We start from the raw sequence: 57,671 nt of genomic DNA on the forward strand, positions 1-57,671 counted from the left end.
TTCCTGAAAAACAGATTCAATGCTGCTGATGCGCCGAAACTCGTCGGGACGGGATTTCATTATGGTGCGAATCCATTCCGTGTCGGCAATCACTACCGCTGAACTAAGCCCCAGCCTTAATCGGAAAAAACAGCCATATTGCGCTTTCCACCGCAGCATCTGTAAGTGGATGTCACTTCGTTTTAAGTAATCAACATGCCCGAGAACACCTCGGGTTGGGGGCATTGGCAGGCGTTTGATAGATCTCATATTCGCATCCTTCTTTATGTATGTTCAAAAGCAGATGAATACATCACCTGTGAAAACAACAATCGAGATAGCGAAGAGGTATAGAAATGCAGACAACAAGCAAAACAGAGAATTTGGATGAACGTCGGAGCCTATTTTTTCGTCAAATCCTACAGAGAGGTGTTTAAAAAACAAACATGTTGATTTGGTTTTTTTGTTAATAAGTAAGACTACGGACAGCGGTCTTTTCTTCTACGGAAGGATGCGGCAAATAAACCGAAGCACGGCCAAACGAGGAAAGGCAAGGTTACCGCGACACGCACGATAACCTTCCTAAGTCATTAGCCCGGAATCAACAGGCATGAACCCTGCGTACCGCGACTTTCCAGCGCCCGGTGGGCAGCTTGTGCATCTGCCAGTGCGAATGTCTGATTCTGCGGCACGTCTACAGTAATCGCCCCGCTGGCAATTAATGAGAACAGTTCGTTGCTGGCCTGCTCCAGTTCAGCGCGGTTTGTCACATAACCAAACAGTGAAGGACGGGTCACGTACAGCGACCCTTTCTGGTTCAAAATGCCCAGATTGATACCGGTCACCGGCCCAGATGCATTACCGAAACTGACCATCAATCCGCGACGGCGCAGGCTGTCGAGAGAGGCTTCCCAGGTATCTTTCCCGACCGAGTCATACACGACCGCCACCTTCTGGCCATCGGTCAGTTCTGCGACGCGTTGCGCGATATTCTCGGTACGATAATTAATGGTTGCCCAAGCGCCCGCCTGTTTTGCACGCTCCGCTTTCTCATCGGAACCTACCGTCCCGATCAGCTTCGCCCCCAGCGCCTTCGCCCACTGGCAGGCAATCAACCCAACGCCGCCCGCAGCAGCATGGAACAAGAAGACTTCATTTGGTTTTATCTCATACGTCTGGCGCAGCAGATAGTAAACCGTCAGCCCTTTCAGGAAAGAGGCCGCTGCCTGCTCAAAGCTGATAGCGTCCGGCAGCAACGCAACCTTCTCCGCCACCACGTTGTGCACCTCGCTATACGCCCCTAGCCCAGACTGCGCATACACGACGCGATCGCCGACTTTCAGCACGCTAACACCCGCGCCGACTTTCGTTACGACGCCTGCCGCCTCAGTTCCCAATCCGGAAGGCAAATCGGGTACGGGATACAAGCCGCTGCGAATATAGGTATCGATAAAATTAATGCCGATGGCGTGATTCTCCACCTGAACCTCTCCCGCTGCGGGTTCGGCAGGCGTGAAATCCCCATATTGCAGAACCTCTGGGCCACCATAAGCTCGGAACTGAATGCGTTTTGCCATGTTATCTCCTTAATCGTGACAGGTTCATCGTCTCTCTATAACACATATACCCTAGGCGACTAAACGTAGCCAACGCACATGCAACTTGAAGTATGACGGGTATATTGTGTTATTTCGGACGTGCGGCATATACAATGCCCCCTTATCCAATGGCAAATCAACCGGTAAAGAATCCGTTTCATGGCAGAGAAAAGACCCACCAATAAATCGAATGAGCCTCGTGACCGCCAGATGGAAGGTCTGAAACTTCCGCCACATTCGCTGGAAGCGGAGCAATCGGTATTGGGTGGCCTGATGCTCGACAATGAACGTTGGGATAATGTCGCTGAGCGTGTTGTCGCTAACGACTTCTATAACCGCGCCCACCGCCTGATCTTCACCGAAATGCATCGTTTGCTGGAAATGAGCAAACCGATCGACCTGATTACGTTATCCGAATCACTCGAACTGCAAGGCTCATTGGAATCTGCCGGTGGCTTCGCTTATCTGGCTGAACTGGCAAAAAACACGCCGAGCGCCGCCAACATTGGTGCCTACGCTGACATCGTGCGTGAGCGCGCCGTAGTGCGTGAAATGATCTCCGTCGCCAATGAGATCGCCGATGCGGGCTACGATCCGCAAGGTCGCAGCAGCGAGGATCTACTCGATCTGGCGGAATCCCGCGTATTCCAGATCGCCGAAAACCGCGCTAGCAAAGATCAAGGCCCAAAAAGCATCGACCGTATTCTGGAAGATACCGTTTCCCGTATCGAGCAGCTTTACCAGAAGCCACACGATGGTGTTACAGGTGTGGATACGGGCTATCAGGATCTCAACAAAAAAACCGCCGGTTTGCAGAAATCTGACTTAATCATCGTGGCAGCGCGTCCATCAATGGGGAAAACCACCTTTGCGATGAACCTGTGTGAACATGCTGCCATGACCCAAGAAAAGCCTGTGTTGATATTTAGTCTGGAAATGCCCGGCGAACAGATCATGATGCGTATGCTCGCGTCTCTGTCTCGCGTGGATCAGACCCGCATCCGTACGGGTCAGTTGGACGATGAAGACTGGGCGCGTATTTCCAGTACCATGGGGATCCTGCTGGAAAAGCGCAACATGTACATTGATGACTCCTCCGGCCTGACGCCAACCGACGTTCGTTCCCGCGCCCGCCGCGTGTTCCGTGAACATGATGGCCTGAGCATGATCATGATCGACTACCTGCAATTGATGCGTGTGCCGTCACTGTCGGATAACCGTACGCTGGAAATCGCAGAAATATCTCGCTCGCTCAAAGCGCTGGCAAAAGAATTGCAGGTTCCTGTCGTCGCCTTGTCGCAGCTTAACCGTAGTCTGGAACAGCGCGCCGATAAGCGTCCGGTCAACTCGGATCTGCGTGAATCCGGCTCCATCGAGCAGGACGCCGACCTGATTATGTTTATCTACCGTGATGAGGTTTATCACGAGAACAGCGACCTGAAAGGCATCGCTGAAATCATTCTGGGGAAACAGCGTAACGGCCCGATTGGTTCCGTTCGTTTAACCTTTAACGGGCAGTGGTCGCGCTTTGATAACTATGCCGGCCCACAATATGACGATGAATAACGCAGCGCTCAGCAATGACAACACTGCACTAAGGAACAAGAATGAAAACGGCAACTGCCGTCATTAGCCGGCGTGCGTTACGCCACAACCTGCAACGAATCCGCCAGTTAGCGCCTGGCAGCCAGATCGTTGCCGTCGTGAAAGCCAACGCCTACGGCCACGGCATGATCGAATCCGCTCATACCTTCTGCGACGCTGACTGTTACGGCGTTGCGCGACTCTCCGAAGCGCTGGCGCTGCGTGCTGCAGGCATCACCAAGCCTATCGTCCTGCTGGAAGGCTTTTTCTCCGCCGACGATCTTCCGCTTCTGGTAGAACATCAGCTAGAAACCGCCGTTCACAGCCCCGAGCAGCTTGCCGCGCTGGAGCAGTCCACACTGCCGCAGCCGATACGCGTGTGGATGAAGCTCGATACTGGCATGCACCGTCTTGGTGTTCTGCCAGAACATGCAGACGCGTTTTGGCAGCGCCTGACCGAATGTCGCAATGTGGTGCAGCCCGTCAATATCATGAGCCACTTTTGCCGGGCTGATGAACCTGAGGCCGGAACCACCGAACGTCAACTGGCCTGCTTCGATGCCTTTACACAAGGTAAACCCGGCGCACAGTCCATCGCGGCTTCCGGTGGAATTCTACTGTGGCCGCAAGCGCACCGCGATCGCGTCCGTCCCGGCATTATCCTCTATGGCGTGTCGCCGCTGGATAACGAAGACGCCGCGCATTTCGGCTTCCAACCTGCCATGACCTTTACGTCTCACCTGATTGCGGTTCGTGAACACAAAGCGGGTGAAGCTGTCGGCTACGGCGGCACCTGGACCAGCCCGCGCGATACGCGTCTGGGCGTCGTGGCCGTAGGTTACGGCGATGGCTATCCGCGTTGTGCGCCTGCGGGTACGCCCGTGCTCATCAACGGTCGCGAAGTACCGCTTTCCGGCCGCGTATCGATGGATATGATTACCGTTGATTTAGGGCCTGATGCGCAGGATAAGGTCGGCGATGAAGTCATCCTTTGGGGGCCAACGCTATCGGTTGAACGTATTGCTGCACACACGGGTGCCAGCGCCTACGAGCTGATCACCCGCTTAACACAGCGCACGGCGTTGGAATACGTCGACGGTGAGTAAAAACGGACTGATGGGGTTTTCTCGGCAAGCCAGTGGCTTGCCAACTTTCAGGCTGGTTGTCTACTATGCGGCAAGCTGGCTTGCCGTATCCGCTATCCTGACGCTGTTTGCCCTCATTAACTTCTATACCCTGAAACCTACGGATGTCGGCGGCACGCTGTTTGGCGGTATGTTCGGTGCGATATTCGATCTGATCTACTGGTCTTGTGCTGCATCAGGATTCTGCTTTCTGGCGCTCTTTCAGCTCTCGGGATGGCGCATTGCCTGGATACTCGCCGGGCTAGTGCAAATCGGTATCAGCGTCCTGTGGCGCATTCAATACTGGCAGGCCTATGAAAATGAGGAGCTGATACTTTCTCCGACGACTGGCGAACTGTATGTTTCCATGCTGGTAGGCGTAGCGATGACCACTATCGGCGTCGTGAAGTACCGGCACGCTCAGCACGACCCGATAGATCCTCGCTCAACGCAGACCAAAACAGTTGCCACAAAAACGATCTCCACAAAAACAATCACCGCATTCGTGCTGATCGCGCTTTACCTGGCACTTCCGCTGTACCTCTATCTGCGTGAACCTCTACCCTACTGCGCCTTTAGCCCCAGCGGACAGCTGTTAACGGTATGTTTGGGAGAGAGTGACGAGCGGATCATTGTGGAGTGATGGTATAAAATATCCCCAAACATTAGTCCACTACCTAGGTAAAGCGTCTCTTATTTTTACTCTTCAGATTACTCTAAGCTAAGCATTTTTGGCTCTTAAATGACTATGATTCAGCTCCAAGATACTTCCCATTTTAATGACAGAAAATAAGTAGGAATAAATAATGAAAAAGATGATCGTGCTGACATTTGGAATAATAGCTCTGGCTGGTTGTGCGACAAAACAATATCCCCAAGCAGCAACCGTAACAGGAGAAGAATCAGGGATTTTTGATTGCAAGGCTATAAAACAAGAAATCGCTAAAACCCGCAGCATCCAAAACGAGATCGAATCCACAGGAGAGTTTGATGGTAGAACAGTGCTTGGCGTTCTTGGTGATTTCGGAATAGGTAACGGTATGGCTAAAGGAGAAGCTCGTAAAAAAGCGCAGGCAAGGCTAACTCAGCTTCAAGCATTAGAAACGGTAAAATGCTCGATAAACTCCAATTCCTGACAGATACAAACTAATTTGAATATAGCTGTTTGTAACATATAGCAGCGATAAAAAACTCATAGGCAACGCGGCTTAAAAAGCTGGTAGTCTGTTTGACTGACTACTGACATGGTTTAAGGAACGCGATGTACAACATTGATGATTTCGATCTGAAAATCCTGACGCTGCTACAGACCAACGGTCGCCTGACTAATCAGGAATTGAGCGAACTGGTCGGTCTTTCCGCCTCGCAATGCTCACGCCGCCGCATCGCGCTGGAACAGGCACAGCTCATTCTTGGCTACCATGCTCGCCTGTCACCGAATGCCGTTGGATTGGAATGTCTGGGGTTAATTGAAGTCCGGTTGATCAACCACACCAGCGAATACGTTGAACGCTTTCACCAAATGCTGGGGGAAGTGGATGCGATTATTGACGCCTATAAAACCACGGGCGATGCCGATTATCTGTTAAAAGTCGCCGTCGCGGATCTGCCCGGACTCAGCACGCTGATTAGTCAGATTCTGTCGCAGAACAAGAGCGTCGCACATCTGAAAACCTCAGTGGTATTGAACCGCCTTAAAGAGAACGGTTTGATCACGCCAGAACCGCCTGCGTTGCCCTGAATTGGGGCAATCGCGTCTATTTGGTGCAGAAAAACGAGCAACTCACGCAAAAAATCATAACTTACCGCACGACTCAGCCATTTTTTTATTAAAATCGCACGAATCATGCGTTACTTTCATCGATATAATTCAATACGTTGCTCTTATTACCGTAGGTCTTTCGCGCAAACCAGCCGCTAAGCGGTATCATCTGGTGTGATTCTTGCTTGGGTAAGCACATGTTTTTACGACAGTCAGTCTATCGAGTGCTCACCATGGATAACGTTATTCCCACACAAAAAATATCACATACGTTGCTGGAAGATGTTCTGGCAATACTGATCGGCACGCTGATGGTGTCATTTGGCATCATCCTGCTGCGTCAGGCTGGCACGCTCACCGGTGGCACCGCAGGCATCGCTTTTCTTGTCCATTATCTGACAAACGTTTCATTTGGCGTCGCGTTTTTCCTGCTGAATCTGCCCTTCTATTATTTGGCCGTACGACGTATGGGGTGGAAATTCACGGTGAAAACGTTCAGCGCTGTCGGGCTGGTTTCTCTGTTTTCCGATCTGCATCCGCTGTTCATTCATTTCGATCAGCTCAACCCGTTCTACGCCACGCTGTTCGGTAATATCATCACCGGAATAGGCTTCGTTGTGCTGTTCCGCCATAAAGCCAGCCTCGGCGGCGTTAACATTCTGGCGCTTTACCTTCAGGACAAATATGGCCTGCGGGCGGGGAAACTCCAGATGGGCGTTGACGTTGTGATTGTGCTGACTTCCCTGTTCGTGGTAAGCATACCGATGTTGATTGCTTCGATTCTGGGGGCAACCATTCTGAACCTGATTATCGCGATGAATCATCGCCCTGGCCGTTACGCGGCCTGATTGTCCCCCATCATCGTCGGGGTGCGGTACCCATAAAAATGACACACTCAGGAGAGCTACACTGTGTTTCAAAACGTTGATACCTATGCCGGAGATCCTATCCTGTCTCTGATGGAAAAATTCAAACAGGATCCAAGAGCAGATAAGATCAATTTGAGTATCGGGCTGTACTACAACGAGCAGAATATTATCCCTCAGTTGCGATCCGTCAGCGCAGCGGAAAGCAGCCTGCGGCAGCCTGCTCAGAGCGCGAATTCCTATCTGCCGATGGAAGGGTTACAGCCTTACCGCACGGCTATCCAGCATTTGTTGTTCGGTGAAAGCCACGCGGCGCTGGAAGCAGGTCGCATCGCGACCATCCAGACGTTGGGCGGTTCCGGTGCGCTGAAAGTCGGTGCAGATTTCCTGAAACGCTACTTCCCAGCGTCAGAAGTGTGGGTCAGCGATCCAACATGGGAAAACCATATTGCGATCTTCGAGGGCGCGGGCTTTAAGGTTCACACCTACCCGTATTTCGATGGCGAAAGCCTGGGCGTGAAATTTGATGCCATGCTCGCCACCCTGCAAACGCTGCCAGCACGCAGCATTGTGCTGCTGCATCCGTGCTGCCATAACCCGACTGGTTCCGATCTCACCACCGAACAGTGGGATCGCGTCATTGAGGTTATCATCCAGCGTGAGCTGATTCCGTTTATGGACATCGCTTATCAGGGCTTTGGCCTCGGCATCGAGCAGGATGCGTATGCAATTCGCGCCGTTGCCAGCGCAGGCGTTCCGGCACTGATCGCCAACTCGTTCTCCAAGATTTTCTCACTGTATAGCGAGCGCGTCGGTGGCCTTTCCGTGGTGTGTGACGATGCCGACAGCGCGCAGCGCGTATTGGGTCAGTTAAAAGCGACCGTACGCCGCAACTACTCTTCCCCACCAAATTTCGGCGCTCAGGTGGTTTCTAAAGTCCTGAACGACGTGCAGTTGAACGCCGACTGGAAAGCGGAAGTCGAAGAGATGCGCACGCGTATTCTAAGCATGCGTCAGGAGTTGGTTTCCGCATTGAAAAACGCACTGCCGAACCGCAACGTCGACTACCTGCTCACCCAGCGCGGTATGTTCAGTTACACGGGTTTCAGCCCGGAACAAGTTGACCGCCTGCGTGAAGAATTTGGCGTGTACCTGATCGCCAGCGGCCGTATGTGTATGGCGGGACTCAACCACAGCAACGTCCAACGCGTCGCTGCCGCTTTCGCCGCCATTCAGTAAACCGTAAAATGACAAAGCCACTGATTTAATCGACGTGATAGTGTATAAACTCCGTTAAATCGGTGGCTTATGTTTCCAGCTAACCATCAAAGCAGTACGGTCGGTTCTCCAAATTCGAACTAGCGAGAAAGTACCAATCAATCACCCGTGCTTAACCTGAATTATTCCAACGAATAAAAACACCATGACCCAATTACGCTACCTGAACGGCTACCCCCCAACGATTGTTGCACAAGCGCAGACGCTCGTTGATCAAGGTAAACTCGGCCTCTGGCTGGAAAAAAGATACCCTGACCGCCATCAGATTCAGAGTGATAAGTCGCTCTATCAATTTGTCGCTGAACTCAAGCAGCGATATCTGAAGAATGCACCAGCAATATCAAAGGTGCTTTACGACAATAAACAGAACCCGATAAAAGGGACGCTGGGAACCAATACATTTGTAGCACGCGTACAGGGCGGAAAATTAAAGTCCAACAACGAAATCAGAATAGCGACGTTATTTCGTGACGGGCCAGAAGATTTCCTGCGTATGATCGTGGTACACGAACTCGCCCACCTCAAAGAAAAAGACCACAACAAAGCCTTCTATCAACTCTGCTGCCATATGGATCCTGATTATCACCAGTTAGAATTTGATATGCGAATCTGGCTAAACTGGCGAGAAATAAATGCAGGTTAGATTTCACACCCGCCTTTTATGAGGGTTTGCTTTGACGTTGCGTTAGCCGTATTATTTCTGCGCTGATAATCGATATATTATCATTCAGTCTATTAATAAATTTTCTCATAAGGATTTGATATGGCTAATTTGATTTACGCCAGCATTAATGGTCAGAAACAGGGTTTAATCTCATCCGGTTGCTCAACGCTCGACTCAATTGGCAATCGTTATCAAGCCGGTCATGAAGACCAAATACAAGTATTAGGCTTAAACCACAGCATTAGTCGCGATCAAAATGTTTCTCATCACCCCATTAATTTTATTAAGCCAATCGATAAATCATCCCCGTTATTAGGAATGGCGATCTCTTATAATGAAAAGGTAGATGTGACATTCTATTTTTATCGCGTAAATTCCGCTGGGCAGTTAGAGCTTTATTATGAAGTTGCCTTAACGGATGCGAGCATTGTAGATGTCACCTGTGTCTACCCACACGTCATCGATAACAACGACATCATGCCGTATGAAAAAGTCCAGCTGAAATATAAAACCATAGCATGGAACCATAAGATCGCAGGAACGTCGGGTTACAGCATTTGGGAGGAAATGAGTCTCTAATATTTATGACCGCTGATAACAAGCGCATCTTATCAGTTGTGCTTGTTATTACCATTCATCACAAAAAGCAATATCTTTCACATACTTATTGGGACCCATCCAGGATATTTTTTGACATACTAAATAACCTCTATCATCCAGACTATACGATATATACATTGATAAAAAAAAACTAACCACTGCGCCAAATATAGCTATAACAGCCAATACATTAGCTAGTTTATTATTCATCCTCGCTATTTCATTTTTCATTGCGGAATGAAATGCCAAGTATGAAAAATAGAACAATAGTGGCACTGCAAATACTAAAACACCAACTTTCCAAGAAAAAATGATTACATTACTTAATTTAACGAAAGCTAAATACCACTTAAAGAAAACCAGCACCCCCAGCAGGACATGAGGAAAACCAACGTCGCAAATGCACCAACTAATGGCCTATTTATCTTAACCACGATTGATTCTTCCTTGGTAGGAAAATAAAAACCACTAGATATTCTTGTTATTTACCATTCATCACAGAGAGCAATGTTTTTCACATACTTATTGGGATCCATCCAAGATACTTTAGGACATAACTCATAACCATAAGCTCTAAAATTATAAGATATGTAGAAAGATGAGAACAAACTAATTATAGTACCAGCTATCATTACTATAAATAGCCCCCCTCCAAATTTATTATTTATTTTCGCCACTTCATTATTTATTGCAGAATAAAAAAACAAATATGAAAAATAGAATAGCAAAGGAGAACCAAATACCATTAACCCGACTCTCCATGAAAAAACTATCGTATCATTTAACTGTAAAATATCCAAATATGAATTAAAAGAAAACCAACCAGTAAAGCATGTCAATAGAAAAATAAAAACTGCAAATGCACCAGTTAATGGTCTATTTACCTTAACCACGGCTGTACCTCCCCCAGGCATGAAAGAATTGATCGGGATGGTATGGTGTATATTGTTTTTTATGTGATTTTAAATTTTTTATTATCGTCTCACTTATTTTATATTTATTATCTAGCCAGAGTAATGAAAAACTGACAGCAACCCCAAGTAAAAATATACCACCAGCAATAATAATCACACTGCCTCCTGTGGCTACCATTACCGAGGTAGCTGCCGCTTTCGCACCCCAGGCAACTCCAATAGATATCGCTAATTTTGCAGCATCCATCGTTAAATTAACAAAAAAATCGGTTAGTGCGTATTCATCTTTCAACATCAACTCAATGGCTCGATAAGCACCTGAAAACAAAATACAGAATCTTGCCCCTGCCGCAATACCACTTTCAATTCCTTTTGTACCTATCCCTATATCTAGTATTTTTTGGTTACTAACTAAATATCTGGTGGCATCTAAATACTTTCTTACCCCCGGATATCCAGATAATTTTATGTATTTACTGCCATTTTTCCCGACATATTCCGTTGCCGTTACCCCAAACCCTTTAATTTCCATCACGATTCTGCTAACAGACACCGCTTCTGCAATATTCCCAGCAAACGATGAGACAGGATCGGTACAGCCAAACATGGCTGTTTTCCACGATTGATTAGGATTAGGTGTGCATAACGTTTGTAAGAAATACGTCGCTTCCTGCGCAGTCAATATGGCATGAATGTTATCGTTATTTATTTCATTGAGTTGAGCATGTAATTTCTGATAGTTAATATCTGCATGCTGTTTTTTAAAATCAAGATGATCTTCTAACCGATAGTCATCATCAACAAGCGTTTTTAAAACCGGATCGTATTTCACAAGTGCCTCATTCCCTCGAATTTTACTTAAGTCAACAAACTATTTCCCTGTAAGTGCACTTTAACGGAAAAATGATGGTTTTTAAATGTTAATAACATTCAATCTGCAATTTTCCATTCCCACCCAAAGATACCCGTTACTTGAAAATATTACGAAAATAAGCCATCAACAATACGTTATTTAAGAGCTACAGCGCATTGAGCGCTGGCGCAGTGCTACCTCGATAATAACCAGACAGCAGTGCCTGAGTGCTGTGAATAGGCTGCCTGTACGGCAGTGAACGGGTTGCCTCGGCCTGAACAGCGATCTCGCGTGTTTCTAAGCTACCTGTACGGCAGTGAACTTGAAATTAGTGACGTGAGCAGAATCGTAAACTTTCTAAGCTGCCTGTACGGCAGTGAACCGATACTCGGATACGCTCCCAGACCTTATCGATTTCTAAGCTGCCTGTGCGGCAGTGAACAACACGCCGCGCGATTTTGTCCACAATGCGCATTTCTAAGCTGCCTGTGCGGCAGTGAACTGTCGAGCGCTGATTCGTCGGTCACTGGATACTTTCTAAGCTGCCTGTGCGGCAGTGAACTCCATAGTCCTCGGAAGGGACGACGATGTGACTTTCTAAGCTGCCTGTACGGCAGTGAACCATTAATTGACGTCTCTCTATCAATTATCTGTTTTCTAAGCTGCCTGTACGGCAGTGAACCCGAGCCTGTATTACAGGTGGTTATGGCGACATTTCTAAGCTGCCTGTACGGCAGTGAACACGCTTGATATTGCTTATGGCGTGTTAGTTCATTTCTAAGCTGCCTGTACGGCAGTGAACGATCGGCAAAGATAATCAGGCACTCATCACCGTTTCTAAGCTGCCTGTACGGCAGTGAACTGAATGAGCCGGCCAATCTATATCACTACACTTTTCTAAGCTGCCTGTACTGCAGTGAACGGCGCGTCAGTGAAGTGGATGTATCCGTGCCATTTCTAAGCTGCCTGTGTGGCAGTGAACGCGGGGGCTAATGTGTCTGAGGCTGGTAGATCTTTCTAAGCTGCCTGTGCGGCAGTGAACCCAGACCGCAGCAACTACCAGTTAGCTCAACATTTCTAAGCTGCCTGTACGGCAGTGAACGAGCAATTCGCGCATGAGTTCGCGTCTACGCTTTTCTAAGCTGCCTGTACGGCAGTGAACGCGTTAGGCTCGTCGGTGTAGATCAACTTTCCTTTCTAAGCTGCCTGTACGGCAGTGAACTCTTTGTAATCACCTGTACGGCTGGCCCACACTTTCTAAGCTGCCTGTACGGCAGTGAACTTACGGACGCAATCTATGTGCCGTGTAACGATTTTCTAAGCTGCCTGTACGGCAGTGAACCTGTCGCAGTATTTGACCCACGACGTGATGCTTTTCTAAGCTGCCTGTACGGCAGTGAACAGCTTGCGTTGCTCGTCTGTCAAATTGCGGGTTTTCTAAGCTGCCTGTACGGCAGTGAACAGGCGATGGTGTCGTGGTCTGACCCTGCAAACTTTCTAAGCTGCCTGTACGGCAGTGAACAACCGTCGCTCGCTGGCCACTGTACGATTCGCTTTCTAAGCTGCCTGTACGGCAGTGAACACTCTGTTATTCCCCAACTGGCGTATGCCGAGTTTCTAAGCTGCCTGTACGGCAGTGAACAACCGTCGCTCGCTGGCCACTGTACGATTCGCTTTCTAAGCTGCCTGTACGGCAGTGAACACTCTGTTATTCCCCAACTGGCGTATGCCGAGTTTCTAAGCTGCCTGTACGGCAGTGAACCCTGACGGCAACGCCGACGCCGATCCGACACATTTCTAAGCTGCCTGTACGGCAGTGAACGCATCCGTCCAGACCGTATCGATAGTCTCTGCTTTCTAAGCTGCCTGTACGGCAGTGAACCCCTGACTGGCTGGCAATCTCCTGTGTCGCCATTTCTAAGCTGCCTGTACGGCAGTGAACATTTCACGGAGGGACAACACTCCGGCACAGTATTTCTAAGCTGCCTGTACGGCAGTGAACGGCTTGCTGCCCGGCGGGGCGAAAAATTGGCATTTCTAAGCTGCCTGTACGGCAGTGAACACGCCATTAATCAGTTATCAGGCTCAAATTCTTTTCTAAGCTGCCTGTACGGCAGTGAACCATCGCATTTGGATGCGTGCGATGATATGTGCTTTCTAAGCTGCCTGTACGGCAGTGAACCACCTCGCCTGGGAACGTGACGTTATTAATCTTTTCTAAGCTGCCTGTACGGCAGTGAACGAGGTGTGCCGACACCGATATTCACTAATCGGTTTCTAAGCTGCCTGTACGGCAGTGAACAAAATCCGCACGGATGCACTGAAAAAGGAAATTTTCTAAGCTGCCTGTACGGCAGTGAACCGCCCCGATTGACCGGCGATGTCTTCCAGGCTTTTCTAAGCTGCCTGTACGGCAGTGAACTGGGCTAAACGTTTTGAAGTTCGTGACGGACTTTTCTAAGCTGCCTGTACGGCAGTGAACTGTAGCCCGATCACTCTAACGATTTGTTTTATTAGCAGCAATTGCCATTTTCTTCGTAAAAACCCTTTTTTTAACCCTATCTGTAACTCATTGATTTTTAATCCTGTGAAATAGGCCAAATAAAAAGGGTCTGCGTTTAGGTAATATTTTTTGCGGTCATCATCTTTCACATGCAACTGTGATAGTCTGATTTTCATCAGTTTTCTGAAGATTATATTTTTCCTTATCAAATAGTTAGCCTGCGATTTATTAAGCTGGCGTCATGGCTATTATCTATTACGGAAGAAAATACATTATGGATAACGCCTTTAGCCCTTCGGATTTAAAAACCATTCTGCATTCCAAACGCGCCAATGTTTATTACCTCCAACATTGCCGCATTCTCGTCAACGGTGGCCGTGTCGAATATGTCACGGAGGAAGGAAACCAGTCTCTGTACTGGAATATTCCCATCGCCAATACCAGTGTTGTGATGTTGGGAACGGGTACCTCCGTAACTCAAGCCGCCATGCGAGAGTTCGCCAGAGCGGGTGTGATGATTGGTTTTTGTGGCGGCGGCGGTACGCCGCTGTTTGCGGCCAATGAAGCTGAAGTCGCGGTATCCTGGCTATCGCCACAGAGCGAATATCGACCAACCGAGTATTTGCAGGACTGGGTCAGCTTTTGGTTCGATGATGAGAAAAGGCTGGCCGCCGCCATCGCCTTCCAACAAGTGCGAATAGCGCAAATTCGTCAGCACTGGCTGGGTTCTCGTCTGTTCCGTGAATCGCGCTTTACCTTTAAGTCCGATCATCTTCAGGCGCTTTTGGATCGTTATGAAAAAGGATTAACAGACTGCCGCACCAGCAATGACGTGCTGGTACAGGAAGCGATGATGACCAAAGCCCTGTACAAACTGGCCGCCAATACCGTGAGCTATGGTGACTTTACCCGCGCCAAACGCGGCGGCGGTACCGATCTGGCGAACCGCTTTCTCGATCACGGCAACTATCTGGCTTATGGGCTGGCCGCCGTCTCAACGTGGGTGCTGGGCCTGCCGCACGGATTAGCGGTGTTACACGGTAAAACTCGCCGTGGCGGGCTGGTATTCGACGTCGCCGATTTAATTAAAGATGCGCTAGTGCTGCCGCAGGCTTTTATTGCCGCGATGGAAGGCGAAGATGAGCAAGAATTTCGTCAGCGCTGCCTGACCGCATTTCAACAATCCGAAGCGCTGGATGTGATGATCGGCAGCTTGCAGGATGTTGCCAGCAAACTGAGTCAGGTAGCGCGATGAACATTCTGCTGATTTCAGAATGCAATAAGCGTGCGCTGGTCGAAACTCGCCGGATACTGGATCAGTTTGCTGAACGCAAAGGCGAGCGCAGTTGGCAAACCGCCATCACGCAGGAAGGGCTGAACACGCTGCGCAAGCTGCTGCGCAAAACGGCACGTCGCAATACGGCAGTGGCCTGCCACTGGGTTCGTAGCACAAACCACACCGAGCTGTTGTGGGTCGTCGGCAATCTGCGACGTTTTAATGCGCAGGGAAGTGTCCCCACCAATACCACCAGTCGGGATGTTCTGCGCACGAAAGATGAAAATCCGTGGCACAGCGCAGAAGTATTCAGCCTACTGGCCGCCATTGCTGGGTTATTTCACGATGTTGGCAAAGCCAATATGCTATTTCAAGCTGGCCTAAGCGGTACAGGCCCACGCAGCCAACCCTATCGACATGAATGGGTATCACTGCGACTTTTTCAGGCCTTTGTCGGTGAGCAGGACGATAAAGCCTGGCTAACCACGCTCAGCACGATTACCTCAGAAGCAGAAGTCGCGCTGCTGGCGACGCTGCAACAGGATAAACCGACGTTCAGCGATAGTCCATTCCGTACCTTGCCGCCGCTGGCGCAAACCATCGCTTGGCTGATTGTTTCTCACCATCGGCTGCCCGTATTTAACAAATCGACAGAGCTTGCACCAAACAGCCGCCCTCCCCAGCTCGACTATGCGGAAACATGGTTAACCGACCATCTTTCTCCGCAGTGGAATGCACTCAACCATTGTCAGACCAATTGTTTACCGTCCGAGCGAGAGCAAAACTGGCAGTTCCCTAACGGGACACCGCTGCGCAGTACGGTCTGGCGCGAGAAGGCACGAAAATTTGCGGGTCGCGCACTGAAGCTGCCCTCATTTATGCATTTCAGCCAGTTAGAGCAACGGTTGACCGTGCATCTGGCACGTCTCGCGCTAATGCTGGCAGACCATCACTACTCGGCAGGAGCGGCAACGGTTGGCTGGCAGGACATCACTTATCCTGTGTGGGCCAATACCGATCGCAAGACTGGGGAATATAAGCAGAGGCTGGATGAACACTGCGTCGGCGTTGGGCAAAATGCCTTACTGCTGGGGCGAAGCCTGCCGCACCTGCGTGACACGCTCCCCGCCATCACTCGCCACAAAGGGTTCCGGCAACGTAGCACGCACCCGCGCTTTCGCTGGCAAGATCGCGCGTTCGACCTTGCCTGTTCCATTCGTGATGCCAGCAAGCAGCACGGCTTCTTCGGCATAAACATGGCATCGACAGGCAGGGGAAAAACGTTCGCTAATGCACGAATTATGTATGGCCTCTCGGATGAATCCATCGGCTGCCGCTTCTCCGTAGCATTGGGGTTACGCACGCTGACGCTGCAAACCGGCGATGCACTACGGCAGCGTTTGAAGCTAGACGAAGACGACTTAGCGGTGCTGATTGGTTCACAGGCGGTGCAAGATCTCCATGAAATGCGGCAGGAAAATGAGGCACGCCAACAAAACACGCCGCAAACTGGCAGTGAATCCGCCGACCCGCTGTTCTCTGAACATCAGTATGTTCGTTACGATGGCTCGCTGGATGATGGTCGGCTAAAAGCATGGCTGGAACGCAGCCCAACTCTGCATCAATTACTGAGTGCACCGGTGCTGATCACCACCATCGATCACCTGATGCCCGCCACGGAAGGGTTGCGCGGCGGCCACCAAATAGCCCCAATGCTACGGCTGTTAACCTCCGATCTAGTACTCGATGAACCGGATGATTTTGGTCTGGAGGATCTTCCTGCACTTTGTCGACTGGTTAACTGGGCGGGAATGCTGGGCTCACGCGTGCTGCTGTCGTCCGCCACGCTGCCGCCTGCGTTAATCCGTGCGTTGTTCGATGCCTATCTTGATGGCCGCGCCGCCTGGCAACAGGCTTACGGTACGCCAAATACGCCACTGAACGTGTGCTGTGGCTGGTTTGATGAATTTGACTGTCAGCATGAGCAATATGGCGACGTGAAAGATTTCATGGTCAGCCACGATGCGTTCGTTCATCAACGGCTGAAAAATCTGACGAAAGATGAACTCCCGCTACGCTTCGCCACTATCGTACCGGTAAGCAGCTCCAGCAAAAACAAAGATGATGTTCATCTGGCCGTCGCGCAGGCGATTCATCCACGGATGTTCGATTTACATTCTCAGCACCACCAACAGCATGAAAACGGGAAAACCGTCTCGCTGGGGTTGGTCAGAATGGCAAACATCGATCCGCTGGTTGCCATCGCTCGACAGTTGATCGCTATCCCCTCTCCACCGGATACCTGCATTCATTACTGCATTTATCACAGCCAACACCCACTAGCGATGCGCTCCCACATTGAACAGCGGCTTGATGCCGCGCTGATGCGTAACGATATCAATGCGCTGTGGCAAGTGGAGGAAATTCGTCAGGCGATAGAAAACTCGCCGCAACAGCATCACGTCTTTGTTGTTCTGGCAACCTCAGTCGCTGAGGTGGGTCGCGATCATGATTACGACTGGGCGATTGTAGAGCCTAGCTCGATGCGTTCGCTGATCCAGCTTGCCGGACGAATATTGCGCCACCGGCAGGATAAGCAGTATGTGCCTAAAGCCCCCAATATCTATCTGCTTAGCCACAACATTCGAGCGCTTAGAGGGAAAGACATCGCGTACTGTAAACCTGGCTTTGAGTCGCAGGATGACAGTCTGGATACACACGATCTCCACCAACTATTGCAGGAAAAAGAGTACCGCCACCTCAGCGCCGCACCGCGTATCGTGCAGCCAACATCGTTTGCAAAGCCACTTTCACTGGTGGCGTTAGAGCATGCCGTGTTGGGGAAAACGCTGCTTGGCCTCAAAAATCAAAAACTCGATGACCTGAAACGCCCTCCCGCTGCCTTTTGGTGGCGCGCGCACCCGCATTGGAATGGCGAACTACAGCGGCGTACACCATTTCGTCAATCAGCGAAAGATGAAGCGTACTACCTGTGGATCGCCGATGACGATGAAGAACCGGTTTTCATGGTGCAGGACGATGGCCCGAGTGGCTGGAAGCAAAGCGATATTGCTCGCCCCGTCACGCTGGACATGGCAGAAGGCGTCAGTGCCTGGATAGAACAGGATTACCACGCCTTGTACCAACGGCTGGCGGAAGAAAAGCAGTGGGAACTGAGCTGGGTGAGCGCCCGCTTCGGCGAAATTCGTCTGCGGGAAGAAGAGGACTGGTACTGGCACCCGCTGTTAGGGGTGTTTGGCGCACTCAGTTGAGTGCGCCGCTGCCTGTACGGCAGTTTACTTCATTTAGCCTACTTCTAAGCAGCCTATCCGGCTGTGTAGGCGATAGTAATTTGAGGAGAATTGTATTTCAAACTTAATATTTAAATACCATTTTGCCTAGGATAAAAAAGTGTACTATTCTCCTTATTGAACACCATCAAGAGGGGAAATGCTCATGAAGCAGAGTCAAAGAAAAAAAACGGTGGTTATAGTCGTGCTCCTTCTTCTATCACCACCGTCAGTAACTTTTAATTTTTATATTGATATAGCTAATCAACCACAGCCATCAGTATCGTTGAGCGTATTGAAGACAAATCTTATATGAGATAACCCATTCAATCATTAGGGAGTAAGCAATGAGAAATGGACTACCCGAATTCATACTCTCCTACATCAACAATCGAAAGCAGGCCAAGCTGGATGCTTTCGATAAAGAAGCGGAGAAGAAACGTGCGACACTCAGCGGTGAAGCGCTGGCTGTAGCAGAGCTAGAACTGGCACAAGCGCGGCGGGAGATAGAGCTGAAGCACGAGGTGCGAAACTGGTTAACCGATGCCGCCAGCCGCGCCGGACAAATCAGTCTGGTCACGCACGCGTTGAAGTTTACCCACAGCGATGCCAAAGGCAGCAGCGTCTTTAGCGCCGAAACGGTAGCGGATGCTAAAACACTCTCCACCGCCACGTTGGAACAACCCGCCATTGATGCCGTCGGCAACGCAGCTGCATTAGACGTTGCCAAGCTGCTACAAACCGAACATGACGGAGATTCGCTGGTCGCCGCCTTACAGCGTGGCGACCACAGCGCACTGGAAGCGCTGGCTGAAAACCCAGAGCAGCTTGCACAGTGGCTAACAGGATTTCAACAGGTGTTCACCAATCGCCAACCCAGCTCACATAAGCTAGCCAAACAGATCTATTTCCCACTAGCAAGCGGCGAATACCATCTGCTCAGCCCGCTTTACTCCTCTTCACTAGCACAGGCTCTCTACCAGCGGATTAATGCCGTGCGTTTTGGCGACGAAGCAAAAGCGATTCGTCAGGCGCAAAGAACAAATCAGTGGCACGACCAACTCTCTATCAGCTATCCCAATCTGGCAGTACAGAATATGGGTGGCACTAAGCCGCAAAATATTTCTGCGCTAAACAGCAGCCGCAGCGGTCGTTCTTACTTGCTCAGCAGTGCGCCACCACAGTGGAACAGTATTGAAAAACCGCCGCAGCAGCATGAATCCATTTTCCGGCCGCGCGGCGAGGTGGACTATCACACCCGCGCGACGTTAGCGCAGATGCAGCGCTTTCTGCTCAGCGTCAAAGACGTGGAAAACAATCGCGACATTCGTCAACAGCGCCTGCGTTACCTCGACCAGTTGATCGATCAGCTCTTCTTCTATGTCGCCAGCGTACAGAATTTGCCCGTCGGTTGGAGCGTAGAATCTGAATTGAAACGCGCCCAGCAGCTATGGCTCGACCCTTATCGTGCAGAAACGGATACGATTTTCCGCCGTGAACGCGAAGCGGGAGACTGGCAACAGGCAGTAGCCTACGATTTTGGCCGCTGGCTGAATCGTCGCCTCAAACATGAAAACCTGATTTTTGGCGAGGTCGAACGTCGGGAATGGTCTACCGCAGCCCTGTTCAAACGTCGTATGCGTGAAATGGAAAGCGCACTGAAAGAGGAGCTGGCATGAGCACGTTGATTATCCTCCGCCGTATCCAGGTCGAAAACGCCAACGCCATTGCCGGACTGACCTACGGCTTCCCCGCGATTACGCACTTTCTCGGTTTTACTCATGCGCTGTCGCGTAAGTTACAGGCCAGCCACGGGCTGACGCTGGAAGGCTGCGGCGTGGTAAGCCATCAGCATCAGCTACACGCTTATGGCTCCAGTTGGGAACGGAGTTTTGCCCTGACCAGAAATCCGCTGACCAAAGAAGCCAAAACTGCCGCTTTTAATGAAGAAGGCCGCATGCATATGACCGTCTCGCTGTTAATACGCTGCGACGGACAGATCCCGGCGGACACGACAGCGCTATGTGAACATTTGAAACAGCAGGCGCAATGCCAACGTCTGGCAGGAGGAACCGTTATTGATATCGAGCGGGTTACCGTCCAGTCGTTACCGGTGGACGAAACAGAAACCCGTGGAGTCATGCGTCGCCTATTACCGGGCTTTGTGCTACGAGATCGTACCTCACTACTGCATCGCCATTTTCAGACGTTACAGCAAGCCAACCCGCAAGCAGAAATGATCGATGCCTGGCTGGATTTTGCCGCGCTAAAGATGCAGTCAGAACGCGATCCTAGCGATAACACCATACAGTGGAAATACCTTCCCAAACCCGGCGACGGTGGTTTTCTGACGCCATTGATGATTGGCTACCGAGCTATTTCACCGCTTTATGCGCCCGGAGAGGTTGATAAAACCCGCGATCCACACACGCCGTTCTGTTTTGCCGAGGCCGCCTACGGCATCGGAGAATGGCAAGGGGCGCACCGCATCAGCGATATCCGCCAGATACTCTGGGAATATGACTATCAGAACGGCGATTATCACTGCCGCCAATTAGCGGATACCCATTCTGTAGCTGAAGACACTTCCTACGAATTCGATTACTAAAAAGGACGACATCATGGCAAAAGCAGCAACGACGTTAAAGACCGCATCAGTACTGGCTTTTGAACGTAAATTGGCTAACTCGGATGCGTTGATGTATGCAGGCAACTGGGCGCAGCAGGACAACTGGACGGCCATTGCCATTCAGGAGAAATCGGTACGCGGGACGATCTCTAACCGCCTGAAAAATGCCCTCACTAGCGACCCGGCCAAACTGGATGCAGAAATTCAGAAAGCCAACCTGCAAAAAGTGGACGTCGCCGCCCTTCCCTTCGGTGCCGATACCCTGAAAGTCGTGTTCACTCTGCGGGTACTGGGTAATCTGGCGCAGCCCTCGGTCTGTAACGATCAGGATTACCAAAGCGCACTGGGTGACATCATCACCGGATACGCTCAGGAACAAGGTTTTGGCTCGCTGGCAGCACGCTATGCAGAGAACATCGCGAACGGTCGTTTTCTGTGGCGCAACCGCATTGGGGCAGAAGCGATCCGCGTGGTCGTCACCAAGAAAGGTGAAAGAAGTTGGGAATTCAACGGTGAAGACTATTCGCTGCGTCAGTTCAGCCAACCAACGGGTGACCTTGCAGCATTGGCACAGGCGATTGAGGAGGGGCTGGCGGGTGACGCCTCGGCGCTTTTTACCGTCGAAGCCTATGTACAGCTAGGTAACGGTCAGGAAGTCTTCCCTTCTCAGGAACTGGTGCTCGACGAAAAAGCGCGTAACGGCAAGAGCAAGATCCTCTATCAGGTGAATGATGTCGCGGCCATTCACTCGCAGAAAATTGGCAACGCATTGCGCACCATCGACGACTGGTATCCGGCGGCTGCTGAAGCGGGTCCGATTGCCGTCGAACCTTACGGATCCGTAACCAGTCGCGGTAAAGCTTATCGCCAGCCCAAAGAGAAAATGGATTTCTACACGCTGCTGGATAACTGGGTGATTAAAGGCGATGTTCCCATGCCTGAACAGCAGCATTACGTGATCGCCACGCTGATTCGCGGCGGTGTGTTTGGTGAAAAAGGCGAATAAGGTGGCGGTATGGATCACTACATTGATATTCGCGTCCAACCCGATCCCGAGTTCACTGCGTCTCAGCTATTGAATGCGCTGTTTGCCAAACTGCACCGAGCGCTGGGGCAATTGGCCGATGGCAAGATTGGGATCAGCTTTCCCGAAGTGGGTAAAACGCTGGGGGAATGCTTGCGGTTACACGGTACGGAAGACGCGCTCTCTGTGTTAGAAAAAACGGCCTGGCTAAAAGGATTGCGGGATTACACACAGGTTTCTGAGTGTAATCCCGTACCCAATGGCGTGAAGTTTCGTACCGTGCGCCGCGTTCAGCTCAAGAGCAGCGCAGAACGTCTACGTCGACGTTCCGTTAGCAAAGACTGGCTGACGGCAGCGGAAGCTGCGGCACGAATTCCCGACGCGGTGGAAAAACGCAGCGCACTGCCGTTTGTGCAAATAAAGAGCTTGTCCAACGGGCAGATGTTTTTTGTGTTTGTGGAACATGGCCCGCTACAGAACGCCCCTACCGCAGGCCGTTTCTCTTCCTACGGTTTAAGCACGGAAGCCACCGTTCCGTGGTTCTAACCCTTTTTTAACGGCCAACTGCAAGCTATTGATTGTTAATTGCAGTTGGTCGCTTTAATAAAAAAGGGGTTTTGAGAAAAACCATATTCTCTTTAATAATCTGGTGGTTATCGTAGAGTTCTAACTATGTTCACTGCTGCATAGGCAGCTTAGAAATCCAGCATTGCAAAACCGGGGCGAGTGCGAGCGAGGGTTTACTGCCGTGTAGGCAGCTTAGAAAAGCGCCTCATTGATACGTGCGCCGGTGTTCCAGTTCACTGCCGCACAGGCAGTTTAACAAGTACAGGGCTTTCACTTCGCCAGATATCACTAGCTCTGTCTGACAGATTATTTAACCCAATCTTCAAGCATCAGCCCTGGCACTCGCTCAAACTCTCTCAGATTATTGGTGACCAATACGGCCTTAACGCTGATAGCATGACCAGCGATGGCCGTATCATTTGGGCCAATAGGCGTACCAGCGGCAGCTAACGCGATTTTGATTTTTGTGGTGGCATCTACCGCTGCGCTATCCCAAGGTAATATCGCATCAAGTCGGCGGCAGAAAGCATCAACCAACAGCATATGGCGCGGCGAAGCTTTTTTGCCAACCGCCCCAAAACGCATTTCAGCGTACGTGATCGCTGATACCACGATTCGATCGCGTCGCAATGTGCATTGCTGCAACTTTTCAATCACCGCAGCTGGGTGTTCACGCATTATGAAAGAACAGATATTAGTATCAAGCATGAACAAACGGCTCACAGTTCGAATCTCCCCTCTTCGACTACATCCTGACGTTCTGTCATAAAGTCAGCGTCAGCGCGCTCTTCTTGCAGAAACGAATGCCAATTGGGTTTGACTGGGCGCAACATGATGGTATCCCCTTCACGCACGATCTCCAGTTCATTGACGCCTTCAAAGTCCATATCACGCGGTAAGCGAATAGCACGATTATTACCATTTTTAAATACTGAGACAATACGCATAATGCACCTCCTCTTAATACAGAATTCAGCCAGCCGCTAGCCTGACTAAAACATAGGTTAAGTATAGATTTGAATCGTTCTCTTGTATATCCGCGGCATATGTACGCACCTAACATAGGTCTACCGAGAATAGATAAAATCGTTGCCACAGGGTTGGCACCCTTTTTTCACGGACACTTGTAACTCATTGATTTTTAATATCGATTAAGCGCTATGATAAAAAAGGGTTTTTCGGGAAAAATGGTTTATTTTCTTTTAAAATTAGGTAACTACCGTAAAATAGGAACGTTCACTGCCGTATAGGCAGCTTAGAAATGGCTGAATGAGGCCGTGGAGGCTGCGGCTACGTTCACTGCCGTATAGGCAGCTTAGAAACAGTCGCTACCAAGCGCATTAAGTGCAGGGACGTTCACTGCCGTATAGGCAGCTTAGAAATGGTCTTCACTCAACCCTTGCGCACTGGCCACGTTCACTGCCGTATAGGCAGCTTAGAAAAATTATTAGCGCGTTCTAATACATGCCCTTTGGTTCACTGCCGTATAGGCAGCTTAGAAAAATCGGAGCAAGTCATGCAGAGAAATCAAAATGTTCACTGCCGTATAGGCAGCTTAGAAAACCTGGAAGACGCACTACGCCTGAATCCGCTGGTTCACTGCCGTATAGGCAGCTTAGAAATTGCTTTAACAACCACCGTCTGAACTCACTGTGTTCACTGCCGTATAGGCAGCTTAGAAACAGCCAGCTTATCAGGGGGCCATCAAGCCATCGTTCACTGCCGTACAGGCAGCTTAGAAAAAGCAAATAGACTCCATATTTGAGCGTAACGGGTTCACTGCCGTACAGGCAGCTTAGAAAATCGCAGTGATGAAGATCCCCGCAGCCTCCCCGTTCACTGCCGTGCAGGCAGTTCAGGGCTTATCGGGGATACGTTGCTGGTACGACTCGCTTCAAGGGTGTTATTCCCCATTCAGCGTGACAACCAGCGAGCGGCTGCCGCCGTGGTTGCGGTGTTCGCACAGGTAAATGCCCTGCCAAGTGCCGATGTTCAGGCGTCCGTTGGTGATGGGAATCGTCAGGCTATTTCCTAGCAGGCTGCCTTTCAGGTGCGCGGGCATGTCGTCGCTACCTTCATAAGTATGGCGGTAGTACGGCTCATCCTCCGGCACTAAACGATTAAAGAAGCTCTCGAAATCCTGCCGTACCGTGGGATCGGCATTCTCATTAATCGTCAGCGCCGCCGAAGTATGTTTGATGAACACATGCATCAACCCGACCTTTATCTGGCGCAGTGCGACAACCTGCGCCAGTATTTCGTCAGTCACCAGATGGAAGCCTCTGGCTTTCGGCTTCAGGCGGATTTCATATTGCGTCCACATGATTTGGCCTCTCGCTATCAGGCTTCGCGAGCCAGAATAGGTCGCAGGAAGCGCGCGGTGTGGGACTGTTCGCAGTCCGCCACCGTTTCTGGCGTGCCAGAAACCAGAATTTCGCCGCCGCCGCTGCCGCCTTCCGGCCCTAAATCGACAATCCAGTCCGCCGTTTTAATCACATCAAGATTGTGTTCAATCACCACGATGGTATTACCCTGATCGCGCAACTGATGCAGAACGGTAAGAAGCTGTTCAATATCAGCAAAGTGCAAACCGGTCGTCGGTTCGTCGAGAATATACAGCGTCTGTCCGGTTCCACGTTTTGAAAGCTCACGCGCCAGTTTCACACGCTGCGCTTCCCCGCCGGACAGCGTGGTTGCCGACTGCCCAAGGCGAATATAAGACAGGCCGACGTCGATCAGCGTTTGCAGCTTCCGCGCCAGCGCCGGAATGGCATCAAAGAACTCACGCGCTTCTTCGATGGTCATATCCAGCACTTCATGGATGCCTTTGCCTTTGTATTTAATTTCCAGCGTTTCGCGGTTATAGCGCTTGCCTTTGCACTGGTCACACGGCACATAAACATCTGGCAGGAAGTGCATTTCTACCTTGATCACGCCGTCGCCCTGACAGGCTTCGCAGCGTCCACCGCGCACGTTAAAGCTGAAACGACCGGGGTTATAACCACGGGTACGAGATTCCGGCACACCAGCAAACAGCTCGCGAATCGGCGTGAAAATGCCAGTATAGGTTGCGGGATTGGAACGCGGCGTACGACCGATCGGGCTTTGATCGATATCGATCACCTTGTCAAAATGCTCCAGCCCCTGAATTTCACGGTAAGCAGCAGGTTCTGCCAGCGTTGCGCCGTTCAGCTGACGCTGCGCCAGTGGGAACAAGGTATCGTTGATTAAGGTAGATTTACCCGATCCCGACACCCCGGTGACGCAAGTAAACAGGCCAACCGGCAGCGTCAGCGTGACGTCTTTCAGGTTGTTGCCCTTCGCGCCGATCAGCTTCAGCACTTTGGTTGGATCCGCAGGTACGCGCTGCTTCGGTATTTCAATCTTGCGTTTGCCGCTAAGGAATTGACCCGTCAGCGAACCCGGCACCGCCATAATCTCGTCCATCGTGCCTTCGGCGACAATCTGCCCGCCGTGCACGCCCGCACCGGGGCCGATATCAATCACATGATCGGCAGCACGAATCGCGTCTTCATCGTGTTCCACCACAATAACGGTATTGCCCAGATCGCGCAGATGAACCAACGTTTCCAACAGGCGCTCGTTGTCGCGCTGGTGCAAACCAATGGACGGCTCATCCAGCACGTACATGACGCCAACCAGCCCAGCGCCGATCTGGCTTGCCAGACGAATACGCTGCGCCTCACCGCCGGACAGCGTTTCCGCCGAACGGGAGAGCGACAAATAGTTCAGCCCGACATTCACCAGAAACTTCAGCCGATCGCCAATCTCTTTCAGCACTTTCTCGGCGATTTGGGCGCGCTGCCCACTGAGCTTCATGTTCTTGAAAAACGTCATCGCATGGCCGATGCTCATATCGGAAATCTGCGGCAGCGTGGTCTGTTCGACAAACACGTTACGCGCTTCTTCACGCAGACGTGTCCCGCCGCAGCTGGCGCAGGAGCGGTTGCTGATGAATTTCGCCAGCTCTTCGCGCACTGCCGTGGATTCCGTCTCTTTATAGCGGCGCTCCATGTTGTGCAGCACGCCTTCGAACGGATGACGACGCACGGAGGTGTCGCCGCGATCGTTGATATATTTGAATTCGACGTTCTCTTTACCGGAGCCGTACAAAATCACTTTCTGCACCGCGGCGCTCAGTCCCTCAAACGGAGCATCGACGTCAAACTTGTAGTGTTCCGCCAGTGAGCGCAGCATCTGGAAATAGTAGAAATTGCGGCGATCCCAGCCGCGAATCGCCCCGCCCGCCAGCGACAGCTCCGCATTTTGCACCACGCGAGCCGGATCGAAGAACTGTTGCACACCCAGACCATCACAGCTTGGGCACGCCCCCGCCGGATTGTTGAACGAGAACATACGCGGTTCCAGTTCGTGCATGCTGTAGCCACACACCGGACAGGCAAAGTTCGCCGAGAACAGCAGTTCAGGCTGCGTAGGGTCGTCCATATCGGCCACGACTACGCTACCACCGGACAGATCCAGCGCGGTTTCAAACGACTCTGCCAGCCGCTGTGCCAGATCTTCTCGCACTTTAAAGCGATCGACGACAACTTCAATGGTGTGTTTTTTCTGTAACTCCAGCTTCGGCGGATCGGACAGATCGCACACCTCGCCGTCTATACGGGCGCGGATGTAGCCCTGTGAGGCCAGGTTTTCCAGCGTCTTGCTGTGCTCGCCTTTGCGATCTTTCACTATCGGTGCCAGCAGCATCAGGCGTTTGCCTTCCGGCTGCGCCAGCACGTTGTCCACCATCTGGCTGACGGTCTGCGCATCCAGCGGCACATCATGCTCTGGGCAGCGCGGTTCACCCACGCGTGCAAACAACAGGCGCAGGTAGTCATGAATTTCGGTAATCGTCCCAACCGTAGAGCGCGGGTTGTGTGAAGTGGATTTCTGCTCGATAGAAATGGCGGGCGACAGCCCTTCTATATGATCGACATCCGGTTTTTCCATCAGTGACAGGAATTGACGGGCGTAGGCGGAGAGTGATTCCACATAGCGTCGCTGCCCTTCGGCATACAGCGTGTCAAACGCCAGCGATGACTTACCCGAACCAGACAGACCGGTGATGACGATCAGCTTGTCACGGGGAATTATCAGATTGATATTCTTGAGATTATGGGTACGAGCACCACGAACTTCGATCTTATCCATTCACACACTTCCCGGAATAAAAACGGTTTGTCATCGTCTCCCGAACGGAGAGAACCGGTACGAAACGAACAATTATGGCACAAAAAAAACTGAATGAATATCCAGTATTAAACCCGTTTACTTTTGCAAACGCTGCAAATCTTACTTTCATTTCTGAAGCCATTTCGCAGGTATGATACAAATGTGTATCATGATAAAATTGATCGTTTAGACTTACATAAATTGATTTATCAGGAGACACGAGCATGGCCAGCAGAGGCGTTAATAAAGTGATTCTTGTCGGGAATCTGGGTCAAGACCCAGAAGTCCGCTATATGCCGAATGGTGGTGCAGTTGCCAACATCACGCTGGCTACGTCGGAAAGCTGGCGTGACAAGCAAACCGGTGAGCAGAAAGAGAAGACCGAATGGCACCGTGTGGTTCTGTTTGGCAAGCTGGCAGAAGTCGCGGGCGAATACCTGCGTAAAGGCTCTCAGGTCTACATCGAAGGCGCACTGCAAACCCGTAAATGGGCCGATCAGGCTGGCGTAGAGCGCTACACCACCGAAGTCGTCGTTAACGTCGGCGGCACCATGCAGATGCTAGGTGGACGTCAGGGCGGCGGCGCACCAGCAGGCGGTGGCAATGCAGGTGGCGGTCAGCCACAAGGCGGCTGGGGTCAACCTCAGCAACCGCAGGGCGGAAACCAGTTCAGCGGCGGCGCACAAGCTCAGCAGCGCCCAGCTCAGAACGCATCTTCCTCACAAAATAATGCCCCGGCACAAAGCAACGAACCACCAATGGATTTCGACGACGATATTCCTTTCTAAGGCTAACCTTAGAGATTATTGTCAATAATTCCATTATAAGCCTCCGATTTATCGGAGGTTTTTCATTTTATAGCGTACAGAAAAGTCACCAGTAAACAATCAACCAAGGAAATCATCACAGCATGTGCGTTTCGTGCTCATCGAGATAATCAGAGCACAATCTGTACAGTTATTTATCCATCGCTGCCGAAAAATAGCAGCGCCTCATCAATGAGGAATAAACGCTATATATGGAGATATAACGTATGGACAAAAATAGTGCACACCGCACCGCTAACAAAAACCTATCCCAAAACACCGCCAATAAGGCACCCTCGCCATCTTCTGGCAACGCGACAACCGATTATTCTTTGCCACCAAACACTTCTTTCAGGCTCGCAGCACTTGCTGTCACCGTCTCAGGTTTGCTTTTTTCTTCATCTACGCTAATGGCGGCAGAAACGGCAGAGACTGCCGATTTAGTTTTACGTAACGGCAATATTTACACCGTCAATCAAGGTCAGCCGTGGGCAGAAGCTGTTGCAGTACGTGATGGTCGCTACGTTTTCATCGGTTCAAATGCACAGGCAGCAGAGTTTATCGGCCCGAAAACGCAGGTGGTTGATCTCAACGGCAGCATGGCAATGCCGGGCATTAATGATGTCCACGCTCATCCGTTAGACGGTGGCTATGAAGATATTTACTCCTGTAATTTCTCACAAAAAAGTTCACTGGATGACATTCTGAGCCAGGTCAGTGAATGCGCGCAAAAAGCCGGACCGGGAGAATGGGTGATCGGTTCTGCCTGGGGCAGCCCACGTATGGCGGAGCTTTCTACCACTGAAGCGCTGGCGAAATTGGATAAAGTCAGTAACGGGCGTCCGGTCATTCTGCGTGATGATTCTTACCATAACCGCTGGATTAACAGCGAAGCGATGCGTCTGGCCGCTATCACCGCGCAGTCCGTTAGCCCAGCCGGTGGCGTCATTGTTAAAGATGCAAAAACAGGCGAACCAACCGGCCTGTTGCAAGAATTCCCCGCGTTCCAGCATGTGCAAAGTCTGGTCCCCGTGCGCACGGAAGAGCAACGGCTGACATCAGGGCGCGGAGCCACCAAAACGATGGTGTCATTAGGTATTACTGGCGTGCAGGAAGCGGTCAGCTCAGAAGTCAATCTGCGCATCTGGAGCAAGATTGACCGAGCAGAAGGTCTGCCTCTGCGTATTATCGGCTCGATCGTCTCCACTCCGCTGTTGGATGAAGGCGCTGCGGGTCTGGAGCTGGTTGCCAGACGTGATGTCTACCGCACCACAAATTTCTTCCCCGATCGTTTTAAATTTGTGTTGGATGGTGTTCCACCGGCTCATACCGCAAAGCTGATTGAGCCCTATCTGCCAACTCAAGCACACGGCGATCACTATCACGGCGATACCCACTACACCACAGAGCAAGTCGTTGAGATTCTCTCCAAGCTGGATAAACAAGGGATCTCTACCAAGCTTCATGCTGCGGGAGATGGTTCACTCCGTCTGGCGCTGGATGCCGTTGAGCAAGTGCGTAAAATTAATGGGCCAAATGGCCCGATGCATCAAATCGCGCATACGCATTTGATCTCACCGCAAGATATGCCACGTTTCGCACAGTTGCGGGTTGCCGCCGATCTCTCGCCGATGCTGTGGTTTCCTTCCGATATGACAAACGCCAGCGTAGTGACCATTGGCGAAGAGCGCATGAAGGATTTTGTCCCCACGGTTAAATTGCTACGTTCTGGTGCGGTGGTCGCTGGCGGTTCTGACTGGCCAGCGGGTGGCCCAACGCCATCTCCCTGGATCGGAATTGAAGGGCTGGTGACGCGGCAGAATCCGCTGGGTGATGCGCCCGGAACACTGGCTCCCGAAGAGGCCGTCGATCTGCCTGAAGCGATTCGTATCTATACTATCAATAGTGCGAAAGCGATGGGCATAGAGAAAGAAACGGGATCGGTTGAGCTGGGTAAATCCGCCGATTTGATCGTGTTGGATCGCCATTTGTTTAACGTCCCGATCAAACAGGTTCATCGTGCCAACGTGGTCAAAACGTATTTCAAAGGCCAGCTCGTCCATTCAGCGCCAGAGAAGTCCTAATGCGCGGCGCTGTCAGTAACATGAGATAAATATCAGGGGCGTCGATGCGGACGCCTCTTTAATCCCGCCTTCACTTTCTCCTAATTGGTCTGCACCTCTCTTAATAAGTGGAGGGGTATATCCGTCTATTTCATTGCTATAAATACCAACCTGATTTTCAGTACCTGTCGCCTAACAACATGAGAGTAAAAATAATGAATTCAGATCAGGAAATTATGGTTAACCCCGTTGAACCAGATGATTACAATCAATGGCTGCCCTATTGGGAAAGTTATCAAACGTTCTATAACGTCCAGCTTACCGATGAAGTAACGGAAACAACCTGGGATCGCTTTTTTAAAGCGGATATTCCCGTGCACTGCGCCGTGGCGAGAGAAGGCTTACGCATTATCGGCTTCGTACACTTTGTTTTTCACGATTCCACATGGGGCGTAAACCGCTATTGTTACCTTGAGGATCTTTTTGTTGATCCCACCACGCGCGGCAAAAACGTGGGGAAAAAACTCATTGAGTACGTGAGAGAAAAGGCGCAAGAAAAGCACTGCGTTCGTCTGTATTGGCATACTCAGGAAACCAATAAAACAGCGCAGCGTCTTTATGATTGGGTTGCGGAAAAACCGGGCGTTATCGAATATAGAATGCCGCTTTAATTATCAAACATTCGGCAGTAAAGTGACGGCGTGCGGCACACACGCCCACCGCAGCGAGTTGCTCGCAGGATGAATCGGCATAAAACCTACGACAAAGCTGACGATGAACTTACCCTGTTCTGAACGTGATATTGCCTTTAAATATCAAGGGGCGTTCGATGCGAACGCCCCTGTAAACCTCGAATCCTGCTACCCGCCCGTTGATTAGGTTCTTCCTGTCAACACGGTGCCAGCAAGCGGGTACTCATACCTTATTGGCGCATGCCGATCGCTAAGCGATTAAAGGCACTCATCAGCGCAACAGCAAAGCTCAGATCGGCGATCTCTGCATCGCTGAAATGCGCCTTCAGCGGCTCGAAATCTTCATCAGGCGCGTGGCTGCGAGCCACATCCACAAGCGATTCAGTCCAGGCCAACGCCACACGCTCGCGTTCATTGAACTGTTCACTCACACGCCAGCCAGCCAGACTGTCCAGCTTCGCATCCGGCACGCCATCAGCACGCAGAGCCGACGCATGCATCTCCAGGCAGAAAGCACAGCCATTAATTTGCGAAACACGCAGATAGACCAATTCGATCAGTTGTTTTCCAAGGCTGCTCTTGTTCAGAGCTTTCTTGGCAATGCCGAACCCTTGATAGGCTTCTGCCGAAAGGGTTTGGTAGGGCAAGCGAAGCATACTCATAGAAGATCTCCAATAAGAAATGAAAGAACGAGAAAATAAGTCAGCGCATGGTGTGTCTGAGTCCATGTTTCAACCATCGGAGTAACCCGACCTTGCCACCCAAAGTGACCGCAAAGCAGTGGGTTCATGGCTCTTCACACCTATAGCGCTTGGCTGAAATGCAGGCCTTTGGAAAGTAAGCCCTGACGAAAATAGAAGCGTTGCGCCAGCGCATTGCTCAAGGCCGTATCGAGCACCAGATGAGCACAGTTTTGCCGCTGCGCTTCCTCGCGCATTGCCTCGATCAGCTGACCGCCAAGCCCCTGATCACGGACACCTACAGCGGCCACAAGATCATCAACATAGAGGAATCGGCCATACAATAGATTTTCCTGAACGCGGTAGCCCACCAACCCCATGACGAGATCGTCCTGCCATGCCGCCAGCAGACGATAGCCTTGCCCAGCTTGACGACGGGCCTGCGCAGTGAATGTGGCTGCATCAGGAAGATGAGGCCGCAGCTCCCGCATAACATCGAAGCAAGCCAGGTAGTCCTGATCACTCTCAATGAGGCTTAATCGAAAGGTGCTCATGCCAATTTCCTTGTAATGAAGCCAGTATGTTAGGAAAATCATGACCCATAAGAAAGGTGCAAGAATTGAGTAAATGAATGGGACATAACGTATGGACATGCAGCAACTAAAGCCAAGCAGGGAACACGATGCACCGCTCTATTTACAGCTGTATCGACGCTACCGAGACGCTATTATCGCCAGAAAACTTCATCCAGGCGATCGCGTACCGTCCGTACGCAGCCTTGCCAGTGAACTGAATCTGGCACGAGGCACGGTTGAAATGGCTTATCAGATGCTAGCCAGTGAAGGCTATTTCCTGACTCGCGGCCCAGCGGGTACCATCGTCTCACCCCAGTTGGAAAAGCTGACCGAATCGGGATACAGCACCACATCCCTTTCTCAAATACCTTCACGCCCGCAAATCGAGACCGCTCAAGTACAACCTTTCCAACTTGGCTTGCCTGCACTGGATGCCTTTCCCCGCAAGACCTGGGCGCGCCTAGCCGGGCACAACTTACGCACTCTGGATACGGCAGCCATGATCTCTCCAGATCCAGCGGGCTATGAACCGCTTCGTCGAGCCATCGCTACCTATCTGGGGATCTCGCGCGGCATCACTTGCACACACGAGCAGGTGTTCATCACCGCTGGCTATCGGGGAGCGCTGGAACTGGTGTGCCGCACGTTGTTGCAACCTGGCGACATTGGATGGTTCGAAGATCCCGGCTATATCTTCGCTCGCCAGTTCTTGGCGCGAGCAGGTATGCATCTGGAACCCGTTCCGGTGGATGAGGAAGGCCTGAATGTGGACATCGGTCAACAGCGAGCCGCAGAGGCACGTTTTGCCGTGGTAACTCCCACGCACCAAAGCCCCATGGGGATGGCGTTGTCATTGCCCCGACGACTGCAACTGCTGGAATGGGCCAGCCACCACCGATCATGGATCATTGAGGACGACTACGACAGCGAGTTCCGTTACCACGGCCGGCCATTACCTGCGCTGAAAAGCCTGGATCGCGATGGGCGCGTGCTCTACACCGGCACCTTCAGCAAGGTGCTGTTTCCCGGCCTACGCTTAGCTTACCTGGTTGTCCCTGAACCGCAGATCGAGCGCTTCAGGGATACGGCAAATCATTTTTGCTGCGCGGGATCGATCCTACCCCAAGCCACAGTGGCGAATTTCATGGAGCAAGGTCACTTTGCTCGCCATTTGCGCAGGATGCGTTCACTGTATGCCATTCGGCGCGGCTATCTCGTTGATGAGCTTTTGCAGGCATTAGGTTCACACCTGACCGTTCAGCCACAGGCAGGCGGTATTCATGTGCTAGCTACGCTGACCGCCCGTGGCAACGACCAGTCTCTGGCAGCCGCCGCTCAATCTCATGGCCTTGCCATTCAGGCGTTGAATGACTGGCGAACGAGCAAAACATCACGTGGAGGGCTTCTTATGGGATTCACTAATGTGACCGAACCTGCGATGGCAAAGGCATTGGTGCATCGACTGGCAGCGGCCATCGGATTATCGTGAAAGGGTTATCCACAGCCGGATCGTGCTGCTGCCCGTGAGCTCAACCGGTAGTAGTCCCCACTCGCCGCACTGATTCTCTGACGACCACCTGCCCCGCCAGTTCGGTGCGTTGGGCAATACCGAGCGCCTGTGAGGGCGTCATTTGCTGCGCCAGCAGCTGTAACGCAGCACGGGCGATCGTTTCAAACGGCAGATGTACCGTGGTGAGCGAAACCGGCAGCATGTCGAATGGCAGAATGTCGTCCATGCCCATCACCGACATATCTTCCGGCACCCGAAGTCCGTGCTGATACAGCGCGTCGATCACGCCGATAGCCTGATTATCCGCAGCGCAGAAAATCGCAGTGACGCCTAATCTATCGGGGTTCGCCGTCAGCCAGCGCAACAGCGCATCACGTGCCGTGCGCGGGTGGAAATCCGGCAGTGACAGAATCAGATCGTCATCCACCGCAATACCCGCCTGTGCGAGCGCATCACGATAGCCACGTTCACGCTGTTTGATCGTCATGCGCGACGTCCAGGTCAAATGCAGGATCCGCGTATGGCCCTGATCGATCAGGTAACGCACTGCGGCGGCGGCGGCATAGTGGTTGGCTGGCGTGACGCTACTCAGACGCATTGAGGGATCTTCACCATTGATCAGCACCGCCGGAATTCCACTTTCCGCGACGGCGTTCAGCAGCGTTGGGTGATCATCATTCACGATCAGAATGCCGCTCTCTTTTCCGCCCTGAAGTTCACGCAACAGCTGCTGTTCGTTAATGGTGTCGTGTTCCCCCAGAAACGGACGCAGTTGGATATTACGTTGTAAACACAGCGTTTTCAGGGCGTTAATCAACGTCAGCGACACCAGATTGTACTCACTTTCCAGCATCAGGTTGCGCGGCGTCGCCAGCAAAATGTGGCGCAGCGGTTCCGTCGGTGCGGCGGTCGCTTTGCCTACTTTATGCAGCGGATAACCCTGCTCGGTCGCAATCGCCATGATGTGCTGCCTGACTTTGGCACTGATCGGTGCCGTACCGTTCAGCGCGCGGGAAACCGTGCTGATAGAAACCCCCGCGCGGTCGGCAATATCCTTGAGTGTCGCCATTATTTCATCCCCGTGTTGGCAATCCCCGTCGTGATGTATTTTTGCAGGAAGACGAACACCGCCGTCACCGGCAGAAGCGAAAGCATCGTCATCGCCAGTATATAGTGCCACTGCACTGAGAACTGCCCCTGAAACGCATTCAGACCGATTTGCAGCGTAAAATTATCCTGACTGGAGAGGACGATCAGCGGCCAGAGGAAATCATTCCAGCGCCAGATCACCGAGAAGATCGCCAGCACTGCCAGCGCGGGTGCGGTCAGCGGCAGGATGATCTTCCAGTAAATACGGAACTCGCTGGCGGCATCGATCCGCGCCGCCTCGATCAGCTCATCGGGGATCGTCAGCATGTATTGCCGCAGCAGGAATACGCCAGTCGGCGTCGCGACTGTGGGGATAATCACGCCCCACAGGTTATCGCCCATATTCAGGCCAATCACCACCAGAAACGTCGGCACCATCACCACCGACAGCGGGATCATCATGGTGGAGAGGAACAGCGTCAGCACCGTGCCGCGACCGCGAAACTCGTATTTCGACAGCGCAAAGGCCGCCATCGAACTGAGCAACAGGGTCAGCAGCGTCGCCATCACCGTCACGAATACGGTGTTCTTCAGGTAGGTGGCAAAGTGGAACTTCGTTATCGGCGTCGTGTAGTTCTCCGTCTCCAAATGCAACGCCTTCATCGGCACCAGATCTTTAGTCGACACACGCACCACTTCATTCGGCACATCCGGGTTCACCAGCTGTGCGATAAGCCCAATGCGCCTGACCAGCGCCATGGTTTTCGCTTCACCGTCTTCCTGCTTAACCTGCCACAGTTCCAGCGGCTTCGGGTACTCCGGCAGCGTGATGGTATCCGCCGCCTGCGGCAGAAAACTCGGCGGAAAGCGGTTAATCTCCGCGGGTGTTTTGAACGATGACATGGCAGCCCACATGACCGGAATCATCACCAGCAGCGTGCCAACCACCAGCCAGACCCAGCTCATGATATCCGTAATATGGATGCGCCCCGGATGACGGGTGCGGGTAAGAAAGGCGATTATCTTCATCATGGCTCCCGTTATTTTTTCCCTTCCAGCCGACGCGTCAGCAGGAACTGCAATGCCGTCAGGATCATCAATACTACGCCCATCAACACCGAGGCTGCCGACGCCAGCCCGTAGAGTGATGCATTCGACGAGAAGGCGGTCTGGTAGATGTACTGCACAATAAAGCTGTTGGCCGTGCCCGGGCCGCCGCCGTTGGTTAACACCCAGGCTTCATCGAAGATCTGCACACTGTTGATGGTCAGCAGAATCACCACGACCAGAATGTTCGGTGCCAGCAGCGGCAGCGTCAGCCGATAAAAACCGCGCCAGCGCGAGGTGCCATCCACCGCCGCCGCCTCGTAGATATCACGCGGGATCGCCTGCAATCCGGCCAGCAGAATCAAGGTATAAAATCCGACGTGAAACCAGACAGAGACAAACACCACCCAGAAACGCGACAGTGTTGGATCGAGCAGAAAGGTAATCGGCTGTCCGCCCAGCGACGACAGCACCAGATTCAGCAAGCCGTTACGATTAAGAAACCACTGCCAGATCAGGCCAACCACCACCGGTGACAACAGTACCGGATAGAAGAACATCGCACGGAAAAAGCCCCGAGCGACAATCTTGCGATTGAGGATCAGTGCCGTCACCAGCGCCACCAGCAGCGTGCAGAGCACGTTGAAAAAGGTGAACGACACCGTGTTGTAGACGCCGGTCCAGAACAGATCCTGTTCACAGCTCGACGGGTCGGCGTAGTTGCCACAGCTCAGCAGCGTGGAGAAGTTAGCCACGCCCACATACGGGCGCTCCCACAGCAGGATATTGGTGCCGCCGGTGAAGGCGTAGCACACCGACAGCAGAATCGGAATAAAGACAAAAACGGCGAACAGCAGCATGTTGGGCGCGATAAAAAACCACGGCATCACTTTGCGGCCACCAAATTTTTGTAGCAGATTCACCGCTTTTTCCACTGGCGTCACCAGCTTATCGATCAGCGATCCTGCGGGCAGTAAGGCAATCTTTTTCATGTCGTCCTCTCCCGTCGCGATAATTAATGCTCGGTGCAGCGCGGCAATGTGTCATCCGTTTCACCATCGAACAGATGGCAATACGTTGGCGGAAAGCGCACAAACACCGACTCGCCCGCAGCGAACTCGCGGTGCTGCGCCAGATGGACGATCATCTCGTCGTCAATGCCGCCCATCCGCCCATAGATAAAGGTTTCATGCCCCATCATCTCGCAGCGATCGACACACAGTGCAATTCCCTCGCCTTCTTCCACGACTTCACAGTGTGAAGGACGAATCCCGAGCGTGACGTTCTGCCCGACGGTGCCGATAAACGGCAGCACCAGACGATTGCCGGACGGGCACTGCACCTCGACGCCGTCGGCACAAGTGGCGACAATCTGCGCCGGGAACATATTCATGCGCGGTGAGCCGATGAAGCCCGCGACGAACTTGTTTTTCGGCCGATTGAACAGCTCCAGCGGCGTACCAACCTGCTCGATGCGACCGGCATTCAGCACCACAATGCGCTGTGCCATCGTCATCGCTTCTACCTGATCGTGAGTCACGTAAATCATGGTGGTACGCAGTTTCTGATGCAGGCGGGACAGCTCGCCGCGCGTCTGCACGCGCAGCTTGGCATCGAGATTGGAGAGCGGTTCATCAAACAGGAACAGGTCAGGCTCACGCACGATAGCGCGACCAATGGCAACGCGCTGCTGCTGTCCCCCCGACAGCGCACGCGGCCTGCGATCCAGATAGGGTTCCAGCCCCAGCATGCGCGCAGCCTCATCAATGCGACGGATGATTTCGTCTTTGGGGAAGTGCAAATTTTCCAGCCCGAACGCAAGGTTCTTGCGCACCGAGAGGTGCGGGTAGAGCGCATAAGACTGGAATACCATCGCAATCTTGCGCTCTGCTGGCGTGAGATCGTTCACCTTGCGGTTGTCGATCAGCAGCTCGCCGTTGCTGATTTCTTCCAGACCGGCAATCATGCGCAGCAGCGTGGATTTTCCACAGCCCGACGGGCCGACAAAGACCATGAACTCGCCATCATGAATCGTTAAGTCCACGCCTTTGATGATGCTCACCGCACCGTAATTTTTGTGGACGTTTTTCAGTTCCAGACTCGCCATTGTCAGCCCTCGCAAACAGAATCTAACTGTGCCAATAACATCAGCATGACCAGCGCCTGCCCGTAAGGCACGGCAACATTGGGAATATCGCGATAGAACTGCAAATCATGTCCCATCGCCGTGCCGTCCGAGACACCTTGCACCACACCCTGTGCGTCAATCTGCGCCACCACGGCGGCATAGCCTTTTTCCAGCACGTCCTGCGGAAAATCGTGCAACATCCCTAGCCGACGCGCCGTCAAAATCCCAGCAATAAACCCGGCGCTAGCGGAGGTTTCCAACGGTGAATCCGGGTCATCCAGCAGAGTGTGCCACAGGCCAGAATCATGCTGGACACGCGCCAGCGTCGTCGTTTGCTGTTCCAGAATCGCTTCCAGCGTGCGCAATACCGGCACGGATAGCTGATCCTCCGCCAGCACCCGCATTTCCGGCAGCACCAGCGTGATCCAGGCGTTGCCGCGTCCCCAGAATGCATCGGCATAGTGATGGCGACCAACGAACGTCCAGCCGTGATACCACAGCCCGCTGCGCACATCGGCCAGATAGCGCGCGTGGGTGAGGAGCTGATATTCCGCCTCTTCGATCAAATCGCGACGGGAGAGTAATTTCCCCGCGACCACCAGAAACAGACCGGCCATAAACAGCGTATCGTCCCAGAGTTGCCCGGTATTCGGCCGCTCTTTCACCGTGTGCTGGAAACCGCCATCCTCAGTTTTTGGCAGCGAGTGCAGCAGCCAGTCCGCCCAGTCGCTCACGGTTTCACGCCACTGTGTAGGCGCATCCGGCTTGTCCTGACACAGTAGCGCCAGCACCAGCATCGGTGCCGTCGAGTTGATCTGGCGCGGTGGTAACCCGGCATCCAGTTTTTGCTGATACCAGTTCGCCAGCGTCGTCAGCATGGTGTCATCCTGCGTCAGATGCGCCAGCTTCCAGAAACCGTACAGCCCGACGCCGACTTCCCAATCCCACTCTTCAAATTGAATCGTCAGCCCGGCATCCGGTACGTCGTCCTGCGTTACGCTGTCGATAGCTTTCAGGCGGCAAAACGCCCGCGCCACCTGCGCCAGCAGCGCTTCGGTTTGTTGTCGGTTAAGTGAACCTGTCTGCATGTCATGGGTTTCCTGTGTTGAACTGCGGGACGACCGGGACATCGTCGGGAAAAATGAAAGGCCGCTGGGCTACGCTGAATCCAGTCTCGTGGCTAAAGGCCAACTCGCCGTAATCGGGGTCGTCGATACGCACGCCGTTGCTATCCTGAACCAATGAGCGCCCTCGGAAGCGGGCAGCGAACGCGGCGAATCCTTCCGCGTCGTCGCCGCTGTCTACGGCAACGAACCAGACGTTCTGTTCGCCATATGCCCGCAGCTCGCCTTCAGCCTGCTGGCCTGCGGTCGCAAACGGCTGTAGCCCTGCGGGATTATGGAAGGCGGCATAGCCGTTGCCGCCGCGTACGAAGCACCAGGCGTCTTCAACGATGACCTCATCCAGCGAGGTTTGTGGCAGATAAAGGTGCGTCCATGGGCGGATATCCTGTTGCAGATCGAACACTATTAGCGCGCGATTACGGTGCTGCATCAGGTGTGGCAAACGTCCGTTTCCCGCCCAGTAAGAAGGACGGTGTACGCCGTCAGGGCGATCCTCGCCGGGGTGGTTCACCCACAGGCGAGCGGCATAGTGCGTACCCAGTCGCACATCCAGCAGATGTTGTTGATGTCCGGGCTCGCCGGGGTGATGGTCGAAAACGGAGGAAAAGGCGACATCGCGCTGCTTCCAGGCAATGATACGGGCGCTGCGGTTCAACCCCTGTACCCAGCGCGCTTCTGCGCCGTGCGGTAGTGACCAGTGCGCAATCTGATCTGTCGCTTCCGGCGGCTGATAATCGCTCAGGCACAGCAGCGGCAGCGCGGCACAGTGTGGGATCAGCCAGCCTTCGCCCCACATCAGCGCACACAGGCCGGACAGCTCAGTCAACATGCCGGAACGCAGCTCTTTATCGTAGGCGCGTCCCATCGTGCCAACCGCGACACCATTCTGATGCACCCACGCCGTCATCAGCATGATGCGGTCAATCACTACGCGAGATTTCTCCCGCAGATCGGCGTCCTGCGCCAGTTCATACAGCGCCACCAGCCCAATCAGATCGATAGGGTAATAGGCCGCCGAATTCCACTCCACCAGACCGTGTTCCAGAATGGAATCAAACCAGCGCGTCAGGCGTTCGTGGGCAATCGTTTTCTGCTCCAGACCGCGACGGCCGCTGCACGGGAAGATGTCATCAGGGAAGTTTTGTCCGGCAAGATATTGCGCGACATGGAAGCATAAGCAGTGGTTTTCGCTCCAGAACCACATGGTGTCGTTACCCGGTTCATCAATCCAGTAACGGAAGCCAAGGATGGCGCTGCGCACGCGCCGCCAGTCCTGCGGCGGCAGCTGTTGCCCCTGATAGCGCTGCCATAGCCAAATCAGCGGCACCAGTTGGAAATCCGCACAGTCTTCACGACGGCTGATTTTTTGCAGCGCGCTGTTGAGAATCGGTGCGGCGGCATCGTTGCCCTCGCCTGTCGCGACAATCGCCAGCAACCGACCAAGGCGCTCAAAACCGTGCTGTGCCGTATGACACAACACCGTTTCACGCCGCGCTGGCAGCGTCGACAATGCGGGCAGCGTTTGCGATGGCAAACGCCCGAAGCTGAGGGTTCGCGTCAGCGTAATGCCATTGCAGGTCGCGGCGCAGACCAGATCGTAGTAGCCGACCAGAGCAGAAGGTAAATCCACCTGCCAGCCCAGATTGCCAGCGGGCAGCCTTTGTTGCTGCTGCCACGCAGGAACGGACTCGTTGACGTTGCCAATCAGGCGGTGCGCCATCGTCACGGACTCCGGCAGCGGCTGCGTACTGTTCAGCATCAGCACGGGCGGTTGGATCAGATTGTTTTCCAGCGTTAGTCCGTTAACCCAGCTATCCAGTGCGGCCAGTTGTTCGCTGAGCCCGGCGGCGGCGTCAAGCTGCCAGAAGAGCGTGTCTTCTCCCTGATAGCACAGGCTGAACAGGTAATCCGTATCGCGCTCGCACAGCTCTTCGCTATGCACCACCAGCGTATTCGCGCCTGCTTGCAGCGGCAGCGCGATATCACAGGTTTGTTCGGTGTTGCGGGTAAAGGGCGTAAAACGGGTAATCTGCTCACCGTTGAGCCATAACGTGACGCCGCCGCAGGTGCTGAGCGTAAACGGTGCCGCCTGCGTGCTGTCGCTATGAATCACGCAGCGGGAAAAACGCTGAACGTGAACTGGACACGGCCAGAAATCACTGAAATTCACGCTGCGGCTTTCATCGCCGCCACTCCACATCAACGGGAAATGAAGATCGTCGGGTAACGTCACTTCGCGCTTTGCCTCTTCCTGCAAAAAACGCACTCGGCAGGGTAAAACACCGACATCGACAAAACCGTTGATAAAGCGGTAGTTCACCTTATCCGGCAGCGTATCCGGCTCGGCGAAATAACGTTTTTCCGTCAGTTCGGTAATCAGAAACCGATTAATGACACCGTTCTTCTTTAATTTCCAACCGATATTCATGCGGAATCCTGTTTACGGTTTTGACAAATAAAATAACAAAAAGGTATGGCTTAACTTATTTGCACTCTCGCTGTGCATGCACTGCCAATATTTAGAGCGACGGGCGATTCCCTGCACCGTAAACTCGCAATCACAATGCAAATTTGCATTAAATTGTCTTTTGCATTCATTTATTGACATTTCGCATTAATAAATAAGATTCTCATATTTATATATGTGATTAATATCACAAAAATACTTTATTTAAACCAACATTTAAAATATCTTTAACCTGCCTCACATAAATCAGTCAGGCTTCTGTCCATGATTGCACGATGAAAATGACGGGTTAATGCAAATTTGCATTAATTAGGACATAGAATAAATCACAGGAAATAAAAATAACCTCGCAGGCAACGCCAGGGTATTTCAGCCATTAATCAAACCTATGATGTGGAGATGTTTATGATGCGTCCCAATACCGCGTTATTTTTTTCCGCCCTTGCGCTGGGGTTATTCAGCAACAGCGCGTTAGCTGCCAAAACGCAAATAACATTTTTATATAGTGACGACGATCCCGAATTAGTGCATTTCATGGAGCAGAAAGTTAAATCCTTCTCCCAAAGTAATGAACGCATCGATGTGAATTTCGTCAGCACCGGCTATAACGCGCTGCAAACACAGCTGCCGATGCAGTTGGCGGCGGGCTTAGGTCCCGATATTGCTAAAACGACGCAGATGGGGCTGCTTGGCTATACGCTGGATTTGCGCCCCTACCTGAAAGATCCTGCCGCCTTTGAGAAACGCTACAACACGGGTATCGAAAAGGTCATGCGCGTGAAAGGCGTGCATAAAGCCGATGCGCTGCCGGGCTTTGTCGCCTCCTGGACCGCCGACCTGCCGTTTATTAATGTGACGCTGTTTGAACAGGCTGGCGTTCCGCTACCACAGCCGGGCTACACGATTGATGATTTGATGAAAGCCTCGAAGCTGGTCGCGGAAAAAACCGGCGTCCATATCCCCTTCACCATCGACCGCAGCGGTTTCCGCTTCTCCGGCCCGGCTTACTCTTACGGCGCACGCTACGATAAAGACGGGCTGATCAACTTCCCGGATGCGGCGGCACAGCAGTGGATTAAAGATCTGAAGCGCTGGTCGGATGAAGGCGTGTTCCCACGCGAAATGTGGGGCGCGGCGGGCGGCGGTCAGTACAAGAGCATGGCGGACGATTTTGTGAACGGCAACATCGTGACCTACTTCTCCGGCAACTGGCTGTTGAACCAGTTCAGTAAGCAAATTGGCGACGGTTTTGACTGGAAAGTGCTGCCAGCGCCTTGCAAAGAGAAGTGTATCTCGATGGGTGGTGCGACCTTCATCATGCCGTTCACCACCACCAAACACCCGCAGGAAGTCGCCGAGTTCATGGAGTGGCTGGGCAGCGAACCGCTGCAACGTGAGATCGCCGAGCACTTCAATATCATTGTCGGTGCGGATATTGCCGATCTGCACTACCAGACTAAAGATAAGCACGTGATCGATGGCCTGAACACCGCGCGCGAAGAGATCAAAAAGATCCCATCTTACGTCTTTGATTGGGAACGCATGGAAAGTCTGGGGGCGAACGAACTGTACCCCATCATCCTGACGCGCTTTACCCAATACCTGAACGATCAGGTGTCGTTTGATGAGTATCTGCGCCTGACATCAAACGATGTGAAGCGCCTCAACGAAACGATCGCGACCAATCAACAACAGCGGAAAAACGCACCGTGAAATGGCAACTCAGGGAGATCGACATTGATGGCGATCGCCCCTTTGATCGAGCGCAGGAGCACACGTTGTGTGAGCAGCGCTGGCTGGGGAAAAACCGCTATCTTCTGGTCACTGGCGGTTTCACCCGGCTGCTGCATTGGCATGACGGACTCCTGACCTGTCGCGGCGGCGATAGTTTTCCCATCGGCAACCCGGCCAGCCTCTCGCGGCTGGGGCTGTGGGCGGTGCAGGAGATGCTTCAGGCCATTGAGGGCATTACTCCGCTTACGCCACTCAGCGACGCGCTGTTTCAACACTTCAATAAGAATGTCGATCGCGTGATCGACTGGTCAAAGCAGGCGCAGCCCACCGATTACGCCACGCTTGGGCATGTTGTGCTCACGCACCCGCACGACGCGCTGGCGGTGCAGTTGCTAACACGCTGCGCCAGCGAGTTAACCTTACTGCTGAACAGCCTGCCGGACTCACAGACTGAAATTGTCAGTCTCAGCGGCGATCTGGCGGTTGCCTGCCTTCCCTATCTGGATTCAGAAGCGAGCGCATCATGACGACATGGCTCTATGCGGGTGTGGATGGCGGCGGCACAGGCTGTCGGGCACGAATTTATCAGGCCAACGGTACGCCGCTCGGACAAGGACACGGCGGTCGCGCCAATCTGCTGCTCGGCGTGGAGAACGTACGCCAGTCGGTAGACAATGCCATTGCACAGGCGTTGAAACACAGCGGGCTTTCACCGGATGACGTATCTCGGCTGAAAGTCGGACTGGCCCTCGCCAGTGCGGAACATCGCACCGCCTATGATGCCTTTCTGGCGCTGCCACATCCTTATGCCACTCAGGTGCTCAATACCGATGCGCTCGGTGCCTGTCTGGCCGTCAATCAAGGGAAAGATGCGGGCGTGGTCATCGCCGGAACGGGCTCCTGCGGGCTGGCGTGGCAGAACCAAACGATTACTGCCTACGGCGGCCATGAGTTCCCGATTTCCGATCAGGGCAGCGGCGCACGCCTCGGACTGGCGGCGCTGCAACACACCTACGATGTGCTGCAAGGCTGGCGCGCACCGTCTGCGCTCAGCCAGAGCATTGACGATTTCTTTTGCGCCAGCGCAGCACACGCGCAGGCCGCGAACACGCTTGACGCACTACAGACGTTTAGCCAGCAGGCGAAACCGAGCGACTACGCGCAGTTCGCCCGCCACGTATTTGACTGCGCTCAGCAGGATGATGCCGTTTCTCACGCGCTGCTGGCACAGACGGCCAGTGAAATCTGCCTGCTATTGGCCGCCGTGGCACGTCACGCTTCACCTCGTTTATCGCTCATGGGCAGCATCGGCCTGCACATTCGGCCCTGGCTGCCGGACGAGTGGCAATCCCAACTCGCCGTTCCGATGGGTGATGCGCTCGACGGCGCACGATTGATTGCCTGTCATGATTATGCGCTATACCCCAAATAATTCGAGTTGCATGAAGGCGCAATCGAGCGAATGCCCAAGAGCTTACACTAGTAAGTGACTGGGGTGAGTAAGGGCAGCCAATGCACAAGCAGCTTGAAGTATGACAGGTATATACCGCTAATCCTTTGGGTTCGACCAGCAACCCCGCCTATGGAGATAGTCATGGAATCACTCACTCGCAGAACCTTCGTTAAGCTCGGTGCAGGCAGCGCCATTACGCTAGCTGGCGGCTTTTTTCACGCGAATGCCGATGCAGAAACGCCCACAGTGCCGCTGCGCATTGCGATTATTTCGGATGTTCACGTCCACAATATCTACGGCAACTACGATTTTGACGGTCTGCCCGATGCGCAGACTGGAAAGAAGCTGACCATTCGCACCCTGAAAGATTCGGTGAATTCGACCCGCATCTTCAACGAGCCCTACTTTGCGCTGCTGGCCGCGCTGGACGAACTGGCAAAACAGCAGGTGAAATACGTCGTGCTGTCCGGCGATTATTCTGATGACGGCCAACAGCCTACGGTTGAAGGCATTGCCGCCATCCTGACGCAGTATGAACAGCGTCACGGCATGCGCTTTTTCGCCACACCGGGCAACCACGACGTTAACCGCCCGCAGGGTGATGATTCCTCAGAGAGAATGCTCAATGCGGATGGCAGCAACACCATGCTGAGCAGCAAATCCGACGTCAAACTCGGTGATGCACAGTCACTGATCGTCACGACCAAGATGCAGGCGCTCGGCTATGAGCGCGGTCTGCCGCTGATGAAACCGTTTGGTTTCTTTAAGCGTGACGATTTTCTGCACTGGGAAACACCGTTTGGTGGCAGCGATGAACTCAGCCAGCGCCAGTATCTCGCCCGTTCACCGGACGGCAGCAAACAGTGGAACATTGTCGATGCCTCCTATCTGGTGGAACCGGAAACGGGGCTGTGGCTACTTTCCATCGATGCCAACGTGTATCAGGTCAAAGACGGCCCGGAAAAACGTGAAGAGATTAAAGGCTACTCTACCAGCAGTGACACTGGCTGGAACGCCCTGCTGACGGAAAAGCCCTTCATGCTGCCGTGGGTGAAATCGGTAGTACAGCGAGCGAAAGCGCAGAATAAGAAGCTGCTGGTGTTCTCGCACTATCCGCTGGTCGATTTCCTCGATGGCACGGTGGAGGACGAAAAACAGCTCTTTGGCAGCAACAGCTTCATCAAGCGTACGCCACGACCGGAGGTTGCCGAACAGGCGCTGGCGGCGGGTATCCGTCTGCACTTCAGCGGCCACCTGCACGTCAACGACACGGGCGTGTATCGCGGTTCACAGGGGACGCTGGTGAATGTGGCAGTGCCGTCGCTGGCCGCTTACCCGCCAGCCATGAAGTTGGCGACGCTGCATAGCGACCGAGTCGATATTGATACGCTGGTGCTGCGCAACGTGCCGCAGTTCAACCACCTGTTCCCGTTTTATCAGAAAGAGCTGGATCGCACTGGCGAACCGCTGGGCGACATTCTGAAAAGCCGTGATTACTACGACTTCCTGCATCATCATCTGGCGCTGCTGGTACGCCAGCGTTTTCTGGTGAAAGACTGGCCGGAAGATTTATCGCCCCTTATCAACACACTGAACTGTGCCGATCTACTGTGGATCGCGCAGCAACAGGAACCGCTCAACGCCAAAGCACTGCCCGATGCCGCCGAGCGTAAACCGAGCGCGGTAGCAGGCACCGATGGGTTACAGGATATTTCTCTGCTCACGCTGGTGACCGACTGGTATTGCCTGCGCAACGGCAGCGATCTCGCCTGGCGAGATATTCCGCAGGCGCGGGTGAAACAGTATCGCGCACTGCTGACAGCCTACACGCCGACCACCACGCTGCCGCCGGACTGCCTGCAATACCGCTTCGGCCTGATGCTGAAAATCCTCGCGGGATATATCAACGATGAGCCAGCGACTCGCTTTGTGGTTGATATGCAGGGGAATTTATCAGCCGTGTAATGTGTTCCCATCTTCAAGCACGCTAATCGGTTTTATCTGTGAGTACTGAGGGTGTTTCGTGCGCTTCGAGCACGGTTATCTTCATGCTACGTCGTAGCACGCGCCCGACATAGGGGGCTACGCCAGCCCCCTATGAACCCCGGCTTTTTGGCGGGAATTATGCCGCTAACGCGGTGCCTTCGGTGCTCATGACCGCTTTTCGAGCCGCCAGTGACGCGTTCCCTACGCGGCACTGGCTTTCGCGGCATCCATGCCGCTCACTCAGCGTTCATGTTCTCCTCAGCATAATTTTTTACGCCGTGAAAAGAAGAACCATCGCGATATGCGTTGGCTGGGGTTTGTCAGCAGTGCTCGAAGCGCACGAAATATTGCACACCTTTCAGCAATCACAGCAATCACACCAAATCTCCCCAATCGTCTTACATACTTTTTTACCTATTGCCTCTATCGTCGCCGCTAAAAAGTGATACGTTATAATATAACAATTAATCTTTTACCGATGATAATGACAAGTTTTTACTCTCTCTCCGCGCTGAAGCGCGTGTTACTGGTTTCGCTGCTGTTGGCACTGCTGTGGCTGATGGTCGGGTGGGCGGTGATGTTGCCATGATTGCCCTACAGGAATTGGCCTTTGGCTACCGTGGTCAACCGCCACTCGCGACGCTCAGCGGCTGTTTTCATCAGGGATCGCTGACGGCGGTTATTGGTGCGAACGGTACGGGGAAATCTACGCTGCTGAAAACGCTAGCGGGTTTGCTGCCACCGCTTTACGGCACATTCAGCCTCGGTAACGGCGGCAAAGAGAATGCTATCGGCTATTTACCGCAGCTCTCCGAATTCGATCGGCAGTTTCCGATTAACGTACGCGATCTGGTGCTGATGGGGTCGCTGCCCCATCGCGGATTGTTACGGAGTATTAACGCCAACTGGCACCGCAAAGCCATTAACGCACTCGACGCCGTCTCAATGGGAGATTTTGCCGACCACCATATTGGCGTCCTGTCCGGTGGACAACTACAGCGCGTGCTCTTCGCGCGGCTATTACTGACGCAGGCTCCAATCATTCTGCTGGATGAACCCTTTACCGGCGTCGATAGCCAAACCACACAGACACTCTTGCAGATTATCGAGCAGCTTCATGCCGAAGGCAGAACCATTCTGGCCGTATTGCACGATATGGAGCTGGTTGGGCAGCACTTTCCGGCTGTTTTACAACTCACCCCGTACGGCCATCGCTGGGGAGATGCTCAACCCATATTACATAGCCTGCGCAAGGCCGAAAGTGATACGCCAACGCTCAGGATCGTCACGTCATGATGCTATTTCACCTTATTACTTCTCCTTTTTCAGAATTCGGCTTTATGCGCCGCGCGCTGGTTGGCTGTCTGGTGCTAACGCTGAGCGCCGCGCCGTTGGGCTGTTTTCTACTGTTACGGCGTATGAGCCTGATTGGCGATGCGCTGTCGCATGCGGTATTACCCGGCGTGGCAATCGGCTATCTCATCTCGGGGATGTCACTGCTGGCGATGGGAATCGGCGGCTTTATTGCCGGGCTGTCCGTCGCCATGCTCTCCGGCTTCGTCACGCGCCACACGGAATTAAAAGAGGACGCCAGCTTTGCCGGATTTTACCTCGGCTCGCTAGCGCTTGGCGTCACGCTGGTTTCACTGCGCGGTTCCAACATCGACCTGCTGCATGTGCTGTTCGGATCGATTCTGGCGGTGGATCGCGCCGCGCTGATCGATATTGCGCTGATCGGATCCGCCTCCTTGCTGGTGTTGGCAGTGATCTATCGGGCGCTGGTGATTGAATCGTTTGACGTGACCTTCCTGCGCATCAATTCAGGGCGCTATCGGGCGCTGATCCACGGCCTGTTTCTGTCGCTAGTGGTGCTGAATCTGGTCGCCGGATTTCAGCTGTTAGGCACGCTAATGACGGTCGGCATGATGATGCTGCCTGCCGCCAGCGCCCGATTTTGGACGCAGCGCCTGCCCGTCATGCTCGGTATTGCGGTGCTGCAAGGAATGGTCGCCAGCCTGATCGGGCTGCTGTGGTCTTACTATGCCGAGCTGCCTGCTGGCCCCGCCATCATCCTGACGATGACGCTGTTTTTCTGTTTCTCGGTCTGTGTTGGTCACCACGGTGGGCTGTTACGCCTGCGCCGTTGACTGATTAATCTCGTTATTTGCAACTTTTGTGAGGGAAGAATGAAACGTTCACTGTTAGCTATCGCGTTATCCGGCCTGCTGCTTAGCCCACTGGCGATGGCAAAGAATCTTGATGTTGTTGCCAGCTTTTCCGTACTTGGCGATATGGTCAGCCACATCGGTGGCGATCGCGTCACCGTGACCGATCTCGTCAAGCCGAATGGCGATCCGCATGAGTTTGAACCGTCGCCAAAAGACAGCAAAACGCTGGCTCACGCCGATCTGGTTTTCGTTAACGGGCTGGGTCTGGAAGGGTGGATCGATCGTCTGGTCACCGCCTCCGGCTACCATGGCGACGTCATCACGGCATCCAACGGCATTGAAACACGCTCGATGGTGGAAGACGGCAAAACCGAAACCGACCCGCATGCCTGGAACAGCATGAGCAACGGTGTGGTGTACGCGCACAACATCGTCAACGCGCTGGCAAAAGCAGATCCACAGAATGCCGATTACTATCGTCAGCAGGGTGAAGCCTACATCAAGCAGCTACAAGATCTGGATCGCTACGCGAAGAAAACCTTTGCCGACATTCCACCGGAAAAACGTAAAGTACTCACCAGCCATGATGCATTCGGCTACTTTAGCCAAGCCTACGATGTGAAGTTCCTGTCGCCTGTGGGCTATTCTACCGAATCCGAAGCCAGCAGCAAAAAAGTGGCCGCGCTGATTAAGCAAATCAAACAAGAGAAGGTGAAAAGCTACTTCATTGAAAACCAGACCGATGGACGTCTGGTGAAGCAAATCGCCAATGCCAGCGGCGCACAGCCGGGTGGTGAACTGTATCCAGAAGCCCTAACCGACGCGTCCGGCCCGGCAGCAACCTATACAACCGCGTTTAAACACAACGTCGATACCCTCGCCGCCAGCATGAAGTAAGTGTATTACCTTTAGCCAGCGCTCGGGGATGTAGGAAAGAAAATGCCACGGATGGCATCCTCGCTTACACCAGCGTCAGATTGAACGCTTTGCCTTTCAGTTGCTCCTGCACCTCGGGCGCTAACGCGCTGTCGGTAACGATATCCGTCAGATCCGATAAAGGCGTGACGCAGAACAGGGAATACGCGCCATATTTACTGCTGTCAGCCAGCAATATTCGACGGCTGGCATTCGCGCCGAGATCTTGCTTCACGCCCGCTTTCTCTTCCGTCGGCGTGGTGACACCTTTGTCCAGACTCCACGAGTTGCAGCTGATAAATGCAATGTCCGGGTAAATGCTGCGTAGCAGACGACGGCCATGTTCACCAATACAGGACTGGCTGCTGTCATCAATACGCCCGCCGATGATCGTCACTTCGATCTGCTTAAACTCAGACAAAAACAGCGCAATTTGCAAATCGGCGGTAATCACGCGCAGCGGCAGGTGCGTCAGGTTCCGCGCCAGCTCCAGCATGGTCGTTCCCGCATCCAGCACCACCGCGCTGCCCGGCTTAACCAACGTCGCTGCATAGCGCGCTATCGCCTGTTTTTCCTGAAGGCTACGATGTAATTTCTCATTCGTGGTCGGCTGGGAAGGAATAAAACGATTGAGCGTCACGCCACCGTGACTGCGGCTAATCACACCCTGCTCGTCCAGCTTGATCAAGTCACGACGGATCGTCGCCGGGGAAGCGTCGATCACGGACACCAGTTCATCGACCGTCACCAGATTATGGCTTTTTAGATAATCCATAATCTGATCAAGACGGCTCTGCCCTCTTACTTTATCCCCGCTCATGCGGAAAGCATCGGTTAATGTAGGATCCACGGCGATATCCATCTTGCTGTTGTTAGCGATATATTCTTGGTTGCAGGATACCAGAAACCTTCCCAATCGCGGGAAGGAAGATATCCTGCAATGCGCACTGTATCGCGTTTTATTCGCTTACAAAACCGCGCTAACAGCGCCGGTCGTCACCGCAAATCAGGCCAGTTGCATCGCGAGCTGAATAGAGATCGCCATGCTTTCAGGCTTCGCTTTACCCGTCCAGGCAATGTCAAACGCCGTACCGTGGTCAGCCGACGTGCGGATAAACGGCAACCCAGCAGTAATATTCACGCCATCATAAAAGCCTAGTAGCTTGAGCGGGATGTGCCCCTGATCGTGATACATCGCCACCACCATATCGTACTGGCCTTCATACGCCTGCAAATAGACGGTATCCGGCGGGCACGGGCCATAAACATCAATGCCTTTGGCTTTCATCGCTTCAACCGACGGCGACACGATCTTGATCTCTTCGTCACCAAATAGGCCATTCTCACCCGCATGCGGGTTAACTCCGGCAACGGCGATACGCGGATGGGTAAAACCGACGCGTTTGAGGAAGACATCTGCCATGTCGATCACCGTTTCCACGCGATCGCGGTTCAGCGTATCCAGGAATTTACGCAGCGCGATGTGCGTTGAAACATGGATAACCTTCAACTTATCGGTATACAGCACCATCGCATAGTCACGGCTGTTGGTCAGCTTCGCCAGCAGTTCGGTGTGGCCCGGATAAAGATGGCCCGCCGAGTGCAGCGCTTCTTTATTCAGCGGTGCGGTCGCAATCGCGTGGACTTCACCCGCCATCGCCAGCGCGGTCGCTTTCTTGATGCAGCGGTAAGCCAAATCGCCCGCCTGTGCCTGAACGATACCCGGCTTTAGCGCCTGCGGATCTTCCAACGGTTCATCAATGATGTTGATGACGCCCGGCGCAAATACCGCGTCAGCCGGTTTATCAATGATTTTCAGCTCGACTGTTGGCACCACGTTCAGCGCCAGAATGCGTCGCATCGTCTGTACGCAGCCCACCACCACAGCGGATGCGCCGGAAAGCTCGCCTTCGGCCAGAGATTTGATAATAATTTCCGGTCCAATCCCTGCCGGATCCCCCATCGTTACCGCAATAATTTTACTCACTGACCTTCTCCTCAATAAAACGTAAAACATCGAGCAAAGTAGTTTCGTTACCAAAACCCCCCGCTTTAGTCATCACAGGGGTCATGCCGACAATGCTGTTCAGCAGGTATCCCCAAGGCACGCAGGATGCGATTTGCCCCTTAATCTGAAAACCGGTAGCGCCCAGTGCGGTTGCCACGGCAATCGCAATATCACCACCCGATAAATACAATCCCCCCGGTAAGCGTCGGCGAGTGCCGTCCGCCGCTAGGCTATCTAGTGCCTGAACAATGTTGCGCGTAAGTTCCCCCAGATAGTGGCTGATCGTTTCGCCAAGCTGCTGGCGGCTAAGCCCAAGCTCCCGACAGCGCGCGTCGATCTCGAAGCGCTGATTCTCGTTGTGACAGGTTCGAATAATGCAATGGTGGCCGTTCGTCAGCGCCTTCAGCGCATCCTCACACTGGGACGCCATGACGGTGGATGAGTCGGGTGAAAAGAGCGCATTGATGTCGATCTCAACCAGCGTGACATCACTGCGCAATCTGGCGGCTGCAATCTGTTTTTGAGCAATATCGCTCATTGACCCGACGACAGCCAGCAGCGGCTTTTCAGTTTTGCGCGTAAAATCCTGCGCAGTCGCCAGCGCGTCGCTCAGGCCTGCCGAGCCGACCAGTAAGGGGCGAAACGGCAATGCTCTGGCGGCGTTAACGATGTGTGTCAGATCGTCCTGCACGTCGGTATCGAGAATAATCAGGCGTGTACCCTCGTCCGCCAACTGCTGCAAACGGTGGGCTAAATTGGCCTGACGCACCTCATCAAGATGTATCTCTGCTACTGATAAAGCAGTTTGTTCCGCCAGACGGGCGGCGATAGAAGCCGAGGTCACTGGCGTTTTTGGATCGCTGGCAAATTCCGTGTCGGTAAGCAGACGACCATTAACCCAGACTTCACCTTGTCGGGTAACGCGCCCCAGCGTCGGCGACGCCGCAGCAATCAGCGCAACAGGTACATCAGCCGCAGACAGCGCAGCGGCCACTTCCGCCCCCAAATTCCCACGCAGCGTCGAGTCAATTTTCTTAATAATCCAGCCTTTCCCGCCCACAGCCTGCCAGGCGGCTACCGCTTCGGCAGTACGTTGAGACGCCACGTCGTCACGCGCCGCACGGCTATCGGTGTTGATGACCACCGCATCGCCCAGTAAATCCGCATGCAGTGTATTAACGTCAAATACGACGCTAACCCGAGCCCCCTGCTGCGCCAGACCGACGCCCGCATCATTGGCACCCGTAAAGTCATCAGCAACAACTAATACCTGTCCTGCTGATTGCTGCACGTTTGGCATACCTCATCCTCGGTTCATGATTACCTGACAATGATTATATTGAATCACATTTGATTATATGTGAGCAATATCAAATTATTTAAAAGGAATTTCACCTATAAATTATCACCACGATGTGGCAAATGGCGTTTAGCAGTGACTAAGAACACTCCATTTGACTGAAAGTAATCACCATCGCAACCATTATCATCACGATAACGCTCTGGCGAAGAAGAGAAAAGGCAAGGTAATAAGCATGAATATCAATAGCACTATCCTCAGCGGTTACCGGGTACTTCAGGACATTAGTCACCTGTTGGCAGGGAAACAGCACGTTTTATTTGTCACCGACAAAAACATCGTCGGGCTGCCTGACGTTCAGGCGCTGATCGCACAAGTTAAGCAAGCCGTTCCGCAGGTTCTGTTGGTTGATAATGTGCCTGCCGAGCCAAGCCAGCACGACGTTGCCCACATACTGAGTCAGCTCACACAAACCCAGACCGATCTAGTCATTGGCGTAGGCGGCGGCAGCGTACTGGATGTCGCCAAACTGCTTTCCGTGCTGTGCGCAGGCGATGAAACCGTCACGCTGGATAGCCTGCTGACAGGAGAAAAGCCAACTCGCCGCACGACATCCCTGCTCATCCCGACCACCGCAGGAACTGGTTCAGAAGCCACGCCGAATGCCATTCTGGCGATCCCGGAAAAAGAGACCAAGGTCGGCATTATTACGCCCGTGATGCTGCCGGACTATGTTGCACTGGTGCCGGAGCTGACCATCAGCATGCCGCCACATATTGCCGCCTCAACCGGTATCGACGCACTCTGCCACCTGATCGAGTGTTTCACCTCGACGATTGCCAACCCGGTCAGCGACAACTACGCGCTGATTGGCCTGAAGAAGCTGTTTGCCAACCTTGAAACGTCTGTGCGCGAACCGAGCAATCTGGAAGCCAAGCTGAATATGTTGTGGGCGTCCTATTACGGTGGTGCCGCCATTGCCCACTCCGGTACGCATCTGGTTCACGCCATGTCTTACCCGCTAGGCGGTAAGTACCACATCCCACACGGCGTCGCGAACGCCATCCTGCTCGCCCCTTGCATGCGCTTCGTGCAGGACGCTGCACAGGACAAATTCGCTCAGGCGTATGACCTGCTGCCGGATGCCGATCTAACGCTCGGTACCGCGGAAAAAGCGCAGGCGCTGGTGACCTATTTCAGTGAGTTGGTCAAACGACTCAATCTGCCCAACACCTTACAGCAGCTTGGCGTGGAAAAAGATCACCTGCCCTATCTGGTCGATGCCGCGTTACAGGTTCAGCGTCTGATGAAAAACGTACCGACACAAGTCAGTGCCGACGATGTCCGTGAGGTGTACCTGACCCTGTTTTAATAGCGCGGTTTTGAATAGAACGATTTTAAGTTTCCACCTTTTTGATTACGTGTAACGAGGAAGAATAATGAGTAAGAACATTACCGGCGTCCTGACCGCCATCGTCACGCCGTTTGATAACCAGGGCGAATTTAACCCCGCTGCCATGCGTCTTCAGGTTCAACGCCAGATGCGCTATGGCAACGGTATTTTCTGTAACGGCACCAACGGTGAGTTTTTCGTTCTGCACACCGATGAGAAAGTCGCCGTCACGGAAACCTGCGTTGATGAAGTTGCCGGAAAAGTGCCGGTTGTCGGCCACATCGGTGAAATCTCCACGCGGGAAACCATCAAGCTCGGCAAGCGCATCGCCGAGCTGGGTGTCGATGCCGTTTCTGTCATCACCCCGTATTTCATTCCACTAAAACAGGAAGAGCTGATCGCCCACTACACCGCCGTCGCCGATGCGCTGACCGTGCCGGTGTTTCTCTACAACATTCCTGCACGCACGGGAAATACGCTGGCACCGGAAACCGTCCGCACGCTGGCGGATCACCCGAACATCATCGGCATCAAAGACAGCGCAGGCAGCTATGAAAGCCTGAGCGGTTATGTGCAAGCGGTGAAAGGTGTGCAGGGCTTTAACGTACTGAATGGCCCAGACTCGCTCATTCACCAGGGCTTTGTTGACGGCTGCTCCGCCTGTATCTCCGGGCTGGCTAACGTGGCACCGGAAGCGATCAGCCAGATTTGGCACCGTTTCCATGCCGGTGACATTGAAGGCTCCCGTCAGGCACAAGAACAGGTTGCCGAATTGCGTAAGACACTGTACGCCATCGCGTTCTCACCGGCTGTGGTGAAGAAAGCGCTGGCAATCATGGGTGAAGATGTCGGCGTTAGCCGCTATCCGATCCAGTTTTCCGCACAGGATGAAGACAACATCCGCAACATACTTAGTCAATTCTCGCAGTAACAGAGAAATTTCAATTTCCACTTATAGGCCGAGAAGATATGAACCATTTTGATTTTACCGACACCCTCATAATCATTGGGATGATTGTATTTTATATCGCATTCACCTCATGGTTGACGCTCAAATTACGCAGTAAATCCAGCGCCGAGTTCATGGAAGGATCGCGTGCGCTACCGGCGTTTATCGTCGGTGTTCTGCTGATGACCGAGTTCATCGGTGCCAAATCCACAGTAGGTACGGCGCAGTCCGCCTTCGAAAACGGTATCGCCGCGTCCTGGTCAGTGATTGGCGCGGCCATCGGCTTCCTTCTGTTTGGGATGATTCTGGTCAAAAAGATCTACAACACGGGTAAAGTCACCATTTCCGGCGCAATTGCCGAGAAATACGGGACATCGACCAAGAACATCATTTCAATCATCATGATCTATGCTTTGTTGCTGGTGAACGTGGGCAACTACGTCAGCGGCGCAGCAGCCATCTCAACCGTGCTAAAAATTTCCCTGCCCGTGGCAGCCCTGATCACCGCCATCGTCAGTACTTTCTACTTTTACTTTGGCGGCTTAAAAGGTGTTGCTTATGTAACGTTGATTCACAGCGCCTTGAAATACGTCGGTGTGATGATCATTTTGTTCGTGGCGCTGAAAATGACCGGTGGCATTACACCGATGATTGAGAAAATGCCGGATTACTACTGGTCATGGGACGGTAAATTGGGTGCCAGCACTATCTTCGCCTGGCTGATTGGCACCATTGGATCTATCTTCTGTACACAATTCGTCATTCAAGCCATCTCAGCTACCAAGGATGCAACTTCTGCAAAACGCGCCACTTGGGTCGCCTTCTTCTTCTGTATGCCGATCGCGATTGCTATCGCCGTCATCGGCGTCGCAGCGAAGTTTGTTCACCCTGAAATCAACAGCCTGTATGCAATGCCAATCTTCCTGCAAGATATGAACCCGTGGTTAGCTGGGCTGGTGACAACCTCATTGGTCGCATCGATTTTCATCAGCGTAAGTACCGTAGCACTGGCAATCGCCTCACTGATCGTGAAGGATTTTTACGTCCCGTACTATAATCCGACACCGGAAAAAGAGATGAAAATGACGCGTGTATTCTCGCTCATTATCGGATTCGCGCCGTTAATTTTCGTCCTGCTGGTGCCTGAAGTTCTGAAGCTATCGTTCTTTACCCGTGCCATTCGCTTGTCGATTTCCGTCGTTGCAATGATTGCGTTCTACCTGCCGTTCTTCAGCAGCACTCGCGGGGCGAACGCCAGCCTGATCTCAGCCTGTGTGGTCACCTCCGTTTGGTATATTCTCGGCAACCCATACGGCATCGATAACATGTATGTCGCGCTGGTTACCCCAGCTATTGTCATACTGATCGATCGCATGATTCCGAACAAAGCGAAAAAAATCAAAATTTCTCAAACTGAAAATAAATCAGGAGCTTGAGTAATGAGTAGCGAAACCATTACTGTGGAACGTAGCGGAAAAGTCCATCACGCAGAAGGCGATGCCACGCGTCTGGATGCCTACATTCCATCGGAATGCCCGCAGAATCATGCGGCCAACCTGCTCCATCTGCCGAACGGCGATGTGCTGTGCGTCTGGTTCGGTGGTACACAAGAAGGGATTGCGGATATCTCTATCTATATGTCCCGCCTTGTGAACGGCAGCGGTAGCTGGAGTAAAGCCGCCAAGCTGTCTGAGGATGCCACGCGTTCTGAGCAGAACCCTGTGCTGTTCCTCGCGCCGGATAACGTGCTGTGGCTGCTGTACACCGCGCAGAAATCCGGTAATCAGGATACCGCGATTGTGCGCTACCGCCAGTCCACCGATTTAGGTGCTACCTGGGGCGAGATCGGCACGCTGCTCGATCAGCCGGGCACCTTC

The 57,671-nt window shown here is 52.9% G+C and carries 49 protein-coding genes, 1 pseudogene and 2 CRISPR repeat arrays (2 of these 52 running past the window's edge); of the genes and pseudogenes, 30 read left to right on the forward strand and 20 right to left on the reverse strand.

What is annotated here, in order from left to right; genetic code table 11:
* Both DCX48_09265 and DCX48_09270 read right to left on the reverse strand, forming a co-directional pair.
* On the reverse strand, positions 1–249 hold the beginning of the coding sequence (locus tag DCX48_09265) for a cytochrome P450 (GenBank protein QXE14670.1). The gene continues 1,140 nt to the left of window position 1, outside the view; the window shows 249 of its 1,389 coding nt (coding positions 1–249); it begins with the start codon at positions 247–249; its stop codon lies beyond the left edge, outside the window.
* A gap of 320 nt (positions 250–569) precedes the next feature.
* Entirely contained in the window at positions 570–1,556 is a 987-nt protein-coding gene (locus DCX48_09270; protein ID QXE14671.1) for a quinone oxidoreductase, read from the reverse strand.
* A gap of 180 nt (positions 1,557–1,736) precedes the next feature.
* Here DCX48_09270 and dnaB point away from each other — a divergent pair, with 180 nt between their 5' ends.
* The 9 genes from dnaB (at position 1,737) to DCX48_09315 (ending at position 9,434) form a co-directional block, all read left to right on the forward strand.
* On the forward strand, positions 1,737–3,143 hold the full coding sequence (gene dnaB / locus DCX48_09275) for a replicative DNA helicase DnaB (protein QXE14672.1): 1,407 nt from the start codon (positions 1,737–1,739) through the stop codon (positions 3,141–3,143).
* A gap of 41 nt (positions 3,144–3,184) precedes the next feature.
* The gene (alr, locus tag DCX48_09280; GenBank protein QXE14673.1) at positions 3,185–4,267 is read left to right on the forward strand and encodes an alanine racemase; all 1,083 of its coding nucleotides are present in this window, start codon (positions 3,185–3,187) and stop codon (positions 4,265–4,267) included.
* The gene (locus DCX48_09285; protein QXE14674.1) at positions 4,260–4,928 is read left to right on the forward strand and encodes a hypothetical protein; all 669 of its coding nucleotides are present in this window, start codon (positions 4,260–4,262) and stop codon (positions 4,926–4,928) included. The genes alr and DCX48_09285 overlap by 8 nt, the downstream gene beginning before the upstream one ends.
* A gap of 163 nt (positions 4,929–5,091) precedes the next feature.
* Positions 5,092–5,421: a hypothetical protein gene (locus DCX48_09290; protein ID QXE14675.1), complete on the forward strand. Its 330-nt coding sequence runs from the start codon at positions 5,092–5,094 to the stop codon at positions 5,419–5,421.
* Positions 5,422–5,546: 125 nt separating this feature from the next.
* Positions 5,547–6,026, forward strand: coding sequence for an Lrp/AsnC family transcriptional regulator (locus DCX48_09295; GenBank protein QXE14676.1), 480 nt, complete (start codon positions 5,547–5,549; stop codon positions 6,024–6,026).
* A gap of 254 nt (positions 6,027–6,280) precedes the next feature.
* Complete coding sequence (locus DCX48_09300) at positions 6,281–6,895, forward strand: YitT family protein (protein QXE14677.1); 615 nt, start codon at positions 6,281–6,283, stop codon at positions 6,893–6,895.
* A 63-nt stretch (positions 6,896–6,958) separates the two neighbouring features.
* Positions 6,959–8,152 (forward strand): aspartate/tyrosine/aromatic aminotransferase, encoded by a 1,194-nt coding sequence (locus DCX48_09305; GenBank protein ID QXE14678.1) that lies wholly within the window; start codon positions 6,959–6,961, stop codon positions 8,150–8,152.
* A 184-nt stretch (positions 8,153–8,336) separates the two neighbouring features.
* Positions 8,337–8,834, forward strand: coding sequence for a M48 family peptidase (locus DCX48_09310; protein ID QXE14679.1), 498 nt, complete (start codon positions 8,337–8,339; stop codon positions 8,832–8,834).
* 120 nt (positions 8,835–8,954) lie between these two features.
* The gene (locus tag DCX48_09315; GenBank protein QXE14680.1) at positions 8,955–9,434 is read left to right on the forward strand and encodes an Hcp family type VI secretion system effector; all 480 of its coding nucleotides are present in this window, start codon (positions 8,955–8,957) and stop codon (positions 9,432–9,434) included.
* A gap of 48 nt (positions 9,435–9,482) precedes the next feature.
* Here the strand turns inward: DCX48_09315 and DCX48_09320 are convergent.
* The 3 genes and pseudogenes from DCX48_09320 to DCX48_09330 all read right to left on the reverse strand — a co-directional run bounded on the left by DCX48_09320 (position 9,483) and on the right by DCX48_09330 (position 11,201).
* Positions 9,483–9,889: pseudogene (locus tag DCX48_09320) on the reverse strand (DUF1240 domain-containing protein).
* A gap of 51 nt (positions 9,890–9,940) precedes the next feature.
* Complete coding sequence (locus DCX48_09325) at positions 9,941–10,348, reverse strand: DUF1240 domain-containing protein (GenBank protein QXE14681.1); 408 nt, start codon at positions 10,346–10,348, stop codon at positions 9,941–9,943.
* Positions 10,341–11,201 (reverse strand): hypothetical protein, encoded by an 861-nt coding sequence (locus DCX48_09330; GenBank protein QXE14682.1) that lies wholly within the window; start codon positions 11,199–11,201, stop codon positions 10,341–10,343. The genes DCX48_09325 and DCX48_09330 overlap by 8 nt, the downstream gene beginning before the upstream one ends.
* A 254-nt stretch (positions 11,202–11,455) precedes the next feature.
* Positions 11,456–13,704: direct repeats of the CRISPR family, unit length 28 nt; unit sequence TTTCTAAGCTGCCTGTACGGCAGTGAAC.
* A 295-nt stretch (positions 13,705–13,999) separates the two neighbouring features.
* Between DCX48_09330 and cas1f the strand changes: the two genes are divergently transcribed.
* The 6 genes from cas1f to cas6f all read left to right on the forward strand — a co-directional run bounded on the left by cas1f (position 14,000) and on the right by cas6f (position 22,490).
* Positions 14,000–14,980: a type I-F CRISPR-associated endonuclease Cas1 gene (cas1f, locus tag DCX48_09335; GenBank protein QXE17202.1), complete on the forward strand. Its 981-nt coding sequence runs from the start codon at positions 14,000–14,002 to the stop codon at positions 14,978–14,980.
* On the forward strand, positions 14,977–18,273 hold the full coding sequence (gene cas3f / locus DCX48_09340) for a type I-F CRISPR-associated helicase Cas3 (GenBank protein QXE14683.1): 3,297 nt from the start codon (positions 14,977–14,979) through the stop codon (positions 18,271–18,273). The genes cas1f and cas3f overlap by 4 nt, the downstream gene beginning before the upstream one ends.
* 365 nt (positions 18,274–18,638) lie before the next feature.
* Positions 18,639–19,970: a type I-F CRISPR-associated protein Csy1 gene (gene csy1, locus DCX48_09345; GenBank protein ID QXE14684.1), complete on the forward strand. Its 1,332-nt coding sequence runs from the start codon at positions 18,639–18,641 to the stop codon at positions 19,968–19,970.
* On the forward strand, positions 19,967–20,899 hold the full coding sequence (gene csy2, locus DCX48_09350; GenBank protein ID QXE14685.1) for a type I-F CRISPR-associated protein Csy2: 933 nt from the start codon (positions 19,967–19,969) through the stop codon (positions 20,897–20,899). Before csy1 ends, csy2 begins: the two co-directional genes overlap by 4 nt.
* Positions 20,900–20,912: 13 nt before the next feature.
* Complete coding sequence (gene csy3, locus DCX48_09355; protein ID QXE14686.1) at positions 20,913–21,926, forward strand: type I-F CRISPR-associated protein Csy3; 1,014 nt, start codon at positions 20,913–20,915, stop codon at positions 21,924–21,926.
* A gap of 9 nt (positions 21,927–21,935) precedes the next feature.
* Positions 21,936–22,490 (forward strand): type I-F CRISPR-associated endoribonuclease Cas6/Csy4, encoded by a 555-nt coding sequence (gene cas6f, locus DCX48_09360; GenBank protein ID QXE14687.1) that lies wholly within the window; start codon positions 21,936–21,938, stop codon positions 22,488–22,490.
* A 327-nt stretch (positions 22,491–22,817) separates the two neighbouring features.
* On the opposite strand, the gene DCX48_09365 is transcribed toward cas6f, so the two are convergent.
* From DCX48_09365 to uvrA, 4 genes are all read right to left on the reverse strand, one after another.
* Entirely contained in the window at positions 22,818–23,234 is a 417-nt protein-coding gene (locus DCX48_09365) for a PIN domain-containing protein (GenBank protein QXE14688.1), read from the reverse strand.
* Positions 23,231–23,458 carry an AbrB/MazE/SpoVT family DNA-binding domain-containing protein gene (locus DCX48_09370; GenBank protein QXE14689.1) on the reverse strand — a complete coding sequence of 76 codons (228 nt, stop codon included), beginning with the start codon at positions 23,456–23,458 and terminating at the stop codon, positions 23,231–23,233. Before DCX48_09370 ends, DCX48_09365 begins: the two co-directional genes overlap by 4 nt.
* A gap of 287 nt (positions 23,459–23,745) precedes the next feature.
* A CRISPR array of direct repeats spans positions 23,746–24,373; the repeat unit is 28 nt; unit sequence GTTCACTGCCGTATAGGCAGCTTAGAAA.
* Positions 24,374–24,414: 41 nt separating this feature from the next.
* A complete protein-coding gene (locus DCX48_09375; protein ID QXE14690.1) occupies positions 24,415–24,834 on the reverse strand; it encodes a YjbQ family protein in 420 nt (139 codons plus the stop codon).
* Positions 24,835–24,851: 17 nt separating this feature from the next.
* Positions 24,852–27,686 (reverse strand): excinuclease ABC subunit UvrA, encoded by a 2,835-nt coding sequence (gene uvrA / locus DCX48_09380; GenBank protein ID QXE14691.1) that lies wholly within the window; start codon positions 27,684–27,686, stop codon positions 24,852–24,854.
* A 245-nt stretch (positions 27,687–27,931) separates the two neighbouring features.
* Here uvrA and DCX48_09385 point away from each other — a divergent pair, with 245 nt between their 5' ends.
* The 3 genes from DCX48_09385 (at position 27,932) to DCX48_09395 (ending at position 31,247) form a co-directional block, all read left to right on the forward strand.
* On the forward strand, positions 27,932–28,495 hold the full coding sequence (locus DCX48_09385) for a single-stranded DNA-binding protein (protein QXE14692.1): 564 nt from the start codon (positions 27,932–27,934) through the stop codon (positions 28,493–28,495).
* Positions 28,496–28,740: 245 nt separating this feature from the next.
* Positions 28,741–30,597 (forward strand): amidohydrolase, encoded by a 1,857-nt coding sequence (locus tag DCX48_09390; GenBank protein ID QXE14693.1) that lies wholly within the window; start codon positions 28,741–28,743, stop codon positions 30,595–30,597.
* A 191-nt stretch (positions 30,598–30,788) separates the two neighbouring features.
* Entirely contained in the window at positions 30,789–31,247 is a 459-nt protein-coding gene (locus DCX48_09395) for a GNAT family N-acetyltransferase (GenBank protein QXE17203.1), read from the forward strand.
* A 251-nt stretch (positions 31,248–31,498) separates the two neighbouring features.
* On the opposite strand, the gene DCX48_09400 is transcribed toward DCX48_09395, so the two are convergent.
* Positions 31,499–31,930, reverse strand: coding sequence for a carboxymuconolactone decarboxylase family protein (locus tag DCX48_09400; protein QXE14694.1), 432 nt, complete (start codon positions 31,928–31,930; stop codon positions 31,499–31,501).
* A gap of 140 nt (positions 31,931–32,070) precedes the next feature.
* Positions 32,071–32,502, reverse strand: coding sequence for a GNAT family N-acetyltransferase (locus tag DCX48_09405; GenBank protein QXE14695.1), 432 nt, complete (start codon positions 32,500–32,502; stop codon positions 32,071–32,073).
* Positions 32,503–32,593: 91 nt separating this feature from the next.
* On the opposite strand from DCX48_09405, the gene DCX48_09410 reads away from it, so the two are divergent.
* Complete coding sequence (locus DCX48_09410) at positions 32,594–34,012, forward strand: PLP-dependent aminotransferase family protein (GenBank protein QXE14696.1); 1,419 nt, start codon at positions 32,594–32,596, stop codon at positions 34,010–34,012.
* A gap of 40 nt (positions 34,013–34,052) precedes the next feature.
* On the opposite strand, the gene DCX48_09415 is transcribed toward DCX48_09410, so the two are convergent.
* The 6 genes from DCX48_09415 to DCX48_09440 are packed head-to-tail and all read right to left on the reverse strand — an operon-like array spanning position 34,053 to position 41,849.
* Positions 34,053–35,102: a LacI family transcriptional regulator gene (locus tag DCX48_09415; GenBank protein QXE14697.1), complete on the reverse strand. Its 1,050-nt coding sequence runs from the start codon at positions 35,100–35,102 to the stop codon at positions 34,053–34,055.
* Positions 35,102–36,154 carry a carbohydrate ABC transporter permease gene (locus DCX48_09420; protein ID QXE14698.1) on the reverse strand — a complete coding sequence of 351 codons (1,053 nt, stop codon included), beginning with the start codon at positions 36,152–36,154 and terminating at the stop codon, positions 35,102–35,104. Before DCX48_09420 ends, DCX48_09415 begins: the two co-directional genes overlap by 1 nt.
* An 8-nt stretch (positions 36,155–36,162) precedes the next feature.
* The gene (locus DCX48_09425) at positions 36,163–37,161 is read right to left on the reverse strand and encodes a sugar ABC transporter permease (protein QXE14699.1); all 999 of its coding nucleotides are present in this window, start codon (positions 37,159–37,161) and stop codon (positions 36,163–36,165) included.
* Positions 37,162–37,184: 23 nt separating this feature from the next.
* Positions 37,185–38,276, reverse strand: coding sequence for a sn-glycerol-3-phosphate ABC transporter ATP-binding protein UgpC (gene ugpC, locus DCX48_09430; protein QXE14700.1), 1,092 nt, complete (start codon positions 38,274–38,276; stop codon positions 37,185–37,187).
* Positions 38,277–38,278: 2 nt separating this feature from the next.
* On the reverse strand, positions 38,279–39,385 hold the full coding sequence (locus DCX48_09435) for a glycoside hydrolase family 105 protein (protein ID QXE14701.1): 1,107 nt from the start codon (positions 39,383–39,385) through the stop codon (positions 38,279–38,281).
* Position 39,386: 1 nt separating this feature from the next.
* A complete protein-coding gene (locus DCX48_09440; GenBank protein QXE14702.1) occupies positions 39,387–41,849 on the reverse strand; it encodes a hypothetical protein in 2,463 nt (820 codons plus the stop codon).
* A gap of 444 nt (positions 41,850–42,293) precedes the next feature.
* On the opposite strand from DCX48_09440, the gene DCX48_09445 reads away from it, so the two are divergent.
* The 7 genes from DCX48_09445 (at position 42,294) to DCX48_09475 (ending at position 50,126) form a co-directional block, all read left to right on the forward strand.
* Positions 42,294–43,601, forward strand: a complete 1,308-nt coding sequence (locus DCX48_09445) for a carbohydrate ABC transporter substrate-binding protein (GenBank protein QXE14703.1) — start codon at positions 42,294–42,296, stop codon at positions 43,599–43,601.
* Entirely contained in the window at positions 43,598–44,149 is a 552-nt protein-coding gene (locus tag DCX48_09450; protein QXE14704.1) for a glucosamine kinase, read from the forward strand. Before DCX48_09445 ends, DCX48_09450 begins: the two co-directional genes overlap by 4 nt.
* The gene (locus DCX48_09455; protein QXE14705.1) at positions 44,146–45,054 is read left to right on the forward strand and encodes a glucosamine kinase; all 909 of its coding nucleotides are present in this window, start codon (positions 44,146–44,148) and stop codon (positions 45,052–45,054) included. Before DCX48_09450 ends, DCX48_09455 begins: the two co-directional genes overlap by 4 nt.
* Before the next feature lie 162 nt (positions 45,055–45,216).
* Positions 45,217–47,040: a phosphoesterase gene (locus tag DCX48_09460; GenBank protein ID QXE14706.1), complete on the forward strand. Its 1,824-nt coding sequence runs from the start codon at positions 45,217–45,219 to the stop codon at positions 47,038–47,040.
* A 606-nt stretch (positions 47,041–47,646) separates the two neighbouring features.
* Positions 47,647–48,357 (forward strand): ABC transporter ATP-binding protein, encoded by a 711-nt coding sequence (locus tag DCX48_09465; protein QXE14707.1) that lies wholly within the window; start codon positions 47,647–47,649, stop codon positions 48,355–48,357.
* Positions 48,354–49,208 (forward strand): metal ABC transporter permease, encoded by an 855-nt coding sequence (locus DCX48_09470; GenBank protein QXE14708.1) that lies wholly within the window; start codon positions 48,354–48,356, stop codon positions 49,206–49,208. The genes DCX48_09465 and DCX48_09470 overlap by 4 nt, the downstream gene beginning before the upstream one ends.
* Before the next feature lie 39 nt (positions 49,209–49,247).
* Entirely contained in the window at positions 49,248–50,126 is an 879-nt protein-coding gene (locus DCX48_09475) for a metal ABC transporter substrate-binding protein (protein ID QXE14709.1), read from the forward strand.
* A 64-nt stretch (positions 50,127–50,190) separates the two neighbouring features.
* On the opposite strand, the gene DCX48_09480 is transcribed toward DCX48_09475, so the two are convergent.
* The 3 genes from DCX48_09480 to DCX48_09490 all read right to left on the reverse strand — a co-directional run bounded on the left by DCX48_09480 (position 50,191) and on the right by DCX48_09490 (position 53,452).
* The gene (locus DCX48_09480) at positions 50,191–51,006 is read right to left on the reverse strand and encodes a DeoR/GlpR transcriptional regulator (protein ID QXE14710.1); all 816 of its coding nucleotides are present in this window, start codon (positions 51,004–51,006) and stop codon (positions 50,191–50,193) included.
* A 144-nt stretch (positions 51,007–51,150) separates the two neighbouring features.
* Positions 51,151–52,131: a D-threonate 4-phosphate dehydrogenase gene (locus tag DCX48_09485; GenBank protein ID QXE14711.1), complete on the reverse strand. Its 981-nt coding sequence runs from the start codon at positions 52,129–52,131 to the stop codon at positions 51,151–51,153.
* Complete coding sequence (locus DCX48_09490; GenBank protein QXE14712.1) at positions 52,124–53,452, reverse strand: four-carbon acid sugar kinase family protein; 1,329 nt, start codon at positions 53,450–53,452, stop codon at positions 52,124–52,126. The genes DCX48_09485 and DCX48_09490 overlap by 8 nt, the downstream gene beginning before the upstream one ends.
* A 235-nt stretch (positions 53,453–53,687) precedes the next feature.
* Here DCX48_09490 and DCX48_09495 point away from each other — a divergent pair, with 235 nt between their 5' ends.
* From DCX48_09495 to DCX48_09510, 4 genes are all read left to right on the forward strand, one after another.
* On the forward strand, positions 53,688–54,824 hold the full coding sequence (locus DCX48_09495) for an iron-containing alcohol dehydrogenase (GenBank protein QXE14713.1): 1,137 nt from the start codon (positions 53,688–53,690) through the stop codon (positions 54,822–54,824).
* 67 nt (positions 54,825–54,891) lie between these two features.
* On the forward strand, positions 54,892–55,776 hold the full coding sequence (locus DCX48_09500) for a dihydrodipicolinate synthase family protein (protein QXE14714.1): 885 nt from the start codon (positions 54,892–54,894) through the stop codon (positions 55,774–55,776).
* Positions 55,777–55,814: 38 nt separating this feature from the next.
* A complete protein-coding gene (locus DCX48_09505) occupies positions 55,815–57,230 on the forward strand; it encodes a sodium:solute symporter family protein (GenBank protein ID QXE14715.1) in 1,416 nt (471 codons plus the stop codon).
* Between the two features lie 3 nt (positions 57,231–57,233).
* Positions 57,234–57,671: the 5' portion of a glycosyl hydrolase gene (locus tag DCX48_09510; protein QXE14716.1), read on the forward strand. Its footprint extends 750 nt past the window's final position; 438 of the gene's 1,188 nt are visible here — the first part of the coding sequence; it begins with the start codon at positions 57,234–57,236; its stop codon lies off the right edge, out of view.

The sequence above is a fragment of the Pectobacterium atrosepticum genome (assembly GCA_019056595.1).
Lineage (GTDB): Bacteria > Pseudomonadota > Gammaproteobacteria > Enterobacterales > Enterobacteriaceae > Pectobacterium > Pectobacterium atrosepticum.

Coding starts and splice junctions, on each gene's coding strand:
- DCX48_09270 (QXE14671.1), bottom strand. CDS start 1,556: ATGGCAAAACGCATTCAGTTCCGAGCTTATGGTGGCCCAGAGGTTCTG.
- dnaB (QXE14672.1), top strand. CDS start 1,737: ATGGCAGAGAAAAGACCCACCAATAAATCGAATGAGCCTCGTGACCGC.
- alr (QXE14673.1), top strand. CDS start 3,185: ATGAAAACGGCAACTGCCGTCATTAGCCGGCGTGCGTTACGCCACAAC.
- DCX48_09290 (QXE14675.1), top strand. CDS start 5,092: ATGAAAAAGATGATCGTGCTGACATTTGGAATAATAGCTCTGGCTGGT.
- DCX48_09295 (QXE14676.1), top strand. CDS start 5,547: ATGTACAACATTGATGATTTCGATCTGAAAATCCTGACGCTGCTACAG.
- DCX48_09300 (QXE14677.1), top strand. CDS start 6,281: ATGGATAACGTTATTCCCACACAAAAAATATCACATACGTTGCTGGAA.
- DCX48_09310 (QXE14679.1), top strand. CDS start 8,337: ATGACCCAATTACGCTACCTGAACGGCTACCCCCCAACGATTGTTGCA.
- DCX48_09315 (QXE14680.1), top strand. CDS start 8,955: ATGGCTAATTTGATTTACGCCAGCATTAATGGTCAGAAACAGGGTTTA.
- cas1f (QXE17202.1), top strand. CDS start 14,000: ATGGATAACGCCTTTAGCCCTTCGGATTTAAAAACCATTCTGCATTCC.
- cas3f (QXE14683.1), top strand. CDS start 14,977: ATGAACATTCTGCTGATTTCAGAATGCAATAAGCGTGCGCTGGTCGAA.
- csy1 (QXE14684.1), top strand. CDS start 18,639: ATGAGAAATGGACTACCCGAATTCATACTCTCCTACATCAACAATCGA.
- csy2 (QXE14685.1), top strand. CDS start 19,967: ATGAGCACGTTGATTATCCTCCGCCGTATCCAGGTCGAAAACGCCAAC.
- csy3 (QXE14686.1), top strand. CDS start 20,913: ATGGCAAAAGCAGCAACGACGTTAAAGACCGCATCAGTACTGGCTTTT.
- cas6f (QXE14687.1), top strand. CDS start 21,936: ATGGATCACTACATTGATATTCGCGTCCAACCCGATCCCGAGTTCACT.
- DCX48_09370 (QXE14689.1), bottom strand. CDS start 23,458: ATGCGTATTGTCTCAGTATTTAAAAATGGTAATAATCGTGCTATTCGC.
- DCX48_09375 (QXE14690.1), bottom strand. CDS start 24,834: ATGTGGACGCAATATGAAATCCGCCTGAAGCCGAAAGCCAGAGGCTTC.
- uvrA (QXE14691.1), bottom strand. CDS start 27,686: ATGGATAAGATCGAAGTTCGTGGTGCTCGTACCCATAATCTCAAGAAT.
- DCX48_09385 (QXE14692.1), top strand. CDS start 27,932: ATGGCCAGCAGAGGCGTTAATAAAGTGATTCTTGTCGGGAATCTGGGT.
- DCX48_09390 (QXE14693.1), top strand. CDS start 28,741: ATGGACAAAAATAGTGCACACCGCACCGCTAACAAAAACCTATCCCAA.
- DCX48_09400 (QXE14694.1), bottom strand. CDS start 31,930: ATGAGTATGCTTCGCTTGCCCTACCAAACCCTTTCGGCAGAAGCCTAT.
- DCX48_09405 (QXE14695.1), bottom strand. CDS start 32,502: ATGAGCACCTTTCGATTAAGCCTCATTGAGAGTGATCAGGACTACCTG.
- DCX48_09410 (QXE14696.1), top strand. CDS start 32,594: ATGGACATGCAGCAACTAAAGCCAAGCAGGGAACACGATGCACCGCTC.
- DCX48_09415 (QXE14697.1), bottom strand. CDS start 35,102: ATGGCGACACTCAAGGATATTGCCGACCGCGCGGGGGTTTCTATCAGC.
- DCX48_09420 (QXE14698.1), bottom strand. CDS start 36,154: ATGATGAAGATAATCGCCTTTCTTACCCGCACCCGTCATCCGGGGCGC.
- DCX48_09425 (QXE14699.1), bottom strand. CDS start 37,161: ATGAAAAAGATTGCCTTACTGCCCGCAGGATCGCTGATCGATAAGCTG.
- ugpC (QXE14700.1), bottom strand. CDS start 38,276: ATGGCGAGTCTGGAACTGAAAAACGTCCACAAAAATTACGGTGCGGTG.
- DCX48_09435 (QXE14701.1), bottom strand. CDS start 39,385: ATGCAGACAGGTTCACTTAACCGACAACAAACCGAAGCGCTGCTGGCG.
- DCX48_09440 (QXE14702.1), bottom strand. CDS start 41,849: ATGAATATCGGTTGGAAATTAAAGAAGAACGGTGTCATTAATCGGTTT.
- DCX48_09445 (QXE14703.1), top strand. CDS start 42,294: ATGATGCGTCCCAATACCGCGTTATTTTTTTCCGCCCTTGCGCTGGGG.
- DCX48_09455 (QXE14705.1), top strand. CDS start 44,146: ATGACGACATGGCTCTATGCGGGTGTGGATGGCGGCGGCACAGGCTGT.
- DCX48_09460 (QXE14706.1), top strand. CDS start 45,217: ATGGAATCACTCACTCGCAGAACCTTCGTTAAGCTCGGTGCAGGCAGC.
- DCX48_09465 (QXE14707.1), top strand. CDS start 47,647: ATGATTGCCCTACAGGAATTGGCCTTTGGCTACCGTGGTCAACCGCCA.
- DCX48_09470 (QXE14708.1), top strand. CDS start 48,354: ATGATGCTATTTCACCTTATTACTTCTCCTTTTTCAGAATTCGGCTTT.
- DCX48_09475 (QXE14709.1), top strand. CDS start 49,248: ATGAAACGTTCACTGTTAGCTATCGCGTTATCCGGCCTGCTGCTTAGC.
- DCX48_09480 (QXE14710.1), bottom strand. CDS start 51,006: ATGGATATCGCCGTGGATCCTACATTAACCGATGCTTTCCGCATGAGC.
- DCX48_09490 (QXE14712.1), bottom strand. CDS start 53,452: ATGCCAAACGTGCAGCAATCAGCAGGACAGGTATTAGTTGTTGCTGAT.
- DCX48_09495 (QXE14713.1), top strand. CDS start 53,688: ATGAATATCAATAGCACTATCCTCAGCGGTTACCGGGTACTTCAGGAC.
- DCX48_09500 (QXE14714.1), top strand. CDS start 54,892: ATGAGTAAGAACATTACCGGCGTCCTGACCGCCATCGTCACGCCGTTT.
- DCX48_09505 (QXE14715.1), top strand. CDS start 55,815: ATGAACCATTTTGATTTTACCGACACCCTCATAATCATTGGGATGATT.